Consider the following 56,640-nt stretch of genomic DNA (forward strand, 5'->3'; position numbering starts at 1 on the left):
CGTCGACGGCGATCGCCGAGCGCTGCGCCGGCCCGGTGCCGGCCAGGCCCGGGTACGCCGGTGCGGTCACGGTGCGGTTGCCGCCCTGCACGGTGCCGACCGTCGCGGTCACGCCGGTGGGGGCGGGGAACTCGAAGCCGGTGCCGGGGTCCGGGCCTCGGGCGGGGTCGTCGGCGGAGCGCAGGTGCCAGTCGAACCAGCCGGCCACCTGCTCGCGCAGCTGCTCGGTGGTGCGCTCGGACGCCTGGGTGTCGTGGCCGCCCTGGTACCAGACGACCTTCACCGGGGTGCCGTCGGCGGCGATGCCGCGGGCGTTGGCGTCGGCCTGGCCGAGGCCGAACAGCGAGTCCTGCGTGCCCTGCACCAGCAGGGTGGGTGCCTCGATGCGCTCCAGGACCGGAGCCGGGCTGCTGCGGTCCAGCACGGCGGCGATCTCGGGGGTCAGCGTGCCGGTGGACGCCGCGGACTGGTAGGCCGCGCACACCTCGGGGGTGAAGCGGCCGCAGGTCAGCAGCTGCTCGACCGCCTGCGGGTCCACCGCCGCCGGGTCGATTGCCCCGAGGTCGCCGGGCAGCTCCGCAGGCGGGCTCCCCGCCGCAGCGGCCGCAGCGGCGCCGTCGCCGTCGCCGTCCCCGCCGCCGAGCGCGCCCAGCAGCCCGCCGCTGGGGGCCGACCCGACACCGAAGAACAGCCCCGACCACAGTCGCTTGTAGACCCCGCCGTCCTGCGCCTGCGCGGTGGCCGCGACGGTGCCGGCGGCCGGCTCCCCCAGCTGCGAGGGGAACAGCGCGGCGGTCAGCGAGTTCCAGGTGATCTGGGGGGCGATCGCGTCGACCCGGTCGTCGTAGCCGGCCCCGAGCAGGGCCAGCGCCCCGCCGTAGGAGGCGCCGGCGACGCCGACCCGCGGGTCGCCCTCGGCGTCGAGCAGGACGTCGTCCCGCGCGGCCAGCCGGTCCAGCAGCGCGGAGAGGTCGGCGACCTCCGAGCGCGGGTCGTTGAGCCCGATCCGGCCGGTGCTCTCCCCGAAGCCGCGCGCGGAGTAGGTGAGGACGACGTAGCCGCGCCCGGCGAGGTCGCGGGCGTCGTCGGCGACGGAGTCCTTGCTGCCGCCGAAGCCGTGGGCGAGCACGACCGCCGGCGCGGGTGCCGCGGCGCTCGCCGAGGCCGGCAGGAACAGGGTGGTGTCCAGCTCGGCGGCGTCGGCGCCCCGGCCCACGGGGACCCGCGCCTCCTCGGTGGCAGCGTCCTCGGCCGCCGCGGCCGGGACCGGGGGCAGCAGCCCGGCCACGGCCAGGGTGAGCAGCAGGAGCAGGGCAGCGGACGTCGCGCGGGCGCCGGGGCGCGGGCGGGGACGCACGGGCCCGCGAACGGGACGCACGGAGCCGCCAACGGACGGCAGCGCCCAGGGGTTCCGCGGGCGTCCGGGCGCGGTCAGGGCCGCCACTCGCCCGTGGTGACCACCACGAGACCCGGGTCCGCGACGTCGGGGACCTCGAAGAAGCGCACCGCCGGGCCGCTGATCTGCGGGAACTGCTGCATGAGCTGGACGGCGGCGTCGTACTGGGCCTGGTCGCCCTCGGTGAAGTAGACGGTGGTCGTGGCGACGTCGGCGCCCTGGTACTCACCGACGCCCGCGGACGCCCAGCCACCGGCGGTCAGCTCGGCGGTGATGTCCCCGGCGAGGCCGGACACGCCGGTCGCGTTCAGCACGGTCACCGGCACGCGCACCGGCTCGGCGAGGGCGGCGTCGACCGGCGGCAGGGGCTGGACGTCCAGGGGCGGCAGGGCCGAGCTGGGGACGGCCGGCGCCGGCGTCGTGGCGGTCAGCTCGGGCGAGGTGCTGCGGGAGGCCTCCTGGGCCTCCGACGAGGTGAAGGAGTAGACGCCGAGCACCACGAGGGCGACCACGGCCACGGCCAGCAGACCCACCGCGACGCGGCGCACCCCGGAGCTGCGCGCCTCCTCCTGCCGGGCCGTGCGGACGGCGCGCAGACGCTCGGCCTCGGCGGCCTGGCGCTCCGCGCGGAAGGCGGCGCGGCCGCCCACGACCCCGGTGGAGCTCCCGGTGTCCGGCCCCCGGCGGTCCCGGTCGCCGTCGCTGCGGTCCCCGCCGGCGCTGCGGTCCTCGTCGTCGTAGCGCCCGTCGTCGTGGCGTCCGTCGTCGTGGCGCCCGTCGTGACCGCGGTCGTCGTAGCGGTCCTCGTCGTACCGGTCGTCCTCGTACCGGTCGTCCTCGTACCGGTCGTCGGACTCGTCGTCCCAGGCGGGGGTGCGGTCCGGGATGGCCTCGGTCGCCGGCGCGGCCGCACGCGAGGACCCGGCGGGGGTGCGGTCCGGGATCGCCTCGGTGGCCGGCGGCGGGGCCGGGCGTTCGTCACGGGTCCGGGAGGGGCTGGTCCAGTCGCGGTAGCCCGCGGCGGCGCCGGCGGCCGGTGCCACGGCCGGCGGCGGGCTCGAGGACCAGGACGGCTCGCCCGAGGACCCGGTCGGCGACGCGGCGGGCGGCGCGGCGTGGTCGGCCCACGGCCGGACCCGGTCGGCGGCGCGGCGGCGGGGCGTCTCGGCCGGCCGGGCAGGGGCCGGCTCGTCGACGGGGTCCGGGGTGGGGACCGCCTGGAACGGGGCGACGGTGGTGCGGGGAGCGGCCTGCGGCGCGGGAGCCGGGGGCACGGCGGCCGACGGTGGCACCGGCAGCCGCATGCGGGTCACCGGCGCCGGCTCGGCGGCGCGGGGCCGGTCGGCGGGTGGGGCGGGTCGGGCCGCACCGGCGACCGGGACCGGCACCGGCCGGGCCGGCGCGCTGACGCGGCCGGGGCTCGGCGAGGGAGCGCCGGAACGACCGGCGCCGGCTGCCGGGGCAGCGGAGCGACCGGCAGCCGCGGCCGGGACGACCGAGCGGCCGGCACCCGCGGCGGGAACGCCGGCGCGGGTGGCGCCCGGCGCGGGGCGGGGCGGCCCACCGGCCGGGCTGCCCGGACGGGCGGTGGAGCCGGCGCCCCGCAGTGGGGCGGGGGCGGGGGCGGCGGAGCGGGCGGGGGCGGCGGCGCGGACCGGTACCGCGGGGGGCACCGGCCGGCCCTGCGGAGCACGCCGGCGGCCCGGGTCCTCGCCCGCCTCGAGCAGGCCGTCGCGTCGGCGGTCGGCGCGGCTGCGGCTGGGCGCCGTCGGGTGCTCGGCCGGGGGCGGGCTGTGCGGGCCGTCGGTGCGACGCCGACCGTGCGGGACCGGGGCGCTCACCCGGTCCGCTTCGTCACCGCCTGATGCGGCGTGCCTGCCCACGGTGAGCAAATCTAGATGCCGCGGCCCCCGTTGCCCAGGAACTGAGACGATCGCCGCTGTCCCCGCGCGGCGCGCAGCCGGCGCAACCGCCGGACCAGCAGCGGGTCGGCCTCCAGGGCCGCAGGCCTGTCGACCAGGGCGTTCAGCAGCTGGTAGTAGCGCGTCGGCGCCAGGCCGAAGCGGTCACGGATGGCCGTCTCCTTGGCGCCGGGGCGGCGCCACCACTGCCGTTCGAAGGCGAGCACCTCGTGCTCGCGGCGGGTGAGGCCGGCGGACGGGGCAGCGGGGTCGGGGACGTGCGCGGTGGACGGGTCGGCCGCCGGGGGAAGAGGCACCTCGCCCCCCGGCGGGGAGACCGCGGGAGCTGGTTCGGCAGACACTGGACACCTCCTTGAGGGACACCCCGACGGTAGTCCGCCCCACCGACATCCCGGGCCGCGGCGGCCGCCTCGCCCGTGGAAGGACCTCGTCCTCACCGTGGGAGGACCCCGTCCCCCTCGTCCCTCGCAGGCTCGGGACGAGCCGCTGGACGGGGCCTGCGGCGAGCCTCTGGACGGGGCCTGGTCCGAGCCCTCGAGTGGTGGAGGCAGGGGTCCTCGTCAGACCGGTGCGGGCGCGGCCTCCGCCGTCCGCCGGCGGGCCCCGGCGCGGGCGTGGCGCAGGCTGTCGACGGTGAAGACGGCCAGCGCCACCCAGACGATGACGAAGCCGGCCAGCCGCGCCGGTGGCATCGGCTCGTCGTAGACGAAGACGCCGATGGCCAGCTGCATGAGCGGCGTGACGTACTGCAGCAGCCCCACGGTGGACAGCGGGATGCGCCGGGTCGCGCCGGCGAACAGCAGCAGCGGGACGGCGGTCGCCACCCCCGAGCTGAGGAGCAGCAGCAGGTGGCCGGTCCCGGCACTGCCCGCCGTCCCCTCCCCCTGCGCGTGGAGGAGGGCGAGCACCGCCACCGCGGGGACGACGACCAGGGCGGTCTCCACGAACAGCCCCGGCGCAGCCGCGACGCGCACCAGCTTCTTCATCAGCCCGTACAGGCCGAAGGTGAGCGCCAACGTCAGGGCGATCCACGGCGGCCGGCCGTAGTCGACGGTGAGCACGCCCACCGCGACCGCGGCGGTGCCCACGGCCACCCACTGCAGCCGGCGCAGCCGCTCGGCGAACACCACGACGCCGAGCAGCACGCTGACCAGCGGGTTGATGAAGTAGCCCAGCGAGGTCTCGACCACGTGCCCGGAGTTGACGGCGTAGACGAAGACCAGCCAGTTGGCGGCGATGAGCACCGCGGCGCCGGACAGCACCAGCAGCGCACGGCGGTCGGTGACCGTCGCCCGCACCTGCGGCCAGGCGCGCACCGCGGTCAGCAGGACGGCGACGAACAGCAGCGACCAGATGACCCGGTGGGCCACGATCTCCAGCCCGCCGGCGGGCTCAAGGAGGGGGAAGTACAGCGGGAACAGCCCCCAGAGGCCGTAGGCGGCCAGACCGGAGGCGACCCCGGCGCGCCGCTCGTCCACCCCTGCACCGTACGTCCGGCTCCCCGAGGCCGGTCCACCGGTTTCAGCGGCGGCGCTCAGCCCGTCTGGATGTAGTCGACGAGCTGGGCGCGCTCCTCCTCCAGCTCGTCGAGCCGCGCCTTGACCACGTCGCCGATGGAGACGATCCCGACCAGCGCGCCGCCCTCGACGACCGGCACGTGCCGCACCCGGTGCTGGGTCATCGTGCGCGCCAGCTCCTCGACGCCCGCACCCGGGACGCAGGTGTGCACCTGCGCGGTCATCACGCTGGAGACCGGGTCGGCGAGCAGGCCGGCGCCGCGCTCGTGCAGCGCCCGGACGACGTCCCGCTCGGAGACGATCCCGTCGACGGTGCGGCCGTCGGCGGAGACGACGAGGGCGCCGACCCCGTGCTCGGCGAGCAGGGCCAGCGCGGTGCGGACGCTGGCGGTCGCGTCGACGGTGGCGACGCCGGCCCCCTTGCGGCGGAGCAGCTGGGTGATGTGCATGCCGGACCTCCTCGCCGTCGGGTCGCGCGGGGCGAGTGTGCTCTCGCCCACAGGCCCCCGGCAACGCCCTTCCCGGCCTACCGTCGTCGGTGTGCGAATCCTCACCGCCGCGCGCCGGCCCACCCCGCTGCAGTGGGTGCGCTATGCGCTGGGTGGCCGGCTCCCCTCCGAGCTCTCCGCGTGGGTGCTGGCCGACACGACCGAGCCCGGCTGGGCTCGCCGTCACCTGACCCGGGCCGTGGTACAGCTGCTGCCGGTGCTGGTGCTCTGCCTGGCCGTCGTCCCGGTGCCGCTGGTCTACCGGCTCTCCGCCGCCGGGGGCGGGCTGCTCATGGGGCTGATCTTCTCCACGGCGTTCATGGTCGAGACCACCGAGCACCGGGTCGCCAAGGCCGGCTACCCGCCGGGCACCGCGGCGCGCATCCGGGCCGAGCGCCACGAGCGGGAACAGGTCGAGCGCCGCTCCCCCTACCGACGCGACGGCGCGGGCAGCTTCGACTGAGAACCCCCGCAGGGTCCCGCCGCGAGCCCGGTGACGTACTGGGACGGCCGGCCTCCGGGGGCCTGCGCCGAGCCTGCGAGGCGTGGGGAGGAAGGGGGTCCTCGTTCAGTCCTCGACGCGGAAGCCGATCGCCAGCCGCACCTGGAAGTAGTTGACGTCGCCGTCGACGACCTGACCGCGGATCTCCTTGGTCTCGAACCACTCGACGTGCCGGACGGTCTGCGCGGCCTTGCGGATCGCGGTGCGGATGGCGTCGTCGACGCTCGTCCGACTGCTGCCGACGATCTCGCTCAGCCGGTACACGTGGTCGGACACGGCAGCCTCCTGGGCTCGGCTCCCCGGCGCCGTCGTCTCGCCGCCGGCCGGGCGCCACGCTAGCGGGCGCGGGCCCCGGCCCACCACGCGACGTCCGTTAACCGACTTCTTGCCCGTCGCTGGGTCACCGCTGGCCACCCACCCCCTAGCGTCGGAGGCGCCCCTCCCCGACCCCTCGGACACAGCGGCAGGACGGCGATGACGGATCTGCACCTCGTGGTCGGCGGCCTCCTGACCCGGGACCCGCTGCTCGGGACCCTGCTGCTCAACCACGCCGTCGGGCTGCAGTGTGAGCGATTGCCGGCGCCGTCCTCGATCGTCCCGAGCTGGGCGGCCGACGAGCGCCCCGGGGCCCCCGCCGGCGGTGAGCTGCTAACCGTCGAGGCCCACGTGTCCCGGTACACCCCACGCCCGCACCGCTGCCTCGACCACGTCCTGGACACGGTGCACGCCGTCCTGACCGACGGTGCGGTCCGCGCGGAGCGCCTGGACGACGGCGGCGTCCCGGACATCGGCAGCGGGACCGTCTCCCGTTCCGCGACCTGGGCCCTGGCCCCGGTCGCCGTCGGCGTCCTCGGCCGCCCAGCGACCGGCTACCGCCCGTCGGGAGCCGCCAGCTCCAGCCGGTAGCCGTGGCCGCGCACGGTGACGATCTGCGGGATCCCGAGGCCGGGCGGCGCGGCTTCCTGCAGCTTGCGCCGCAGCGCCGCGACGTGGACGTCGAGGGTCTTCGTCGAGCCGAACCAGTTCTCGTCCCACACGTCGGCCATCAGCTGCTCGCGGCTGTGCGCGACCTCGGGCTGGGCGGCCAGCCGCGCCAGCAGGTCGAACTCCTTGGGCCGCAGGTGCACCTCCCCGCCCCCGACCGTGACCCGGTGCCGGGCGACGTCGACCACGAGCTCGCCCACGGCGCGGACGGCGGGCCCCGTCGTCCCGCTCCCGCCGCGGCGCAGGTGCGCCCGGATGCGGGCGTGCAGCTCGGCCAGCCGGACCGGCTTGACCAGGTAGTCGTCGGCGCCCGCCTCCAGCCCGACGACGACGTCCATCTCCGCCGACCGCGCCGTCAGCATCACCAGCACGCACCCCGGCTGGGCCACCCGCAGCTGCCGGCACACCTCCACGCCGTCGAGGTCGGGCAGCCCGAGGTCGAGCAGGACGAGGTCGACCGCGCCGGCCGCGGCACGGGCCAGGCCGCCGGCGCCGGTGCGCTCCCAGGCGACCTCGTAGGCGTGGCTGCGCAGGCTCGACACCAGCGCCTCGCCGATGGACGCGTCGTCCTCGACCAGCAGGACCCGTCCGGCCATGCGGGCATCGTGGCACCGCCTCCTCGGATCCGGGACCGGTCGCGCCGCGGCAGGAGGCGGTGACAGCGCCTGGGCGACGGTGCACCCTGGCGCTCCCGAGCACCGTGCCCGCCGACCGCGGAACGGAGACCACGCCCGTGCGCACCCGGATCGTCGCCCTGGCCGTCCTGGCCTCCGTGCTCGCCACCTGCCTGTTCGCCCTCCCGCTGAGCTGGGCCGTCCGAGCGCACATGCTGGGGCAGGAGCGCGGCTACCTCGTGCGGGAGGCCAGCCACGTCGCCCTCGGGGTGGCGGACGACGTGGAGGTGGGCTCGCCGGTCGACCGCGACGTCCTCACCGACGTCGGGGAGGACGACGAGGACCTCACCGCTGCCGTCTTCGACGAGGACGGCGACCTGCTGGCGGGATCCGCTCCCGACCGCGACGTCGCCGTCCTCGAGTACGCACTGGACGGCCAGGTGAAGGCCCGCATCGACGACGACCTGGTGATGGCGGCCGTCCCGGTCACGCACGGGGAGGACGTGATCGGCGCCGTGCTCGTGACCGAGCAGCGCAGCCACGTGCTGGGCGAGGTCGGCCTCGTCTGGGGCGCGATGGCGGGGCTGGCCGCCGCAGCGATCATGGTGACCTGGCTGGTGGCTCGGGAACAGGCGCGGCGGCTGGCCCGTCCGCTCGAGGACCTGGAGGAGAACGCCCGCCGGCTCGGGGACGGCGACTTCAGCGTCCGCACGCGCCGCGGCGGGATCGAGGAGATCGACGCGGTCGGCGCCGCACTCGACACGACGGCCATCCGGCTGGACGACCTCCTGGCCCGCGAGCGGGCGTTCTCCGCCGACGCCTCGCACCAGCTGCGGACACCGCTGGCGGGCATGCGGCTGCGGCTGGAGGCGGCGCTGGAGCGGACGGACGCCGACCCCCGGCAGGCGATCGCCGCGAGCCTGGTCGACGCCGACCGCCTCGAGGCGATCATCGACGAGCTGCTCGGCCTGGCCCGTGCCGGGCAGGCCACGTCGGCCGGCCCGGTCGACCTGGACGCGCTGCTCGGCGAGCTGGCGCCGGAGTGGGCCGCCCGGCTGGCACTGCACGGCCGCGACCTGGAGGTGCGGGTCGATCCCGGCGCCCCGGACGCGCGGGCGTCGGGCGCGGCGGTCCGGCAGGTGCTGGGTGTGCTGGTCGACAACGCCACCACGCACGGCCGGGGGACGGTCACCATCACCGCGCGGGAGACGGCCGGCGCCGTGGCGGTCGACGTCTCCGACGAGGGCCCGGGCGTCCAGGACCCGGAGGGCGTGCTGTTCTCCCGCCAGGCCGATCGCCGGGACGGGCACGGCATCGGCCTGGCCCTGGCCCGCCGGCTGGTCGAGGCCGAGCAGGGCCGGCTGACCTTGACGTGCGCGTCGCCGCCCGTCTTCACGATGCTGCTGCCCCTGGCGTCCACCGGGGCACGCGAGGACGACGCCGTCCCGGTCCGGTAGGCCGGTGGCCCGGCGGCCGGGGTCTGCCCTCGGCCGCCGGGCGACGGCTGTCCGCCGACCTACTCCGGGTCCCTACCGGGGTCGTGCGGGCGGACCCCGGCCCGCCTGTTCTCGCGCCAGTACAGACCCACCGTGAGCAGGATCAGCGCGGCGATGACCGCCACGACGGTCAGGGTCAGCAGTGACACCGGTACATCTCCACCCTTCGTCGTCCCGGACGTGCCGTACGCGGGTGTCCCCACCCGGCGCCGTGACCGGGCGCCGGCGGCAGGGTCCGGACGCCGCCCCCGGTGTCCGGTTCCCCGGACCCGTGCGGGCGGTGAGCCGGGATCCCGGCCACGGTGTCCGTGCGACAGCTCCGTTGCGGTGCAGGCCGGCCCCGGGAGGGGCCGACGGCTGTGGTCACGGCTCGGGACGCTAGGCAGCACGCAGGGGGCCGCCGTCGGGCCGGACGACGCTTTACCGACTTCTTGCCGCTGCTTTGCCTTCTGCAACGACCGGCGGCGTCGGCCACCGCCTGGACGGCGCCGCACTGCGGTGAGCCGACGGGGGGACTCGAACCCCCAACCGCCCGATTACAAGTCGGGTGCGCTACCAGTTGCGCCACGCCGGCGGGACACGGGGACACGTCCCGGCCCAAGGATAGGGACCGGGCGGGCGCGGACCGGGCGGCCGGTCGGCCCGGCAGGCGACGCGAGCACGGTCGCGCTGTCCCGGAGCCGGACGGGGGTCCCCCGGGGCCGGGCTGCCACCGCGGGGCTGATCAGCGCCCGGACCCGCCGGGCTGGTCCAGTTCGCGGGCGGCGGCTGCCAGCACGGCCTCGCGGACGCGGTCGAGCGTGGCGGAGCGCAGCCGCCACTGCTGCCAGTACAGGACGACGTCGATCGCGGCGGCCGGGTCGAGGGGGACCAGCTCCGCCGTTCCCCCGCGTGCCTGGAGGTCGGGCACCATGCCCCAGCCCAGGCCGAGGGTGATGGCGGCCACGAAGTCCGCCGCGGCCGGCACGTGGTGCACCGGCGGGGCGACGTCGGCCCCGCCCTGCGCGTGCAGGTAGCGGTACTGCAGGTCGTCCTTGCGGTCGAAGACGACGACCGGGGCGCTCGCGAGCGCCTCGGTCGCGGGGCCGGCGGGGAACCAGCGGTGCACGAAGGCGGGAGTGGCCATCGGCCGGTAGCGCATGCCGCCGAGGCGGGTGGAGGTGCAGCCGGGCACCGCCTCGGCGTCCGCGGTCACCGCGGCCATGACCGTGCCGGCGCGCAGCAGGGCGCTGGTGTACTCCTGGTCCTCGCGGTGCAGGTCGAAGCAGACGTCGCCGGCCAGCGGCGCCAGCGCGGGCAGCACCCAGGTGGCCATCGAGTCGGCGTTGACCGCGATCGGCAGCGTCGGCACCCCTCCGGGCGAGGGGTTCCCGCCGAGCTCGCGGGCGACGTCGGCGGTGAGCAGCTCCAGCTGCCGGGCCAGGCGCAGCACCGCCTGCCCGGACTCGGTGACCTGGACCGGCTTGGTCCGCACCAGCAGGATCCGGCCGGTCGCGACCTCCAGCGCGCGCAGCCGCTGGCTGATCGCCGACGGGGTCACGTGCAGCGCCCGTGCGGCGGCCTCCAGCGTGCCGCCGCGGACGGTGGCGTCCAGCGCCCGCAACTGCGCCAGGTCGAGGTCCACGGACAGGGATGCTAATGACGGATGAGAATCATGAGCTGGACCGGGGGTCGACTCCTTCCTACGGTCGACGGCGTGCTGACCACTCCGGCCCTGCTCGCCGTTGCGTCCGGGCTCGCCCTGGGCCTGGGGCTGATCGTCGCCATCGGCGCCCAGAACGCCTTCGTCCTCCGGCAGGGGCTCCGCGTCGAGCACGTGGCCGCGGTGGTGGCGGTGTGCGCCCTCTCCGACCTCGCGCTGATCTTCGCCGGGGTGCTGGGTGCCGGCGCGGCGCTGTCGCGGGTGCCGTGGCTCATCCCGGTGGTGTGCTTCGCCGGGGCGGCGTTCCTCCTCTGCTACGGCGTGCTGGCCGCGCGACGGGCGCTGCGTCCCGGCGCGCTGCTGCCGGACGCCGCCGGCGCCCGCACCGGGCTCGCGGTGACCGTCGGCACCTGCCTGGCGCTCACCTGGCTCAACCCGCACGTGTACCTGGACACGGTGGTCCTGCTCGGCTCGATGGCCTCGACGTACGGCGAGCACCGGTGGGAGTTCGCCGCCGGTGCCGGTCTCGGCAGCACCCTCTGGTTCACCGGCCTCGGCTACGGCGCCCGCCTGCTCCGGCCGGTGTTCGCCCGCCCCGCGGCCTGGCGGGTCCTCGACGGCGTCATCGCCGTCGTCATGTCGGCCCTCGCCGTCTCCCTGGTGGTCCGTGGCGTCAGCGGAGCCTGAGACGGCGGCGAGCCGTGCTCGTGTGGTATCCCGGTGCCGCGCTCGGCGGTTCCGGCCGGACACCTGGAGGACCTGTGATCGACGTCGAGCTCCCGCCCGGACCTCCCACGGGTGCGCTCGCCCGCGGGTTCGCCGCGTGCCTGGCATCGGTCACCGAACGGCCGGTGACCGACCTGCCGCGGCCCGGCGAGGACCTGGCGCACGCACTGGGCGCCTGGCGGAGCTGGCTGGCCGAGCGCGGGTCGGGCCTGGTGCCCATCGCCGACCCCGTGCGCTTCCAGTGGGCCGGGTGGTGGATCGCCGTCGTCGAGGACCCCGCCGACCCGGGAGCCGTCGGTGCGGAGGTGGCCGTGCTGGCGTTCGGCACGCCGCCGGGCGTCGTGCTCAGCCCGCAGGCACCCGGGCTGCTGGGTCGGGCCACCGCGGACCTGCGCATCCGCGAGGCCCACGCCGTCGCCTCCCTCGATCCGGTGCTGCACCGACGGCAGGCCGGAGCGGACCTGCGCGGCACCGTCGAGGGCCTCGCGGTGGCACCCGCCGCCGAGGCGCCGATGCAGCTGCTCGGGGTCGCGCGGGCCCGCGCCGGCCGGGGGTTCGACGGGGACCGCTACGCCGCCGGAGCCGGCACGTTCACCCCCCGCGCCGCCCGGCGCCCCGGCTACGACCTGACCCTGATCGCTGCCGAGGTGCTCGACGGGATGGCCGCGGCCGGGCAGGTGCTGGACTTCGCCGGCACCCGGCGCAACGTCCTCACCCGCGGCATCGACGTCAACGCCCTGGTGGGACGGCGCTTCCGCATCGGGGACGTGCTGTGCGAGGGACGCCGGCTGTGCGAGCCGTGCGTCCACCTCGACCGGCTCAGCGGACCAGGGGTCCTGCGGCCGCTCATCCACCGCGGCGGCCTGCGCGCCGACGTCCTCACCGACGGGGAGATCCGCCTGGGGGCACCGGTCCGGACCGTCTGACCGGACGGGTCGACGGAGCCGATGGGCGGCACCACCGCGACCACGGCGACCGTCGGCACGCCGGCGGTCGCGGTCACCGTCGGTCTGCACCTGTGGCGCGCACCGCCCTCGTCAGCATCCTCGTCGGCACCGCCGTCCCCGTCGCCCTCGCCACCGCGCCGGCCGGTGTCCCGGGTGCTCACCCGGCACCACCCACCGAGCCGTCACAGGCGCGGGTCGACCGGCTCGGACTCCAGCGCCAGGACGGCGAAGACACACTCGTGCACCCGCCACAGCGGCTCACCGCGGGCCAGCCGCTCCAGCCCCTCCTGCCCGAGCGCGTACTCCCGCAGCGCCAGTCCGCGCTTGCGCCCGAGCGAGCGCTCGCGCAGCCGGTCGAGGTGCCGGGGCTCGGTGTAGTCCGGGCCGTAGACGAGCCGCAGGTACTCGCGGCCGCGGACCTTGAGCCCGGGCTGCGCGTACCCCCGCCGGCCACGGGTGAGGTTGGCCGCCGGCTTGACGACCACCCCCTCGCCGCCGGCCGCGGTCAGCTCCTCCCACCACGCCGTCGCCGCGGCCTCGCCGGCCGGGTCGCCGAGGTCGACGGCGAGCGAGCGGGTGGCGCGGACCAGCTCGGGGTCGGCCCCGGCCAGGCGGTCGGCGAGCGACAGGTGCCAGGCGTGCGGCCGGTCGGCGTACGTCGTCCCCGCGGTGGCGAGCAGCTGGAACGGCGCGCAGGAGACGCCGGCCAGCCCGTCGGTCGGCCAGCAGTAGCGCCGGTACACCTCGGTGAACGCCGCGGCGTCCCCGGCTCGTCGCCGCTGCCGGTCGAGCAGGTCGCCCACCTCCAGGCCCCGCCCGGCGGCGGCCTCCAGCGCCGCGACGGCCGCCGGCAGCGCCGCCCGCGCCGCGGCCCCCACGGCCGCGTACTGGCTGCGGACCAGGTCGCCGGCCTTGGCCGACCACGGCAGCAGCTCGGCGTCGAGCAGCAGCCAGTCGGTGCCGAGCTCGTCGAACAGCCCCGACCGCTCCGCCGCGGCCGAGAGCCGGGCGGTGAACGCAGCGGTGAGGTCGCCGCCGAAGAAGGACCGGCCGGTGCGGGTGTGCAGCACCCCGGAACCGTCCCGGCGGACCAGCGCCACGGCCCGGGAGCCCATGTGCTTCTCCTGGCAGACGACCTCGGCCACGCCCTCGCCGCGGTAGTGGGCGAACGCCTCGGTGGGGTGCTCGAGCAGTCCCGGCCGCGACGAGGTCGCCGAGGGGCTCATCGTCGGCGGCAGGTACAGCAGCTGCTCCGGCGCGACGGCGAAGCGGCTCATCACCTCCAGGGCCGCCGCGGCGTTCTCCTCGCGCACGGTCACCCGCCCGGCGAGCCGGGTCTCCACGACGCGCTTGCCGAGCACGTCGTCGACGTCCAGGACGCCGTCGGGACGGGCCCCGGCCGGCGGGGCGGTGCCCTCCGCGGGCAGGAACGGGCGGGCCGGGTCGTAGTACGTCTGCCGCGCGGGGACGCCGACCAGCTCGCGCTCCGGGTAGCGCAGCGCGGTCAACCGGCCGCCGAACACGCAGCCGGTGTCCAGGCAGAGGGTGTTGTTCACCCACTCCGGCGTCGGCACCGGGGTGTGCCCGTAGAGCACCATCGCGCGGCCGCGGTACTCCTGCGCCCACGGGTAGCGCACCGGCAGGCCGAACTCGTCGGTCTCGCCGGTCGTGTCGCCGTACAGCGCGAAGCTGCGCACGCGGGCACTGGAGCGGCCCTGCAGTCGCTCGGTCAGCCCGGCGTGCGCGACGACCAGGGCCCCGCCGTCGAGCACGTAGTGACTGACCAGGCCGGCGCAGAACTCCTCGACCTCGCGCCGGAAGTCCTGGTGCTCCTCCTCGAGCTGGGTCAGCGTGCGCTCCAGGCCGTGGGTGACCTGGACGTCGCGGCCGCGCAGCGCGCGCACCAGCTTGTTCTCGTGGTTGCCGGGGACGCACAGCGCGTGCCCCGCGGCGACCATGCCCATCACCAGGCGCAGCACGCCGGGCGAGTCGGGCCCGCGGTCGACGAGGTCGCCGACGAAGACCGCGCGACGCCCGGCCGGGTGGACGGCGTCGACCGCCCGGCCCCGCTCGTCGCGGTGCAGCTCGTAGCCGAGCTCCCCGAGCAGTTCCTCCAGCTCGGCGCGGCAGCCGTGCACGTCACCGACGACGTCGAACGGTCCGGTGTCCTCGCGCCGGTCGTTGTACTGCTTCTCGTAGCCGATGACGGCGCGCTCGACGTCGTCCGGGCCGAGGACGTGCACCTTGCGGAAACCCTCCCGCGACAGGCCGCGCAGCCCGCGCCGCAGGTCGGCCCGCTGCCGCCGGACGACGCCGGGGGCGAGGTCGCGATCGGGCCGCGCGGCGTTGCGGGCCAGGCACTCGGCCTCGGGCACGTCGAGGACGATGGCCACGGGCAGCACGTCGTGCTCGCGTGCCAGGCGCACGAGGGAGGCCCGGTCCTCGGCCTTGACGTTCGTGGCGTCCACGACGGTCAGCCGCCCGGCGCGCAGCCGGATGCCGGCGATGTGGTGCAGCAGGGCGAAGGCCTCCGGCGTCGCCGACTGGTCGTTCTCGTCGTCGGCCACGAGGCCGCGGCAGGCGTCGCTGGAGAGCACCTGCGTCGACGCGAAGTGCCGGCGCGCGAAGGTGCTCTTGCCCGAGCCGCTCACCCCGATCAGGACGACCAGGGACAGGTCGGGGACGACGAGGGTGCGGGGCCCGTCGGTCATCCCGCCACCTCCCCCGCGCCCCGGGTGAACACGGCCAGCTGGGAGGGCGAGCCGACCTCGGGGTCCTCGGTCCCGACGCCCAGCAGGCGGACGGCGTACCCGTACCGCTCCCCCACCGCGGTCGCCCACCCGGAGAACTCCGCGCGGGTCCACTCGAAGCGGTGGTCGCGGTGCCGGAAGGCGCCGGCCGGCAGGTCGGTGTAGCGCACGTTGAACTCCACGTTGGGGGTGGTGACGACGACGGTCGCCGGCGCCGCGGCCCCGAAGACCGCGTGCTCCAGGGCCGGCAGCCGGTCCGGGTCGAGGTGCTCGACGACCTCCACGAGCACCGCCGCGTCGTAGCCGCGCAGCCGGGCGTCGGTGTAGGTCAGCCCGCTCTGCAACAGCCGGACCCGCGCGCGCTGCCGCTCGGGCATGCGGTCCAGGCGCAGCCGCCGGGCGGCGACCTCCAGCGCACGGGCGCTGACGTCGACGCCGAGCACCTCGGTGAACGTGGGTTCGGCGAGCAGCGCGGGCAGCAGCGCGCCGGCGCCGCAGCCGAGGTCGACGACCCGCTGCGCGCCCGCAGAGCGCAGGGCGGCCAGCACCGCGCCGTGCCGCTGCAGCGCCAGGGGCAGCGGACGGTCGGCGTCCACGTCGGCGTCCGCGGCTGCATCGGCGTCCACGTCGGCACCCCCGGGCCCTCCGGCCGCGGTCACCGGCGGAGCGGTCGCGTCGTCCAGGGCGTCGGGCTCGGCGTCGTCGACCTCGGCGAGCCGCTCGATGGCCCGGCGGGTCAGCGTGGCCCGGTGCTTGAGGTACCGGCGGGTGATCAGCTCCCGGTCCGGGTGGGCGGCCAGCCAGCCGCTGCCGGCGCGCAGCAGCTTCTCGACCTCGTCGGCGCCGATCCAGTGGTGCTTGGCGTCGTCGAGCACCGGCAGCGCGACGTAGAGCTGGTTGAGCGCGTCGGCGAGCCGCAGGTCCCCGGTCAGCCGCAGGTCCACGTACCGGGAGTCCCCCCACCCGGGGACCGCCTCGTCGAGCGGTACCGCCGTCGCCTCGACCCGCCAGCCCAGCGGGGCGAAGAAGCGGTGCGCCATCTCCGCTCCGCCGCGGCAGGACAGCGCCGGGACGTGCACCTCCAGCGGCAGGGCGACGTCGACCAGCTCCGGCCGCTCCCTGCTCACGCCCCGGCGGGCGCTGGCGAACGCCTTGCCCAGCGCCACGGCCAGCAGGCTGGAGGCGGCGTAGGGCCGGTCGTTGACGTACTGCGCGAGCGCGGCGCCCTCGGTCCCGCCGGCGCGGGCGGTGCGCACCAGCCCGACCGGGTCCACCTCGAGCAGCAGCGCCACGGTGCAGCGCTGGTCGGTCGCCTCCGGGTAGAAGACGTGCGCCGTGCCGGTCGAGACCTCGACCTGCTGCGCCCGCGCGGGGTTCTTGTGCAGCAGGAAGCCCAGGTCGGTCGCCGGCGGGCGGGTGGTGGTCAGCGTGACGAGCACGCCGCAGTGTGACCGCTCGACTCCGGCTGGTCGACCGCTTTCGCCGGTGGCTCAGGCGGCGGCGTCGCCGTGCTTGAGGTCGCCGCTCGGATCGCTGCCGGCCAGCGGCAGTCCGGAGAGCCACCGGGCGAAGCCGTCGGGATCGCGCCGCTCGAGCTCGTCGAGGGTCTGCTCCCGCCGGACGACGATCGCCTCGCGGGTGCGGGCGTCGAGCGGACCGGACAGCGCCGTCGTCGTCCGGACCCACTCGCGGCCGAGGTCGGCGGTCGACAGCGAGGACACCGGCGGCAGCGGGGCCGCGGGCCGGCGCGCCGGGGCCACGACGGTCGGGGACGCAACCCCGACCCCGGCACCGCGACTGCGGACGAGCCAGACGACCGTCCAGGTGCCTGCGGCGGCGCCGGCGACCAGCAGGGTGAGCACCGCCCCACCGAGGACGGCGGTCCCGGAGAGGACCAGCAGCACCCCGACGGTCGCCACGCCGGCCTTCCAGGCCGCGTCGACGACGGCGGGCTTCCCCGGCCGGGACTCACGGGTCACCCCTGCTGCCAGGCAGGCGGAGACCACCGCGGCGAGCCCCACCGCGACCAGACCGGGCGGTCGCAGGGCCAGGCCACCGACGACGGCCAGCCCGGCGCCGACGACGGCACCGGACCAGAGCAGGAGGCGGGGAAGCGGACCGCGGGTGGACACGGGGGCACCCTCCGGGGGCGGGGCCGGACACAGGAGGCGGGCGGTCACCGGCGGAGCGACGACCCGGATCCCGCCCTTACCCAGCCGCACGCGTCTTGCACCCTCCGTGGCGGCGCGGTCTCTTCCCTGCGGCGCTCCGTGCGAGGACCCTCGACGGCAGCCACGGGGGACGACCGTCATCCGGAGGTGCCCGTGCCCACGACGACCCCCATCCCCGCCGGGACGCTGCCCACGCCAGGCCCGGCGGACGACCGCCCGCAGGCGCCGCCCCTGGTGGTCGGCGCCGACGGCAGCGAGTGCGGGCTGCGGGCGGTCCGCTGGGCCGCCGAGGAAGCCGTCCGCCGCGACGCACCGCTGCGGATCGTGCACGCCACCCCGCACCACGGGCGCCAGGGGGTGGCCGGCTCCCCGGCTCCCGAGCTGCCGCGCGCCCGCGGGGCCACGGCCCAGGCGTACACGGTCGCCCGGCACACCGCGCCGTCGGTCGCGGTCTCCACCGAGGTGGTCCCCGGTGACCCGGTGGCCGCGCTGCTGCGGGCGGCCGAGGACGCCCAGCTCGTCGTCCTCGGGATCACCACCACCGGGGCCGCCGACGAGCTGGTGCTCGCGTCCGTCGCCCAGCGGGTGGCCGCCCGCTCGCCCCGCCCGGTGGTCGTCGTCCCCCGGTCCCGGCCGGGTGGCACCGGCTCCCGCCCGCACGTGGCGGTGGTCGGCCTCGGCGAGCACGAGGACGACGAGCCGGTCGCCGTCTTCGCCGCCGAGGAGGCGCTGCGGACCGGCCGGCCGCTGCTGGTGCTGCACACCCGGTCCGACGACGGTGGCGAGTGGGGCGCGGACTCCCCGCGGTGGGCCGAGCGGTGGCCGGACCTGCGGCTGACGCACACCCCGGTGCCCGGGCCGACCGGCGGCCGGGTGCTGGCCGCGGCCTGCCCCACCCCGTTGCTGGCGATGACCGCGGGCCACGGTGGGCTGCTGCACCGGCCGATGGACGGGCTGCACCGCTGGCTGCTGCGGCACTGCACCTCCCCGATGGCCTTCGTGCCGCCGGTGCACCGGGTGACCGGGAAGGAGCCGCGCGAGGAGATCATCGCCGTCGGCTGAGGGAGGACCCCGGCCTCCTCGGCCCGCAGGGAGCCCGGCCGGGCATGATCGTCGCCCGTGGGTCCCTCCGTCGTCGACCTCGGTCCCCGGCTGGCGGTGGCACTGGTCCTGCTGACCGCGCTCGCCGCCGCGGCCGGCCGGCTCTCCGGCCTCGGGGTGGACCGGCCGGTCGTCGTCGCCGCGGTGCGCGCGACGGTCCAGCTGGCCGTCGTGTCGGCGGTCCTGCTCGTCGTCGTGCGCTCGCTGGCGCTGTCGGGGTCGTTCCTGGTGGTCATGGTCGGCGTCGCGGCGGTGACGGCGGCCGGGCGGGCCACCGGGCTGGCGCTCCGCGACGCGGGCACGGCCCGCCGGGTGGGCACCGCCGCGGTCCCCGTGCTGGTCGGCGCCGTCCCGGTGGTGGCCCTCGTGCTGGCCAGCGGCACGGTCCCGCTGCGCGGTGAGGCGGTCATCCCGATCGCCGGGATCCTCGTCGGTGGGGCGATGACCGCGACGTCCCTGGCCGGCCGCCGGCTGCGGGAGGAGCTCGACGCGCGGCGCGGGGAGGTCGAGGCCGCCCTCGCGCTCGGGCTGGTGCAGCGCGACGCCGTCCGCGAGCTGCTGCGGCCCGCCGCCTCCACCGCCCTGGTGCCCCCGCTGGACCAGACCCGGACCGTCGGGCTCGTCACGCTCCCCGGCGCGTTCGTCGGGGTACTCCTGGGTGGCGGCAGCCCGGTGGAGGCCGGCGCGGCCCAGCTGCTGGTGCTCATCGGCCTGCTGGCCGCGCAGGTCACCGCCGCGTGGACGGTGGTGGAGCTGGTCGCCCGAGGCCGGCTGCTCCCCGACGTCCCCCGGTGACACGTCCAGGGACCTCACAGGGGACCGCAAGCGCCGGGGCAGCGGCTCCGGTCAGAGTGGATGTCGGAGGGCGGTGGACGGCCGCCCACGAGGAGGACGAGGACACGTGGACCCCTACGGCACCCCCCACTCGGCGTCGGGCAACTGGGCGCCGCCGACCTGGCCCCAGCAGCCTGCCGGCGGACGCGCTGCGCCGGGGCAGCAGGCCACGGGGTCCGCCGCGCCGGGTTCCCCCCTCCCCGGCCAGCCGCCGTTCGGGCAGCCGGGTCAGCACGGCCAGCCGGGCCCGGTCCCCGCGGCGCCCCCCGCACCGTCCCGCCCGGCGGGCCGGTGGCGCATCGGCGTCGCCGGTCTGCTCGCCGGGGCGCTGATCGGCGGCGGCGCCGGAGCCGGCGTGGCCCTGCTCGCCGACGGGCCGGACGGCAGCACCGGCGGCGGCACGGCCGCCGCGCAGAACGTCACCATCACCAACCCGCAGACGGCGACCGCGGTCACCGCGGCCGCGGCCAAGGCGGCCCCCAGCGTCGTGACCGTCTACGTCACCGGCGCCTCGGGCTCGGGCAGCGGGTCCGGCGTCGTCCTCAGCGAGGACGGCTACGTGCTGACCAACAACCACGTGATCAGCCTGGACGGCGCGGGTTCGGCGGTCGTCTCGGTGCGCACCTCCGACGGCACGCTGTACGACGCCACCGTCGTCGGCACGCAGCCGGTGTACGACCTGGCGGTGCTGGAGCTGCAGGGCGCCTCCGGCCTGACCCCGGCGACCTTCGCCGACTCCGACGCGGTGCAGGTCGGCGACCTGGCCGTGGCGATCGGGGCCCCGCTGGGTCTGTCGGACACGGTGACCGACGGCATCGTCAGCGCCACGGGCCGGGCCGTGGCCACCGGCTCCACCGAGGGCGACGCCACCGTCATCGACGCGCTGCAGACCGACGCGGCCATCAACCCCGGCAACTCCGGCGGCGCGCTGGTCGACGGCGCCGGCGAGGTGGTCGGCATCAACACCGCCATCGCCACGGTCGCCTCCGGGGCGCCGGGGCAGTCGACGGAGAGCGGCAGCATCGGCGTCGGCTTCGCCATCCCGGGGAACACCGCGAAGCGCATCGCCCAGGAGCTGGTGGCCGACGGCTCGGCCGAGATCACCTACCTGGGCGTGAGCGCGCAGACCGCCGCGGACCCGGACCATCCCGAGGTCGGCACCGGGGCGCAGCTGGTGCAGGTGCAGCCGGGCACCCCGGCGTCCGACGCGGGACTGCAGTCCGACGACGTCATCACCGCGGTCGGCGACCGGGTCGTGACGACCTCGACCGAGCTGACCGCCGCCGTCCGCAGCGCCGCCCCCGGCGACGAGGTCACCCTCACCGTGCGCCGCGGGCAGCAGTCCGAGCAGGTCGACGTCACCCTGGGCGCCACCGAGGGCTGATGGAGGACCTCGTCCCCCTCACCCCTCGCAGGCTCGGGGCGAGCCTCTGGACGAGGCCGCCCTCCTAGGCTGGGAGGGGTGTCGTCGACTTCCGCGCAGGCTCCGCTGGCTGCCTCCCTCGACGACCCGGAGCGGGCCCGCGACCTGGCCCGCATGAAGCGGCTGGCGACCGGGCTGTTCCTGCTCGCCGCCGCCGTCTTCCTCGGCTGCGTGCTGCTCGGCGAGGACGCCGGCGCCTGGGTCGGCTACGTGCGGGCGACCGCGGAGGCCTCGATGGTCGGGGCGCTGGCCGACTGGTTCGCCGTCACCGCGCTGTTCCGGCACCCGATGCGGCTGCCGATCCCGCACACGGCGATCATCCCGCGCAAGAAGGACCAGATCGGCGCGAGCCTGGGCACCTTCGTGCAGCACAACTTCCTGACCCGGTCGGTGGTGGAGGACAAGCTGACCACCATCGACGTGCCCGGCCGGCTGGGCGCCTTCCTCGCCGCGCCGGGGCGCGCCGAGCGGCTGGCCGGGGACGCCGGGGCGGTGCTGCACTCGGTCGCCGGCCTGCTCAAGGACGACGACCTGCGGCCCGCCGTCGCCGGCCTCGTCGACCGCAAGCTGCACGCCACCCCGGCCGCCCCGGTGGTGGCCCGCGCGCTGGAGCTGGTCGTCGACGGCGACCGGCACCAGGAGGTGCTCTCGGCGGGGCTGCACGGGCTGGCCCGGTTCCTGCAGGACAACCGCGTCGTCTTCCGCGCCCAGCTGGGCGACGCCTCCCCCGCCTGGGTGCCGGACTGGGTGGACGACCGGGTGTTCGACCGCGCCTTCGCCGGGATCCAGGACTTCCTCGAGGAGGTGGGCGAGGACCCCCGACACGAGCTGCGCCGGGCCTACGACGCCCGGCTGCGCGCCTACGTGCACGCGCTGCGCACCGACCCGGGGACGGCGGCCCGCGTGGAGGACCTGAAGAAGGAGCTCCTCGAGCACCCCGCCGTCCGGACCTGGTCCGGTTCGCTGTGGACCAACCTCAAGGACGCCGCCCTCGCCGCGGCCGCCGACCCCGACTCCGCGCTGCGGGCCCGCGTCGCCGAGCTGATCCGCGAGGCCGCCCGGTTGCTGCAGAGCGACCCGCGGGTGCGCGAGCTGGTGCAGCGGCACGCGCACACCGTCGCCGGATCCCTGGTCGAGCGCTTCTCCAGCGACGTCGCCGACCTGGTCGGCAGCACCGTCGCCCGCTGGGACACCGAGGAGACCAGCCGCCGCATCGAGCTGCAGGTCGGCCGGGACCTGCAGTTCATCCGCATCAACGGCACCGTCGTCGGCGGCCTGGCCGGGCTGGTCATCTACACCGTCGCCCAGCTCCTCGGCTGAGGGAGGTCCCCGGCGACACCGCCGATCCCGCCCGCTCCGACGGCCGTGTCCGTGCCGGATCGCCGATCTCGCCGCTGGAGGGGCCGGCGCTCACCTACCGGCGCGCTCGTCGAGCACGAGGGCGCCGAGGGCGAGCGCACCCCAGGCCCAGGCCGATGCGGCCACCAGGCGCCCCGTCCCGCGCCCCGCCAGTGCCGAGGGGAACACGACCGCGTCGGTCCAGTCGCAGAGCACCCGTGCCACGGTCGCGAGCCGTCGCGCCCGGCCGGCGGGTGCCGCCATCAGGGCCAGGCCGGTGACGGTGTCCCGGGCGCCGAGAGCACGCACGAGGCTGCGGGTGTCGGCCGTGTCGGCGAGCCGGGCGGGTCCGATGAGGACCCCCGGCGCCACGACCAGCGCGGCCGAGAAGGCCGCCGTGGCGGCGCCGACGGATCAGGTCACGGAGGGCATGTCCCCAACCAACCAGCCCCGCCGGCCGATGCCCAGTCGCGAGATCTGCGCAGTGGTGGCCATCAGCGCCTGGAGGCCACCACCGTGCAGATCTCGCGAGGCCCGGTCAGCGCCGGGCGCTCGCCGCGGCGTAGAGGGCGATGCCGGCAGCGACGCTGACGTTGAGCGACTCGGTGTCCCGTGCGATCGGGATGCGCACGACCACGTCGCAGCGCTCACGCACCAGCCGGGACAGCCCCGCCCCCTCGGCGCCGACCACCAGCGCCAGCGGATCGGCGAACCCGTCGAACTCGTGCACGTCGACGTCGCCGTCGCCGGCCAGCCCGACCGTCATCAGCCCGGCGTCCTGGTAGGAGCCCAGCGCCCGGGCCAGGTTGACCGCGCGGGCCACCGGCAGCCGCGCGGCGGCGCCGGCGCTGGTGCGCCACGCCGAGGCGGTCATGCCGACCGAACGGCGCTGCGGGACGACGACGCCGTGCGCGTCGAAGGCGGCGGCCGAGCGGACGACGGCGCCGAGGTTGCGCGGGTCGGTGACCCCGTCCATCGCGACGACCAGCGGCGGGCGGCCCGAGTCGCGGGCGAGGTCGAGCAGGTCGTCGGGGTGCGCGTACTGGTACGGCGGCACCTGCAGGCCGATGCCCTGGTGCAGCGCACCGTTGGACATCCGGTCGAACTCCGCCCTGCCGACCTCCAGCAGCGGCAGTCCCCGGTCGTTGGCCAGGTGCAGCGCCTCGGTGATCCGCTCGTCGGTCGCCGTCCGCGCGTCGCCGGTGACGACATACAGCGCGGTCGCCGGGATCTGCGCGCGCAGCGCCTCGACGACCGGGTTGCGGCCGAGCAGCAGCTCCGGCGCCTCCTCGGCGCGCTGCCGGCTGCGGTCGCGCTCGGTCCGCCGCCGGGCGTCGGCCTGCGCCCGGCGCTGGGCCGGGTGCCCGGGGCGCATCTCGGCCGGCGGGGTGGCGCCGCGCCCGGCCAGCGACCGGCGGTTCTTGCCGCCGGTGCCCCCGGAGGCGCCCTTCTTGTGCGCGCCGGTGGTGCGTCCACGGCGCTGGCTGTTGCCGGCCATCAGCGGCTCAGCTCCCATCGGGGTCCCTGCGGGGTGTCCTCGACCTGGACACCGAGTGCGGCGAGCTGGTCGCGGATCGCGTCCGCTGCTGCGTAGTCCCTGCGTGCGCGGGCGGCCTGCCGCTGCTCGAGCGCCAGCGCGACGAGCCCGTCCGCCACCTCGCCCAGCCGGTCGCCCCCGCCGGCGGCGGTCCAGTGCGGGTCCAGCGGGTCCAGGCCGAGGACGCCGAGCATCGCCCGGACCGACCCCAGCGCGTCGGCGACCGCCTTCTCGTCGCCCTCGGCCAGCGCGGTGTTGCCCTCCCGCACCGCCTCGTGCACGGCGGCCACGGCAGCGGGTGTGCCGAGGTCGTCGTCGAGGGCGGCGGTGAAGTCCGCGCACAGCACCGGGCTCCCGGCGTCGGCTCCCACCCGCTCGGCGGCCCGCTTCACGAACGACTCGATCCGCCGGTAGGCGACACCCGCCTCCGCCAGCGCCGCGTCGGTGAACTCGATGGTCGACCGGTAGTGCGGCGTGACCAGGTAGTAGCGCAGCTCCACCGGCCGGACCCGCTGCACAACCTCGTCGACCAGCGCGGTGTTGCCCAGCGACTTGCTCATCTTCTCGCCGCCGAGGGTCACCCAGCCGTTGTGCAGCCAGTACCGGGCGAACCCGTCACCGGCGGCCCGCGACTGGGCCTGCTCGTTCTCGTGGTGCGGGAAGCGCAGGTCCAGCCCGCCGCCGTGGATGTCGAACTCCGGGCCCAGGTACCGCTCGGCCATCGCCGAGCACTCCAGGTGCCAGCCGGGCCGGCCCCGGCCCCACGGCGTGGCCCAGGACGCGGTCTCCGGCTCGCCGGGCTTGTGCGCCTTCCACAGCGCGAAGTCGCGGGCGTCGCGCTTGCGCTCGTCGGTGTCGGTGTCCGCGGCCGGCTCCAGGTCCTCCACCCTCTGACGGGTCAGGCAGCCGTACTCCGGGAAGGAGCGGACGTCGAAGTAGACGTCGCCGTCCACCGCGTAGGCATGGCCGCGGTCGATGAGCCGCTCCATGAGCGCCACCATGTCCGGGACGTGCCCGGTCGCGCGCGGCTCGTATGTCGGCGGCAGCACGCCGAGGACGTCGTAGGCGCGGGTGACCGCGAGCTCGTTGGTGTAGGCCCAGGCCCACCAGGGCACGCCTGCGGCCTCCGCCTTCGCGAGGATCTTGTCGTCGATGTCCGTGACGTTCCGGACGTAGGTCACCTCGAGGCCGCTGCACGCCAGCCAGCGGCGCAGCACGTCGAAGGCGAGGGCCGAGCGGACGTGGCCGACGTGCGGCGGGCCCTGGACGGTGAGCCCGCAGACGTAGACGGAGGCCTGCCCGGCACGCAGGGGCGTGAACTCACGGACCGCGCGGGCGGCCGTGTCGTACAGGCGGAGGCTCACTGCGCGGAGTCTACGGAGCGCAGCACCAGCTCGGCGCGGAGTCCGCCGAGCGCAGCATCAGCCCGGCGGGGAGTCCACGGACGCCGTCCGGACCACCAGCGCCGTCGCCATCGCCGCCCGCCCCTCCCCCCGCCCGGTGAGCCCCAGGCCGTCGGTCGTGGTGGCGGCGACGCTCACCGGGGCGCCCAGCGCCTCGCTGAGCACCTGCTCGGCCTCCGCGCGGCGCGGCCCGACCCTGGGGGTGTTGCCGACCAGCTGGACGGCGGCGTTGCCGACCTGCCACCCGGCCGCCTCGAGGACCTCGCGCACGTGGGCGAGGACGGCCGCGCCGCGCCCCCCGGCCCACCGCGGGTCGTCGGTGCCGAGCAGGCCGCCGATGTCGCCCAGGCCGGCCGCGGAGAGCACCGCGTCGGTGAGTGCGTGGGCGGCCACGTCGCCGTCGGAGTGCCCGGCGCAGCCGTCGACGCCCGGCCACTCCAGCCCGGCGAGCCAGCAGGTGCGGCCGGCCTCAACCGGGTGGACGTCGACCCCGACGCCCACCCGCGGCAGCTCGCTCACCGGGACACCTGCAGCTCGGCCAGCGCGAGGTCGTGCGGGACCGTCACCTTCGCCCCCCGCTCGTCGCCGGCCACCGTCGCGACCGGGACCCCGGCGGCGCGCACCACCGCGGCGTCGTCGGTGAGCTCGGCGTCGGGCGGCAGCCAGGCGTAGGCGTCGACGAGGGCATCCCGGGCGAAGCCCTGCGGGGTCTGCACCCGGCGCAGGACCGAGCGGTCGACGGTGTCCGCGACACCACCGTCGTCGTCCACCACGACGGTGGTGTCCACGACCGGCAGCACCGGGACGACGGCGCGTGCCCCGGCGGACAGCGCCTCGAGGACCCGGACCACCAGGTCCGGCGGGGTCAGCGGGCGGGCGGCGTCGTGCACCAGGACGGCGTCCGCGCCCGTGCCGACCGCGGCGAGGGCAGCCCGGACCGACGCCGTCCGGGTGCTGCCGCCGACGACCAGCCGCACGTCCAGCGGCAGGACGGTGGCGAAGGCGCAGAGCTCGTCGCCGGGGACGGCCACCACCACGTCGGCCACCCCACCGTCGCGGAGGGTGTCGACCGCCCAGCAGACCAGTGGGCGGTCGGCGAGCGGGACCAGCGCCTTGGGCCGGTCGGCCCCCAGACGCAGACCACTCCCGGCCGCTGCGACGATGCCGACAGCGTGCACGGGAGTGGTGTGGGGGTGCGGGGAGAGCTCGAGGTCTGAGCTCAGCTGGCGAGGACCTCGTCGAGGAGGACCTCGGCCTTGTCCTCGTTGGTGCCCTCGGCGAGCGCGAGCTCGCTCACCAGGATCTGGCGCGCCTTGGAGAGCATCCGCTTCTCGCCGGCCGAGAGGCCACGGTCCTTGTCGCGGCGCCACAGGTCACGCACGACCTCGGCGACCTTGTTGACGTCACCGGAGGCGAGCTTCTCGAGGTTCGCCTTGTAGCGGCGCGACCAGTTGGTCGGCTCCTCGGTGTGCGGGGCACGCAGCACCTCGAAGACCCGGTTCAGTCCGTCCTGACCGACGACGTCGCGGACGCCGACGATCTCTGCGTTGTCGGCCGGTACCCGCACGGTCAGGTCGCCCTGGGCGACCTTCAGCACGAGGTAGGCCCTCTCTTCGCCCTTGATGACCCGCGTCTCGATCGCCTCGATCAGCGCGGCCCCGTGGTGCGGGTAGACAACGGTCTCGCCGACAGTGAAGCCCATGTGTGTGTGACCCCTTTCGCTGTCCACAGGTTACCACGGCAGACTGGCGAAGGGGACCGCCTGATTTCGTAAACCCGCAGGTCAGGGGCCATACTGAGTGCCGGGGAGGGGTTGACAGGAGCATGGTGGGTGTGCCTGCGGAACCGATGCGGCCGCCGGTCTCGCTCCGCGCACTGGCCCTCGCGACCCACCCCGGACCGGCCGTCGCGGTCACCGTCGTGGCCACCCTGCTGGCCCTCGCCGCGGGGGTGCCCGCAGGACGGGCCGCGCTCGTGGGCGCCGCCGTCCTCGCAGGTCAGGCCTCCATCGGGTGGAGCAACGACTGGCTCGACGCCGACCGGGACCGGGCCGTCGCGCGGTCGGACAAACCGGTCGTCCAGGGTGCCGTCGCCCCCGAGCTGCTGCGCACGCTGGCCCTCGGGTCGGCGGCCGCCGCCGTCGTCCTGTCGCTGTCGCTGGGCGTCGGCCCGGGGTTGCTGCTGCTCGTGCTGGTCGTGAGCGGCTGGGCCTACAACGCCGGCCTCAAGCGCACCGCGGCCTCGGTGCTGCCCTACGTCACCGGCTTCGGCGCACTGCCGGCCGGGGTGGTCGCGGCCGCGCCCGGCGCACCGGAGGCGCCCTGGTGGCTGGTCGTCGCAGGAGCCGCGCTGGGCGCCGCCGCGCACCTGGCCAACGTCGCCCCGGACCTCGAGGACGACCTGGCCACCGGTGTCCGCGGGCTGCCGCACCGGCTGGGCGCACGGGCCTCCGCCGCCACCGGGGCGGTCGTGCTGGGCGCAGCGTCGCTGGTGCTGGTGGTGGGGCCGGCCGGGCCGCCGACGGCCACCGGCTGGGCCGGTCTGGCGCTGGCCGTGCCGGCCGTCCTCGCCGCCGCGCTGGCGGGGACCGCGCGCTTCCGCCGGCTGGCGTTCCCCGCGGTCATGCTGCTGACGGTGCTGGACGTGGTGCTGCTGCTGGCCGGCGGGGCCGCGGTCACCTGACGGAGGGCCCTCCTGCCGCAGGCTCGCGGCGGGACCCTGTACGGGGGGGCCGCCGCGAGCCTGCCGAGGGTCACTTCCCGTCGTTGCCCTTGCCGTTGCCCTTGCCGTTGCCCTTGCCGGGGTGCGGCGCCACAGCGGCCGGCTCATCGGCGACCGGCGCCTGCTCGGCCGGCTGGAGCGCGGGTTCCTCCGCCGGGGCGGCGCGCTCGGTCCGCCGCTGGTCACGGTTCTCCTGGGCCACCTGGGGCATCTGCCCGCGGTTCGTCACGCCGTCACGAGCGGCCGCGCTGACCTTCTGGCCGTGGTTGCTGTACTCGGGCTCGGCCGGCGCGTCGGTGTCCGGGACGGACGTCTCGGCGGGGTCGTCGAGGACGACCGTCTCAGAGCCGTCGGCCGGGTCCGGGATCGTCGGCGGGGTCACCTCCGTGGGCGTCGGCCCGGGGTCCAGCGGCGCCTCGATCGGCGCGTCCGCGAGGTCGCCGGTGCGCTCCAGGACGGATCCGGTCTGCTCGGTGCCCGGGGTCTGCTCCCCGGTGGTCGTGGTCGTGGTCTCGACCATGCCGGTGGTCGACTCGTCCGGCGTGGCCAGGGCGACGGTGGTCGCGGTGCCGGTCAGCGCGACGGCGACGACACCGCCCGCGGCGGCCGCCTTGGCGACGGCACCGGCGGCGGCGAACTTGGCGACGAGGGTGGAGATCAGCACGTGGGGCCTCTTCCGTGAGGTCCGGGCGGGTCGCCCGGCCGTCCCGGGGGACGGTTCCTGGGTGGGGACGAGGAGACCGATCGCCAGCAGCTCGGTCAGGGCCGCGTTCGGCCGCCCGGGCTCCGTGGCGCTCGCCCGGACCGCGTCGGTGAACGCGGCCAGGCCCTGCGCGCCCGCGGGCACGGGACGGCCGGCGAGGCAGGCCGTGAAGGCCTCCTCGTCGGTCCGGACGTCGGCTGGCGTGGTCATCTCGCTCCCGTCATCGCCGCGCGGGCCGGCAGGGGTGCGCGCGTCGTCCCAGCTGTCTCACCCGTCCGGGGGGTCCCGGCCGGCTCGAGCTCGGCGCGCAGCCGGCGCAGCCCGCGCCGCTGCAGCGCCTTGACCGAGCCCACCGAGCGGCCCAGCACCTCGGCCACCTGCTCGACGGTGAGTCGGCGAGCACGCGCAGCAGCAGGACCGAGCGCTGGTCGGCGGGCAGGCCCGCGCACACCCGGCGCACGGTCTCGGTGCCGAGCCGGGTCAGGACGTCGTCCTCCACGTCCCCGCCCGGGACCTCGGCCAGCCGGTCGCCGGCGTCGTCGGCCAGCTCGGGACGACGGCTGCGCCGGCGCCAGTCGTCGACCAGCCGGCGGTGGGCGATGGTGAACACCCACGAGCGCAGGGCGTCCTCGTCTCCCGTGAAGCCGGCGAGGCCGCGGAAGACAGCGAGGAAGGTCTCGCTGGCCAGGTCGTCGGGGTCGAGGGCACCGTGCAGCCGCAGGTACCCGGTGACCGCCGGGGAGAGGTCCCGGTAGAGCACCTCGAAGGCCCACGCGGCACCCGTCCGGGCCGCCGCGAGGACGTCGTCGAAGGACGACCCGATCGGCATGCCCTCCTCATCGGCAGCCGAGAGGGGGGAGCGGACTCCGGCCTCCCCCGCTGGGAGGAGGGGCGGTCCTTCCTCAGATGACCTCGGTGCCGCGCAGCCGCTCCTGCTCGACGACCTCCTCCAGACCCTTGAGCCGGTCCAGGCCCTGCAGCGCACGGCGCATCCGCTGGTTGGGCGCCAGCCGCTCGCGGTTGCGCTCGAGGAAGGCCCAGTAGCCGGCGGTGAAGGGGCAGGCGTCCTCGCCCAGCCGCTTCCGCGGGTCGTAGCGGCAGCCGCCGCAGTAGTCGCTCATCCGGTCGATGTAGGCGCCGCCGGCGGCGTAGGGCTTGGTGGCGAGCAGCCCGCCGTCGGCGTGCTGGCTCATGCCGACGACGTTGGCGACCATCACCCAGTCGTAGCCGTCGACGAAGCTGCGGTGGAACCAGTCGGTCATCGCCAGCGGGTCGATGCCGCGCTGCAGCGCGTAGTTGCCGAGCACCATCAGCCGCGGGATGTGGTGCACCCAGCCGTCGCGGCGCAGGTCGCCGAGGACGTCGGACATGCACGCGGCGTCGACGGCGCCGTCGTCGAGGTCGGCCAGCCAGTCCGGCACCTCCTCGCGCGCGGCCAGGGCGTTGGCGTGCCGGAAGTCCCGGCCGAAGTGCCAGTAGGTGTGCCAGATGTAGTCGCGCCAGCCCATGACCTGGCGGACGAACCCCTCCACGCTGTTGAGCGGCAGCGGGTCGCCCTCGGCCACGGAGTCGCGGTAGCGCTGCTCGGCGGCGTGCACCTCCTCGAGCGGGTCCAGCAGGCCGAGGTTGACGGCCGGGGAGAGCAGCGAGTGCGTCATCCAGCGGTCGCCGGCGAGCATGGCGTCCTCGTGCGGGCCGAACGCGCCGAGCCGGGTGTCGAGGAAGTCGCGCAGCCGGCGCAGCGCCTCCTCGCGGGTCACCGGGAACAGTCGCGGGCCGTCGTCCCCCACGAAGGCGACGTCGCCGTCGGCCTCCCAGCGGCCGAGGTCGGCGCGCACCCGCTCGTCGATCTCGTCCTCCTCCGGCCACCACGGCTCGGGGACGTCGAGCCGCCCGTCCGACGGCGGCGGCTCCCGGTTGTCGTGGTCGAGGTTCCAGCGCCCGCCCACCGGCTCGGCGCCGTCCATCAGGACGTCGTGGCGGCGCCGGTTGTCCCGGTAGAAGTCCTCCATCAGCAGCCGCCGCCGGCCGCGTCCCTCCGCCCAGGCGGTGAACTCATCCTGCGTGGCGACGAACCCGCGGGCGGCGAGGACGGTGAGGTCGGGACGGCGCAGGACGTAGTCGCGGCTGCTCCAGGTCGTGGGGGCGCACACGCTCAGCGGCTCGCGCACCCGGTCCAGCGCCTCGGCGTAGGTGTGCACCTGGGCGAACTCCGCCTGGTCGCCCAGTTCGGCGGCCCGGTGGCGCAGCGCCGACAGCACCAGGTGGGCCTTCTGGCGGTGGAACCGGCGGCGCGCGAACACCGCCCTGGACTCGATGAGCAGGACCGGCTGGTCCGGCCGGTCGAGGAAGTGCGGCCCGAGCTGGTCGGCGAAGCACCACCGCCGGGTGCCCGGTGCGCGGGCGGGGAACGCGGCCAGCGCCGGGTCGCCCCCGGGCCGTCGCGACGTGCCGGGCACCACGCGGCCCATCGCCGGGTCCTGCGGCACGGCCTCACCTCCCGGCGGCCATCCTGGGGTGGGCGTTAGGCTCGGCGCGACTCGGGCCATCGACCTGCGGTGGCCGGCACGTCCCTGGAGGTCGACGGCTGTGAACCGCGCACTGCGCGCCGCCACGATGGGTGCCTTGCTGCTCAGCCCGGTCGCGCTCAGCGCGTGCAGTGCCGGCCAGGTGCCCCAGACGGCCACACAGAACCGCGACAAGGTCGGCCCCGAGGCCGCGGTCGGCGACCTGGTGATGCGCCAGATCACGCTGGCCTACCCGCAGGACGGGCTCTACGCGCAGGGTGACGAGGCCGAGCTGCGGATGGCGATCGTCAACAGCGACACCGAGGCCGACACGCTCGTCGGCATCGAGGGCGAGGCCTTCGACGGCGTCGTCGTCTCCGGGCAGGCCACCGCCTCCCCCGCCGTCCCCGGCTCCCCGTCGGCCGCCCCCGAATCCCCCGCTGCCGCGCCGGCGACCACCCCGGCCACGCCGACCACCCCGGGGACCACCCCGCAGACGACGACCCCCGGGGCGACGACCACACCCGAGGCGACGACCACGCCGGGTGCGACGACCACGCCGGGTGCGACGCCGAGCGTCCCGGCCGCGCCGGCCGCGAGCTCGCGGGTCGAGATCCCCGTCCCCGCCGGCTCCACGGTGTTCCTCGGCGGCGCCGGCGGCGCGATGGTCGAGCTGGCCGACCTGTCCGAGGAGCTCACCGCCGGTCAGAGCATCGAGGTCACGCTGACGTTCGAGCGCGCCGGTGAGGTCACCGTCCAGGCACTCGTCGCCACGCCCGAGCGCGTGCTCCCCCGCGAGGAGCCCTTCGACTTCCACCACGAGGAGGGCGGCGGGGGTTCCGAGGGTGCCGAGGACATCGCCCGGGAGGGCGAGAGCGAGGCCGGCAGCGGTCCCGGCGAGCACGACTGACAGCGGCCCCTGCCCCGCCAGCCGGCGGAGGAGGACCCCGCCCTCCGCACCGCTCGCGAGCTCGGAGCGGGCTGCGCGCGGGCCCGGGACGGCGAGGCCTCATCCTCCCCGGAACCGTCGCACCCGGCGGTTAGCGTCGGGGGGTGCCACCTGCCGGAGTGAAGTCCCGCCCCGCCCACCGCTGCACCGAGTGCGGCTACGCCTCCGCCAAGTGGGTGGGCCGGTGTCCCGAGTGCCAGGCCTGGGGCACCATCCAGGAGGTCGGCACCCCCGCCTCCCCGCTGCGCGCCGTGGCCGCCGGCCCGGTGACCGCACCGGCGGTCCCCATCGCCCAGGTGGAGCTCGCCGCCGCCCGTGCGGTGCCCACCGGCATCGATGAGTTCGACCGCGTCCTCGGCGGCGGGCTGGTCCCCGGCGCGGTGCTGCTCGTGGCCGGCGAGCCGGGCGTGGGCAAGTCGACCCTGCTGCTCGAGGTGGCCCACCGGGTGGCCGCCTCGAACGGTCCGGCCCTCGTCGTGTCCGGCGAGGAGTCCGCGGCGCAGGTGCGGCTGCGGGCCGAGCGCATCGGCGCGCTGCACGACCGGCTGTACCTCGCCGCGGAGACCGAGCTGTCGGCCGTCCTCGCCCACGTCGAGGACGTCGCCCCCTCGCTGCTGGTCCTCGACAGCGTGCAGACCGTCCGCTCCCCCGCCGTCGAGGGCACCGACGGCGGCTCCACCCAGGTGCGCGCCGTGGCCAGCGCGCTGACCGCCGTCGCGAAGAGCCGCGGGATGACCACCATCCTCGTCGGCCACGTCACCAAGGACGGCGCCATCGCCGGGCCCCGCACCCTCGAGCACCTCGTCGACGTCGTCGTCTCCTTCGACGGGGAGCGCCACTCGACGCTGCGCCTGATCCGGGCCATGAAGAACCGGTTCGGCCCGGCCGACGAGATCGGCTGCTTCGAGATCGGCGACAACGGCGTGGTCGGCGTGCCCGACCCCTCGCACCTGTTCGTCTCGCGGCGCACGGCACCGGTGCCGGGCAGTTGCGTCACGGTCACCCTCGAGGGCAGCCGGCCGCTGCTGGCCGAGGTCCAGGCGCTGGTGGCCGCCAGCGGCGGGGGCGGCTCGCCCCGGCGGGCGGTGAGCGGGCTGGACTCGCAGCGGGTCGCCATGGTCAACGCAGTGGTGGAGCGGCGCGGCCGGGTCAGGCTCGCCGACGCCGACGTCTTCGCCGCCTCCGTCGGCGGGGTGCGCATCGCCGAGCCGGCGGCCGACCTCGCGCTGGCGCTGGCCATCGCCTCCGCGGCCAAGGACGTCCCGCTGCCCCGTGGCCTCGTCGCGGTCGGCGAGGTGGGTCTGTCCGGGGAGATCCGGCGGGTCGGCGGCACCGGCCGGCGGCTGGCCGAGGCGGCCCGCCAGGGCTACAAGGTCGCCCTCGTGCCGGAGGACGCCGGCAGCGCACCCAAGGGGATGCGGCTGGTCGAGGTTCCCGACCTCGGGGCTGCCTTCGCCCGTCTCTTCTGAGCCCGGCGGAGCCCGTGGTCACCCGGCGCGGGTGAGGTGGGTCACCGGCGACCGCCGGTACCGTGGCAGCCACGTAGAATCGGCCCCCACCACGTCGAAACGTCAGGAGCGCTCGTGCCCCCCGCTGTGGACTCCGAGGTCGCGCTCCGCGAACTGCTCGGCCGCATAGCACCGGGGACGGCGCTGCGTGACGGCCTGGAGCGGATCCTGGCGGGGCGTACGGGCGCGCTGATCGTGCTCGGGTACGACCGCGTGGTCGAGTCGATCTGCACCGGCGGCTTCGCCCTCGACGTCGCCCTGTCGGCCACCCGGCTCCGTGAGCTGGCCAAGATGGACGGTGCGGTGATCGTCTCCTACGACGGCACCCGGATCGTCCGGGCCGGCGTCCACCTGATGCCGGACCCGACCGTCCCGACCGAGGAGTCCGGCACCCGGCACCGCACCGCCGAGCGGGTCGCCATCCAGACCGGCTTCCCGGTGATCTCGGTGAGCCAGTCGATGCACATCATCAGCGTCTACGTCGCCGGGCGGCGGTACACGCTGGAGCACCCGACGACGATCCTGGCGCGGGCAAACCAGGCGCTGGCCGCGCTCGAGCGCTACAAGCTGCGGCTCGACGAGGTGGCCAGCACGCTGTCGGCGCTGGAGATCGAGGACCTCGTCACCGTCCGCGACGCGATGAGCGTGAGCCAGCGGCTGGAGATGGTCCGCCGGATCGCCGACGAGATCGAGGGCTTCGTCGTCGAGCTGGGCACCGACGGGCGGCTGCTGGCGCTGCAGCTCGACGAGATGCTCGCCGGGGTGGAGGAGGACCGCGCCCTGCTGGTGCGCGACTACCTGCCGGCCGGGCTGCGGCGGCCGAGGAGCATCGAGGAGGTCCTGGCCGACCTGCGCGCGCTCTCGGCCACCGAGCTGCTCGACCTGTCCGCCGTGGCCCGCTGCTACGGGCTGCCGACCTCCGCCGACGCGCTCGACTCCCCCGTCAGCCCCCGCGGCTACCGCCTGCTGGCCCGCGTCCCGCGGCTGCCGGCCGGCATCATCGACCGCCTGGTGGATCACTTCGGCGGGCTGCAGAAGCTGCTCGCCGCCACCATCGAGGACCTGCTGGCCGTCGAGGGCGTGGGCGAGGCCCGGGCCCGGGGTATCCGCGAGGGGCTCTCGCGGCTGGCCGAGACCTCGATCCTCGACCGCTACAGCTGAGGGACCTCCCTCCTCCCCAGCACTCGCGGGCTCGTGGCCGGCCCCTGGAGGGAGGCCGTCAGCCGAGGGTGATCGCTGTCTCGGCCGACGTCTTCGTGTCGAGCCGACCGCGCAGCGCGTACTGCCCGGGAGCCGGCGCCGTCCGTGCGGCGGTGCAGGTCGGCTCGCTGGTCAGACCACCCCAGACGAGCGGGAAGGCCACCGACTCCCCCGGCGCCAGGGTGCGGGTGTCGCTGCTGTTCTCGGGGAAGCAGTCGTTGCTGCCCCACACCCGGTTGCCGGACGCGTCGGACATGACGATCTCCTGCAGGCCCTCGTCGAGCACCCGCACGCACGGCACCGACGAGACGTTGGTGACCACGAGCTCGAAGGTCGGCTTGCCACCGACCGGGACGCTGCCGGGACCGCGGACCTCCAGCTCGATCATGTCGTCGCCGCAGGGGTCGCCGGGCGCCGGGCTCGCTGGAGCCGGCTCGGCGGCCGGCTCGGGCGCAGGGGTCGGCGTCCGCACGCCGGCCAGCGAGGGCACCACCCGCGCCAGCGCTGGGGGCTCACCGGCCGCGGTGCTCGCCTCGGTCGTCGCCGCGGCCGCCGTCGTCTCGCCGGACCCCCCGCTCAGCGCGGTGAACGCGAGCCAGCCCCCGCCCCCCAGGACCGCCAGCAGCAGGAGCAGGACGAGCAGTCGCCGCCGCCAGTAGACCGCCGCGGGCAGGGGGCCGACCGGGTGGAGCACGCCGAGAACCGTAGTGCGCGGCGGGAGGCCGACCCGTGGCGGCACGCCGTCCCCCGCAGGCGGCACACTGGGACCTCGTGGACAGCCCGGCCCGCACCCTGCCGCCGTCACCCGACCCCGTCGGCGACGTCCTCGTCGACTGGTTCGCCGAGGCCGCCCGCGACCTGGCGTGGCGCCGCCCGGGCACCGACCCGTGGGCGGTGCTGGTCAGCGAGGTGATGCTGCAGCAGACCCCGGTCGCCCGGGTCGAGCCGGTGTGGCGCGACTGGATGGACCGCTGGCCCACGCCTGTTGCGCTGGCCACGGCGTCGCCGGCCGAGGTGATCCGCGCCTGGGGCAAGCTCGGCTACCCGCGGCGGGCGCTGCGGCTGCGCGAGACCGCCGTCGCCCTCACCGAGCGGCACGGCGGCGTCGTCCCCGCGGACGTGGCGGCGCTGGAGGCGTTACCGGGCATCGGGACCTACACCGCCCGCGCCGTCGCCTGCTTCGGGCACGGACAGCCACAGCCGGTGGTCGACACGAACGTGCGCCGGGTGGTGGCCCGGCTGGTGCACGGGCGCGCGGAGGCGGCACCGGCGCGCGCCGCCGACCTCACCGACGTCGCGGTGCTCGCCCCTGCCGACCCCGAGCGGGCGGCGCGCTTCTCGGTCGCGGTCATGGAGCTGGGCGCGCTGGTGTGCGTCGCCCGGACGCCGCGGTGCGCCGTCTGCCCGGTGCGGACGGACTGCGCGTGGCGGCTGGCCGGCTGTCCGGCGCCGGACGGTCCGCCGCGCAGGGTGCAGAGGTTCGCCGGCACGGACCGGCAAGTGCGCGGGCGGCTGCTGGACGTCCTGCGGGGCGCTGAGGGCTCCGTGGCGGCACCGCAGCTCGACGAGGCCTGGGCCGACGCCGTGCAGCGCTCCCGCTGCCTGGACTCGCTGCTCGCCGACGGCCTGGTCGAGCAGACCGCCGACGGCCGCTTCACCCTGCCGGCGGGTTGACCATCGGCAGGTGGCTGCCCGACACGCCGCCGACCGCAGCCCTCTGCCGGTGATCGCGGCCGAGTGAGCAGGTGCGGTCGCCGACACGGGCGGACACGCCCGCGCGCGCGACCACGACTGCTCACTCGCGTGGAGGACCAGCGGGGACAGCACAGGACGACGAAGGGGCCGCCTCCCACTGGGAGACGGCCCCTTCGCACGGGCTACCCGAGGCTCACTCGGCCTGGGCCGGGGGCTCCTCGTCGCCGACCGACAGCGCCACGGGCGGGGTGTCGGGCAGGTCGATCGGCTTGGCCTCGCCGCGGAAGGTGAACTTCGCGTCGGTGCCCTCGCCCTCGACGTCCACCACGATGATCTGACCGGCGGTCAGCTCGCCGTAGAGGATCTTCTCCGACAGCGCGTCCTCGATCTCGCGCTGGATGGTCCGGCGCAGCGGCCGGGCACCCAGCACCGGGTCGAACCCGCGGGCCGCCAGCAGCTTCTTGGCGTCCTGCGTGATCTCCAGCGACATGTCCTTGTTCGCCAGCTGGCCCTCCACGCGGGCGACCATGAGGTCGACGATCTGGACGATCTCGTCCTCGGTCAGCTGGTGGAACACGACGATGTCGTCGATGCGGTTGAGGAACTCCGGCCGGAAGTGCTGCTTGAGCTCCTCGTTGACCTTGTTCTTCATCCGCTCGTAGTTCGACTGGCTGTCGTTGCCGACCTGGAAGCCCAGGCCCACGGCCTTGGAGATGTCCCGCGTCCCGAGGTTGGTCGTGAGGATCAGGATCGTGTTCTTGAAGTCCACGATCCGGCCCTGACCGTCGGTGAGCCGGCCGTCCTCCAGCACCTGCAGGAGCGTGTTGAACACGTCCGCGTGCGCCTTCTCGATCTCGTCGAAGAGGACCACCGAGAACGGCTTGCGCCGCACCTTCTCGGTCAGCTGCCCGCCCTCGTCGTAGCCGACGTAGCCGGGAGGGGCACCGACCAGCCGCGACACGGTGAAGCGGTCGTGGAACTCGCCCATGTCGATCTGGATGAGCGCGTCGTCCTCACCGAAGAGGAACTGGGCCAGCGCCTTCGCCAGCTCGGTCTTACCGACACCCGAGGGGCCGGCGAAGATGAACGAGCCACCGGGACGGCGCGGGTCCTTGAGGCCCGCCCGCGTGCGCCGGATCGCCTGGCTGACGCTCTTGATGGCCTCTTCCTGGCCGATGATCCGCTTGTGGAGCTCGTCCTCCATGCGCAGGAGGCGGGTGGTCTCCTCCTCCGTGAGCTTGAAGACGGGGATGCCGGTCCAGTTGGCCAGCACCTCGGCGATCTGCTCGTCGTCGACCTCGGCGACGACGTCCATGTCGCCAGCCTTCCACTGCTTCTCGCGCTCGGCCTTCTCGCCCAAGAGCGTCTTCTCCTTGTCGCGCAGCGACGCGGCCTTCTCGAAGTCCTGCGCGTCGATCGCCGACTCCTTCTCGCGGCGGATGGCCGCGATCCGGTCGTCGAACTCGCGCAGGTCCGGCGGGGCGGTCATGCGCTTGATCCGCATCCGGGCGCCGGCCTCGTCGATCAGGTCGATCGCCTTGTCCGGCAGGAAGCGGTCGGAGATGTACCGGTCGGCCAGCGTCGCGGCGGCGACGAGCGCGCCGTCGGTGATGCTGATCCGGTGGTGGGCCTCGTACCGGTCGCGCAGCCCCTTGAGGATCTCGATCGTGTGGGTGAGCGTCGGCTCCCCCACCTGGATCGGCTGGAAGCGGCGCTCGAGGGCGGCGTCCTTCTCCAGGTGCTTGCGGTACTCGTCGAGCGTGGTGGCGCCGATGGTCTGCAGCTCACCGCGGGCCAGCATCGGCTTGAGGATGCTGGCGGCGTCGATCGCGCCCTCCGCGGCACCGGCCCCGACGAGGGTGTGGATCTCGTCGATGAACAGGATGATGTCGCCGCGGGTGCGGATCTCCTTGAGGACCTTCTTCAGCCGCTCCTCGAAGTCACCGCGGTAGCGGGAACCGGCGACGAGGGCGCCGAGGTCGAGGGTGTAGAGCTGCTTGTCCTTCAGCGTCTCGGGGACCTCGCCCTTGACGATCGCCTGGGCCAGCCCCTCGACGACGGCGGTCTTGCCGACACCGGGCTCGCCGATGAGGACGGGGTTGTTCTTGGTCCGCCGCGACAGGACCTGCATGACCCGCTCGATCTCCTTGGCCCGCCCGATGACCGGGTCGAGCTTGGAGTCGCGCGCGGCCTGGGTCAGGTTGCGGCCGAACTGGTCGAGGACCAGCGAGGTCGACGGCGTGCCCTCGGCCGGGCCGCCGGCGGCGGCCGGCTCCTTGCCCTGGTAGCCGCTCAGCAGCTGGATGACCTGCTGGCGGACGCGGTTGAGGTCGGCACCCAGCTTGACCAGGACCTGGGCGGCGACGCCCTCGCCCTCGCGGATCAGACCCAGCAGGATGTGCTCGGTGCCGATGTAGTTGTGGCCGAGCTGCAGCGCCTCGCGCAGCGACAGCTCCAGCACCTTCTTGGCCCGCGGGGTGAAGGGGATGTGCCCGGACGGGGCCTGCTGGCCCTGGCCGATGATCTCCTCCACCTGCTGGCGGACACCCTCCAGCGAGATGCCCAGGGACTCGAGGGCCTTGGCGGCGACACCCTCACCCTCGTGGATCAGCCCCAGGAGGATGTGCTCGGTGCCGATGTAGTTGTGGTTGAGCATCCGGGCCTCTTCCTGGGCCAGGACGACCACGCGGCGGGCTCGGTCGGTGAACCGTTCGAACATCTGCTGCTTCTCCTCTGACCGGCTGGTCCGGCGCTGCCCTCCCCTGGTGGGGAGGAGCACCCGACGTCCGTCGGCGCGCGGGGCACCGGTCTTTCCACTGTAGTCGCGGACTCCGACCCTCCGTCGGTACACAGTCCGTTTCGGAGGAGAGGAGCTGCCCGGTCCAACCGATGGTCCCGGACGGGTGTTCCGCTCCTGTTACGCCCACAGCGGACGGCTCGGCACCGGCGACCGCGTCGCGGCCAGGACGGTGGTCCCGTCCGTCCCCGCCTCCAGCGGACGGCGTGCCGGGATCCCGCGCGAGGAGCCCTCGCTCAGCAGGTGAGCGCGAGGCAGACCCAGCAGAGCGGCCACTCCTCGTCGCCGTCGTCCGGCCACACCCACAGGGCCGGGTCGAGCAGGGTGACCGGCGCCAGGCAGAGGGCTCGGCCGGCGACCAGCCCCGCGTCCCCGACCGCGTGCAGCCGGCTGGGTGCCGTCCCGCCCCAGGGCGAGCGCGGCGCCTCGGCGTCCACGCCGACGGTCCACCGGTGCTGACCGGGGGCGGCCGAACGGCGTCCCGCTGCCGACCAGGGCCCCTCCACGGTGCTCACTCGACGACCAGCCGCACGCCGTCGGTGGCCAGCGTATCGGCGAGGCGGGCGAGCAGCTGCCGGGCGTCGTCGTCGACGGTCGCCAGGGGCTGGAGGCGGACGGTCACCTGCCGGTGCCCCTGGCGCTGCAGCGCGATGATGCTGCCGCACAGCAGGTCCGCCGAGAGGGCGTCGAGGTGCCCTCGCGCCCGGACGACGCCCTGTCGCTGGTCGAGGCTGGCGGTGAAGCTCGGGGCCAGGGGGCTCGGGTCGACGGCCCCCCGGCCGGCGGCGGCCGCTGGGCCGGGTGGAGCGGTGGTCTCGGCCGCGTCCTGGCTCATGGCACAACCGTCACGAATCGGTCCGAAACGCCCCAGGGTCGAAAGTCCCTGCCCCGGCCGCCGGTGACGCGAAGTGAGCAGGTGACCGCGGTGCGGACGGCGGCGGCCCGGCGCCCTCGAAGGAGGGTGCCGGGCCGTTCCCAGTTGTGCTGCGCCCCCGTCCAGAGGCTCACCCCGCTGGCGAGGGTGGGGACGGGTGGCCCCCTTGCAGGGCCCCGCCGCCAGCCTGCGAGCGGTGGGGGGCAAGGGGGTCCTCTTTCAGTGAGCGGCTTCGTACGCCTCGACGACGCTGGCCGGGATGCGCCCGCGGTCGCTGACGGCGTGACCGTTCTTGCGCGCCCAGTCGCGGATCGCGCCGGCCTGCTCGCGGTCCATGCGGCCACCGCCCCCGGTGGCCCGCGACCGGCCGCCGCCGGAGGCCCGGCCGTTGCCGCGACCGACCTTGCGCGCGGCCTGCACATAACGGGAGAACGCGTCTCGCAACTCCTGCGCGTTCTTCTCCGACAGATCGATCTCGTAGTTCGTGCCGTCGAGCGAGAAACTCACCGTCTCGTCCGCGGGCACGTTCTCGTCGAGGTCGTCACTGAGGATGACCTGCACCTTGCGCGCCATTGCTTCTCCACTCCCGCGTCGCTCCGCAGAACGGGGACCTCCGTCCCCGAGCTCGCAGCCCTTTTCTCTGTCGGACAGGACCATAGACCATTCACGGCACGGAGAAACACATCCCCCGCACAATGGAGTGAGAGAGGGAGCTGCGCGGATCAGGAGGAGAGCGGCCGCACCAACGGAAAGAGGATGGTCTCCCGGATGCCCAATCCGGTGAGCGTCATCATCAACCGGTCCATGCCCATCCCCATGCCACCGGTCGGCGGCATGCCGTACTCCAGCGCCTCCAGGAAGTCCTCGTCGAACGCCATCGCCTCGGGGTCCCCCTCGGCGGCCAGCACGGCCTGCGCGACCAGGCGCTCGCGCTGCGCCACCGGGTCGACCAGCTCCGAGTAGGCCGTCGCGCGCTCCACCCCGGCGATGTAGAGGTCCCACTTCTCGGCCAGACCGGGCTGCGACCGGTGTGCACGGGTCAGCGGCGAGGTGTCCAGCGGGTAGTCGACGACGAAGGTCGGCTCCTGCAGCGAGTCCTGGACCAGCGCCTCGAACAGCTCCTCGACGACCTTGCCCGGGATCCACGCCGGGTCGACGCCGACGTCGTGGCGCGCGGCGAGGGCGCGCAGCGTCTCCAGCGGCGTCCCGGGGGTGACCTCCTCGCCGACGGCCTCGGAGACCAGCGCGTGGAGCGGCGCCTGCCGCCACTCCCCCGACAGGTCGATCTCGGTGCCGTCGTTGTGTCGCGCAACGTGGTCGCCGAACAACGCTGCGCAGCATTCCTGGGTCAGTTCGCGGGTGAGCGTGGCCATCACCTGGTAGTCGGCGTGGGCCTGGTAGGCCTCGAGCATCGCGAACTCCGGCGAGTGGGTGCTGTCCACACCCTCGTTGCGGAAGTTCCGGTTGATCTCGAAGACGCGTTCCAGCCCGCCGACGATGCACCGCTTGAGGAACAGCTCGGGTGCGATGCGCAGGTACAGGTCGAGGTCGAATGCGTTCATGTGCGTGCGGAACGGCCGCGCGGCGGCGCCCCCGTGCACGGTCTGCAACATGGGCGTCTCGACCTCGAGATAGCCGCGCCCGACCAGTTCCCGCCGCAGCGTCGACATCACCGTGGCGCGCTGACGGACGGTCCGGCGCGCCTCGTCGCGGACGATGAGGTCGACGTACCGACGGCGGACGCGCAGTTCCTCGCTCATCGGCTTGTGCGCCACCGGCAGCGGCCGCAGCGCCTTGGCGGTCAGCTGCCAGGAGTCGGCGAACACGGACAGCTCGCCGCGCCGCGACGTGCCGACCTCGCCCTCGACGAACACGTGGTCGCCGAGGTCGATGTCGGCCTTCCACGCGGCCAGCGACTCCTCGCCGACCCGGTCGAGGGAGAGCATCACCTGCAGCTCGGCGTCGCCCTCGCGCAGCGTCGCGAAGCACAGCTTGCCGGTGTTGCGGACGAAGATGACCCGCCCGGTGACGCCGGCGCGGTCCCCGGTCATGGTGTCCGGCTCGAGGTCGGGGTGCTCCGCCCGGACCTCCGCCAGGGTGGTCGTGCGGGCGACGGCGACCGGGTAGGGGTCGACGCCGGCCTCGCGCATCCGGTCCAGCTTCGCCCGGCGCACCCGGAGCTGTTCGGGGAGTTCGTCGTCCGGCGGCGGGACCGTGCCCGACTCCGCGCCCCGTTCCGCTCCTCGCTCGTCCCTCGCTGCGGTGCCCGTCGGGGAACGGCTGTCGTCGGGCGGTGGTACCTCGGTCACGGGTCGCCACCCTACGGGGAGGCCGATCTCCGGGTGGGCGGGGAACGGAGACCGGCCTCGTGCCGCTCGAAGGCCAGCCGCAGCCCGTGCACGGTCAGGTCGGGCTCCCGCTCGCCGATCGAGCGGCAGCTGTCGGCCACCAGGGGCGCCAGCCCACCGGTGGCGACGACGACCGGCGCGGCGCCGAACTGCGCGACCAGCTCGGCGGCGATCCGGGCCACCAACCCGTCGACCAGGCCGGCGAAGCCCAGCACCAGGCCCGACTGCAGCGCCGCGACGGTGTTCTTGCCGATCGCCTGCGGCGGCACGGTGAGCTCCACCGAGCGCAGCTGCGCCGCACGGGCGGCCAGCGCCTCCAGGCTGACCTCGACGCCGGGGGCCAGCGCGCCGCCGAGGAACTGCCCGTCGGGGCCCACGGCGTCGACGTTGGTGGAGGTGCCGAAGTCGACGACGACGACCGGGCGCCCGCTGCCGTCGGGACGGCGTCCGTGCAGCTCGTGGGCGGCCAGCGCGGTGACCACGCGGTCGGCACCGACCTCGCGCGGGTTGTCCACGTGCAGCGGGACGCCGGTCCGCACACCCGGCCCGATGAGGACCACCGGCACCTCGAGGGAGTCCAGCAGCGCGCGCAGCGCCGGGAGCAGCGCGGGCACCGTCGAGCAGGCCGACACCCCGGTCACCTCGGTGTCCCGCAGCAGCCCGCGCCACAGCATCCGCAGCTCGTCGCTGGTGGCCCGCGGCGCGGTCGTCACCCGCCAGCAGCCGACCCGGCGCGGACCGTCGAAGGTGGCCAGGACGGTCTGGCTGTTGCCGACGTCGACGGTCAGCAGCACCGGTCGGTCCTCCGCGAGGTCTGCACAGTGGCGGCCATCAGGGCCTCGAAGACCACGAGAGTGCAGATCCCGCGCCTTCCGCCCGCAGGTCGAGCGCGAGGTCGAGGATCGGCGCGGAGTGGGTGAGCCCGCCGACCGACAGGTAGTCGACACCGGTCTCGGCGACCGCCCGGGCCACCTCCAGGGTCAGCCCGCCGGTGGCCTCGAGCTCGGCCCGCCCGCCGACCAGGGCGACGACCTCGCGCAGGACCTCCGGCGGCATGTTGTCGCAGAGCAGGAAGTCCGCGCCGGCCTCGACCGCCTCGACCGCCTGCCCGGGCACGTCGACCTCGACCTGCACCGCCACCCGGGGGGCCCGCTCGCGCACCGCGGCGATGGCGGCGGCCACCGAGCCCGCGGCGGCGACGTGGTTGTCCTTGACCATGGCGACGTCGTAGAGCCCCATGCGCTTGTTCGACCCACCTCCGCAGCGGACGGCGTACTTCTCCAGCGGCCGCAGCCCGGGCGTGGTCTTGCGGGTGTCGAGGACGACGGCGCCGGTGCCTGCGACGGCGTCGACCCACCGGCGGGTGAGCGTGGCGATGCCGCTGGCCCGGCTGGCGACGTTCAGCGCGCTGCGCTCGGCGGCCAGCAGCGCGCGCACCGGCCCGCGGACGGTCAGCAGCACGTCACCCCGGACCACCCGGTCCCCGTCGGCGGCACTTGCGGTGAGCGTGGCCCCGGGGGCGAGCCGGGTGAAGACGCGCGCGGCGACCGGCAGGCCGGCCACGACGCCGTCGGCCCGGGCCACGAGGTCCGCGGTGCCCAGCTGCGCGGCCGGCACGGTGGCGGCGCTGGTGACGTCGTGCGCGACGGCCAGGTCCGGGGCGCTGGGCAGGGGTGCGCCGCCGGTGAGGTCCTCGACCAGGGTGCGCTCGACCAGCTCGGCCACCCACTGCTCCGACAGCCCGGTCCCCGTCAGGTCACGGGGGTCGGCGGCCGCGGTCACCACGGCTGCACCACCGGCGTCCCCACCGGCCGGCGGGTCACCTGCGGGGAGCCGTCCTCGCCGAGCCGCACGTCCAGGTGCACCTGCCAGTCCTCCTCGGTCTCGGGGTGGTCCTCGCGCCAGTGGCAGCCGCGGGTCTCCTCCCGGGCCGCGGCCGCGGTGGCGAGCGCGGTGGCGACGGTGAGCAGGTCGGTGGCCTCCCAGCCGGTCACGCCGGGGGCTGCGTCCGTGTCGAGCCCGGCGGCCAGGGCGGCCAGCCGGCCGGTCGCCTCGGCCAGCCCCGCCCCGCTGCGCAGCGCGCCGACGCGGGTCGACATCGTCTCGGTGACCGCACGGCGGCCCTCGGGGTCGAGCAGCCCGGACGGCGCGGTGTCCTGCGGCACGAGCGGGGACGGCGGCGGCAGCCGCTCGGCCAGCTCGGCCCCGATGCGCGCGGCGAAGACCAGCCCCTCGAGCAGCGAGTTCGACGCCAGCCGGTTGGCCCCGTGCACGCCGGTGCAGGCCACCTCGCCGCACGCGTAGAGGCCGGGCACCGTCGTCCGCCCGGCCAGGTCGGTGACCAGGCCGCCCGAGGCGTAGTGCGCTGCCGGGGTGACCGGGATCAGCTCGGTGACCGGGTCGATGCCGGCCGCGCGGCAGCTCGCCACGATCGTCGGGAACCGCCGGGCGAGGTCGGGGACGCTGCGGGCGTCGAGCTCCACGTGGTCGACGCCGTCGCGCAGCTGCACCCGGGTGATGGCCTTGGCGACGACGTCGCGGGGGGCCAGCTCGGCCAGCGGGTGGACGCCGACCAGGAACCGCTCCCCCGACCGGTCGCGGAGGACCGCGCCCTCGCCGCGCAGTGCCTCGCTGACCAGCGGCTGCTGGCCGCGCGCACCCGGGCCCAGGTAGAGCGAGGTCGGGTGGAACTGCACGAACTCCAGGTCGGTGGCGACGGCTCCGGCGCGCAGCCCCAGGGCCACGCCGTCCCCGGTGGAGACCGGCGGGTTCGTGGTCGCGGCGTAGACCTGCCCCATGCCGCCGGTGGCGAGCACGACCGCGCGGGCGCGGACCGCGCCCACGCCGTCGGCGCTGCCCTCCCCCAGCACGTGCAGCGTCACCCCGGCGGCGCGACCGGCGGCGTCGGTGAGCAGGTCGAGCACCATCGCGTGCTCGACGAGGGTGACCCCGGGGTCGGCCCGGACGGCGTCCTGCAGCGCGCGCTGCACCTCCGAGCCCGTGGCGTCGCCGCCGGCGTGCACGATCCGGTCGGCGGAGTGCCCGCCCTCGCGGGTGAGCAGCAGCGTGCCGGCGGGGTCGCGGTCGAAGGCGGCGCCCCAGCCGATCAGCTGGCGCAGCCGCTCGGGGCCCTCGTGCACGAGCACGGAGACCGCCGCGGGCTCGCACAGCCCCACCCCGGCGACCTCGGTGTCCCGGGCGTGCGCCGCAGGGGTGTCCGCAGGGTCGAGCACGGCCGCGATGCCGCCCTGCGCCCAGCGGGTAGACCCGTCGTCCACCCGGACCTTGGTGACGACGGCGACCGACAGCCCGGCCGCCCGGGCGTGCAGCGCGACGCACAGCCCGGCGATGCCGGAGCCGACGACGCAGACGTCGGCGGCCAGCTCCCAGCCGGGCGCCGGCGCGGTCAGCCGCACCGGCAGCCCGGTGACGCGCCCGGCCGCCAGCGTGCTCACCGGACGGGACGAGGCCGTGACGCGAGCGGGCTCCGCTCGTGGTCCGTTGCGCCGGGGACCGGGGCCGAGGGGTCGCCGCCGAGCTCGAGGACGCGGTTGGCGGCGTCGACGTGCACGACCCTGGGGATGTGGGACTTCGCCTCGGTCTCGTCCATCAGGCCGTAGCTGATCAGGATGACCAGGTCGCCGGGGTGCACCAGGTGCGCGGCGGCGCCGTTGATGCCGATGACGCCGCTGCCCCGCTCACCGGGGATCACGTAGGTCTCCAGCCGCGCGCCGTTGGTGACGTCGACGATCGCGACCTGCTCGCCGGGGACGAGGTCGGCAGCGTCGAGGAGGTCCTCGTCGATGGTCACCGAGCCCACGTAGTGCAGGTCGGCCTGGGTGACCGTCGCACGGTGGATCTTGGACTTGAGCATCGTGCGCATCATCGCGGGTCCCCCAGCTGGATCTCGGTGTTGTCGATGAGTCGGGTGCTGCCGGCGCGGGCGGCGACGAGCAGCCGGGCGGGGCCGGCGGGCGGCGGGGGCCCGAGGTCCGGATCGGTCAGCTCCAGGTAGTCCTGGAGCAGGTCGGGCGCCTCGGCGAGGACGGCGGTGGCCGCGGCGAGGACGGCGTCCGCGCCCCGCGGGCCGGCCGCCGCCCCGGCGCGCAGCGCGCGCGAGAGGGTGGCGGCGGTGGCCCGCTGCTCCGGCGAGAGGTAGCGGTTGCGGGAGGACAGCGCCATGCCGTCGTCCTCCCGGACGGTGGGCACGCCGACGACCTCGACGCCGAGCGCCAGCTCGCGGGCCATCGCCCGGACGAGCGCGAGCTGCTGGTAGTCCTTCTCGCCGAAGACGGCCAGGTCCGGGCGGACCAGGCCGAACAGCTTGGCGACGACGGTCAGCACGCCGGCGAAGTGGCCGGGGCGGACGGCGCCCTCGAGCACGTCGCCGAGCGGGCCGGGGTGCACGGTCACGCCCAGCGCGCCGGGTGGGTAGACCTCCTCCACCGGCGGGTGGAGCACGACGTCGGCGCCCTCCTCGGCCAGCGCGGCGAGGTCGGCGTCCCAGGTGCGCGGGTAGCGGTCGAAGTCCTCGCCGGGGCCGAACTGGGTCGGGTTGACGAAGACCGAGACGACGACGCCGCCGGCCCGCTCCCGCGCGGCGCGGACGAGGGCGCGGTGGCCCTCGTGCAGGGCGCCCATCGTGGGCACCAGCGCGACCGGCCCGGGGAGCCCGGCGACGAGCTCGCGCAGCTCGGCGGCGGTCCCGGCCACGGCGGGAGCCGGCGGGGCGGTGGCGCGGGTGGCGGTCACGGCGGTCGGGCGGGGCGACGGCACCGCGCTCACCGGGAGCCGGCCGGTGGGAGGACCACGGTCAGCCCTCCGCCCGCTCGCTCGCGAGGGAGCCCGGGACGTGGCCGTCGAGCAGTTCAACGAGCGGGGCGCCCTCGTGCCGCTTGAGCCGGCCGGTCGCCAGCGCCCGCTCGGTGGTGCGCTGGGCGAGCGCGACGTAGGCCGCGACCGAGTCCGGCGCCCGCTCGGTGAGGGTGTCCAGGTGCTGCCGCACGGTGCCGACGTCCCCGCGGCTGACCGGGCCGGTGAGCCCCCGGTCGCCGCGGCGCAGGCCGTTGTCGAGGGCGGCGGTGAGCAGCGGGGCGAGCACCCGGCCCGGCTCGGCGACGCCCGCGGTGCGCAGCAGGTCCGCGGCCTCGGCGACCAGCGTGACCAGGTGGTTGGCGCCGGTGACCAGGGCCGCGTGGTAGAGCCCGCGGTCGGCCTCGGCGACGAAGAAGGGCTCGCCGCCCATCTCCAGGACGAGGGTCTCGGCCACCGGACGGTGCTCCGGCGCGCTGGTGACGCCGAAGGGGGCACCGGCGAGGCGGTCGGCGTCCTCGGGGGCTCCGGTGAAGGTCATGGCCGGGTGCAGCGCCAGCGGCAGCACGCCGGCCCGCGCGGCGGGGGCCAGGACGGCCAGGCCGTGCGCCCCGGAGGTGTGGAACGCGAGCTGGCCGGCCCGCCAGACGCCGGTCTCGGCCAGCCCGGAGACCAGGCCGGCCAGGCTGTCGTCGGGGACGGCGAGCACGACGAGGTCGGCGGCGGCCACGACCTCGTCGGTGGGCAGCAGCGGCACGCCGGGCAGCAGCCGGGCGGCGCGCTCGGCGGAGGCGGTGGAGAGACCGGCGGCGGCGACCACGTCGTGGCCGGCGGCGGTGAGGGCGGCGCCGAGGACGGCGCCGACGCGCCCGGCGCCGACGATGCCGACGCGGAGGCGGGCGGGAGCGGTGTCCGCCGGGATCAGGCCGGCAGCGCGGAGCGTCCTGCGGGCAGCAGGCATCGGTGCACCTCTCGTTCCAGTCCCTCGCGGGGTACCGGACTCGTGGTCGCGGGCTCCGCCGTTGGAGCCCGTCGGGTGTTGCGGTCCTGCGGTCGTGCCGACGCGTGCCCCGCTGCGACCAGGTGTGTCACGCGGGTGTCGCGTCGAAGGCGAGTGTGTGACCGGTTCGGGGCGCGTGCAACGCCTCCCCCCTGTGGTGTGGGTCACCCCTGGACCCACCTACGGTGTCCGACGGCGACCGCAGACGCACGGCGAGAGGACACGGGTGGGCACCTTCGAGGGACGGACGGCGCTGGTCACCGGCGCGAGCCGGGGCATCGGCCTGGCGATCGCGCGGAGCCTGGTGGCCCGGGGCGCGCGCGTCGTGGTGACCGGCCGCCGGCCCGACGCGTTGGCCGAGGCGGTGACCGCCCTGGGCGGTCCGGAGGCGGCCGTCGGCGTCGCCGGGAACGCCGGGGACGCCGAGCACCGCGCCGCGGCCGTGCGCACCGCCGTCGAGACCTTCGGCAGCCTGGACGTGCTGGTCGGCAACGTCGGCATCAACCCGGTCTACGGCCCGCTGGTCGACCTCCCCCTGGACGGCTTCCGCAAGATCCTCGACACCAACGTCGTCAGCACGCTGGGCCTGGTGCAGGAGGCCTGGCGGGCGTGGATGGCCGAGCACGGCGGCTCGGTGCTGGTCGTCGCCTCGGTGGCCGGGCTCAAGGCCTCGCCGATGATCGGCGGCTACGGGGTGAGCAAGGCGGCCCTGGTCAACCTGGTCACCCAGCTCGCGGTCGAGCTCGGACCCACGGTCCGGGTGAACGCGGTCGCGCCCGCGGTGGTCAGGACCCGCTTCGCCGGGGCGCTCTACGAGGGCCGGGAGGCCGAGGCGGCAGCGCAGTACCCGGTGGGCCGCCTCGGCGAGCCCGAGGACGTCGGCGAGGCCGCGGCGTACCTGCTCGGGGACGGCGCGGGCTGGGTCACCGGCCAGACCCTGGTGCTCGACGGCGGCGCGCTGTCCCGCGGTCCCGCGTGAAGAAGGACCCCGTCCTCCTCACCGCTCGCGAGCTCGCGGCGAGCCTCTGGACGGGGCCGCGAGGGTTCCCCGTTCAGCCGCGGCCCAGCACCCGCGCGAGGACGTCGTCGCTCTCGCCGTCCTCGCGGTAGCGGCGCCGGCGGCGACCGCCGGACGGCGGGGTGAGGCCGCTCTCGGCGACCAGCTCCGCCGGCCGCCTGGCCGAGTCCTCCTCCGCCGGGGCGGGCGCGGCCGCCACCGGGGCGGGCGCAGCGGGCCCGGGGACCGGCGGGCGTTCCCGCCGGGCGACCGGGCGCTCGACGGTCAGCTGCCCGGCGAGCGGGGCTCCGGGGAGGAGGTCGTCGGTACGGCGCCGGCGCCACTCGGGCTCGGGCTCGGGCTGCGGCGTCGGCGGCGGCACGTCGAGCAGCGATCGCCGGGCCAGCCAGTCCAGCGGCTGCGGTGGTGCGGTCGGCCGGGGCTCGACGCGGACCTCCTCCAGTCGACGGGTGCCGGGGGCCGGCTCGTCGGCGCGGACGGCCGGCCACGCGGCGGTCGGCTCCGACGCCGGCCGGTCCCAGCCGTCGGCCTCGACGGTGGGCAGAGCGGTCGGTTCCGGTGCCGCGGGGGCTGTCCGGGTGGACTGGGTCCGCAGCATGACCCGCTCGACGAGCATCTCGCCCGACAGCTGCTCGGTGAGCTCGCTGCGCAGCCGGCCGACGTCGGTGCGCAGCTCGGCCAGTCCGGTGAGGTCGAGGCCGGCCAGGGCGGTGCGCAGCTCGGCGAGGCCGGCGACATCCCGGCGCAGCTCGGCGAGGCCGGCGACATCCCGGCGCAGCTCGGCGAGGCCGGTGAGATCCCGGCGCAGCTCGGCGACCTGGGCCAGCTCCGTGCGCAGCGCCTCGAGCTCGGTCCGCATGGACTGCTCGGCGGTGCGCCGGAGGTCGTTCTCCACCCGGAGCTCGTGCTCGCGGCGGGCGGCGACCTCGCGCTCCAACTCCAGCTCGTAGGCCAGGCGCAGCTCGGCCTCGCGCTCGGCGGCCGTCCGCTCGAGGTCGGCACGCTCGACCGCGGCCCGCGCCGCGCCGTCCACCGGGGCGCCGTCCGCGGTGCGCCGGGACGCGACCAGCGCGGCGAGCACGAAGGCCCAGGCGGCGGCGACGACAGCCAGTCGCAGCACCTGGGGGTCCTCGGTGAGGAGGACGGCGACGGTGGCTGCCACCGAGAGGCAGAAGCCCCCGGCCAGCCCGACCGTCCGCAGTGCCGCGGTCCCCGGTCCGGAGGGGCGCGCCGACACGTCGTCCCGGTCCCCCCGCATGGCGCACAGGGTAACGCTGCGGAGGCCTCCGACCACGGAACCGATCGTCGGATGCCGGGACGCCCCGCCCTGACGGTCAGGGGCGGGGCGCTCAGAAGCTCGCGCCCCAGTGGACGGCGACCTCCTCCGGGGTCAGCTCCCGATCGTACACCGATGCCTCGTCCAGCCGGCCGGAGAAGAAGTCCGCGCCCGGCCGGGTGGCGAAGGCGCTGTAGTCGCCCCCACCGCCCCAGCGCCAGAAGCCCGAAGGGAGCCCAGGACTGGCGGACGACGCGTTCTCCCCCACCTGGACGCCGTCCAGGTACAGGCTCATGCGCCCGTCCGAGCGCATCGTGGCGGTCACCAGGTGCCACCCGCCGTCGCGGTGGTCGGTGGTGGTGACGACGGTCCGCTGCGGGCTGCGGACCGTGAAGGCCAGCCGGCCGGTGGCCGTCAGGTAGACGGCGATGTCCGGCAGCGTCGCGCTGCCCGTCTGGGTGGAGCCGAAGCTGACCAGCGGTCCCGTGCCACCGGAGGAGCTGAACCACACCTCGGTGGAGAAGGCGGTGGGCAGGGGGCGGCTCGCGCCGCCGGAGATGTCGTTGACACCCCTGAGCCGGACCGCGACCCCGGCCGGCGCCGTCCCGGTGGGCGCCCCGGCCACCTGCAGGTCGGGGTGGCCGTGGAACGTGCCGCGGTTTTGGCCGGAGGCGTCGGCCACGGTGAGGACCCCGGCCGCCGGCTGCTCCTCCAGCTGCCAGTACATGCGCAGGGACGCGAAGCTCGTCACCGACGTCGCGTAGTTGCCGGCGACGGTGCCCTTGCCCAGGTCGTAGTGCTTCTTGATCTCCGTCGCGTTCAGCGCCGCGGCGTAGACGGCGACCTCGTCGATGCCGCCGGACCACGTGTCCCGCGCCGGGGTGCCGCCGTCCGTCGCGATCGGTGCCGTACCCACGCGCACCCGCCCGGTCACGCTCTCCGGCCAGCCGGCGCAGAGCGCGCTGTCGTACTGCACGACGCCGTCGAGATAGACGCTCACCTGCGCGCCGTCGTTCCTGCACAGCCCGCTGCCCGGCGCGGCGGTGGGGTCGACGACCGCGGCGATGTGGCGCCACACGGGGGTGTCGGTGGAGGAGCTCCACACCTTGAGGTCCGTGCTGTCTGACCCGCACACCTCCTGGGTGCCCGAGGACAGGGTCAGGCCGACGCAGGCCTCCCCGCTGGTGTTGATGTACAGCTGCGTCGCGCCCGCGGTCGGGGTGGAGGGGTCGGGGAGCAGGCTCACCACCGCGCCGCCGTAGCCGTACCCGGTGTGCACCCAGGCCTCCAGGGTCAGCCTCGGGAGCTCACCGGCGCCGGCGGTGCCGGAGCCGGTGATCGAAGTCGTGCTGTCGGCCGTGGCGTAGGCGCGCTCGGGGAAGTGCACCGCGCGCCGGGGATCCCCCGAGCTCGCCACGATCGCCCCGGTCGGGATCGAGGTGGCCGCCGCGGCGCCGTTGTACGTGCCAGGGGCGCCGGCCAGGGCCGCAGCGGTGGAGCTGCCGTAGGGGTCGTCGAAGGGGTGGTGGACGACGGGGCCGCTCCGCTGGACGGCGGCGCGGTAGTCCGGGAAGGTCGCCTCGGTCACCAGCCGGTTGCCCGTGCCGGCGGTGGTGCCGGTGAACGCCGCCCAGGCCCCGCCGGGTCCGGCGACGGCGAGGGCGACGGTCACCAGGACCGCGCAGCCGGCCAGCACGGCGCGAGGCGCAGGACCGCGCAGCCGGATCCGCCCGGCCCGGACCCCGTGGGGGTGGGATCCGCTCACGACGGGTGCCGTCCCGCCCGGCCGCCGCCCGTGGCGACGGGGGTCGCGGCGCGGCGCGAGCAGCCTGCGCTCCCGCCGTCGGCCGTCGTCGTGCGGTGCTCGGGCATCGGTTCCTCGTCCTCCGGGGTGCTGGCAGCCACGGTCACGGCCTCATCGGCCGATCGGGGGGAGCCCTTGAGCCGACGTGCGCGTCAGGCGCCGGGGGTGTGGCTCCGGGCCTCCCAGGTGAAGGTCATGCCGACCTCCTTGCCCTGGATGCTGGTGGGGTGCGAGTCGGCCGGGAGGCGGTAGGAGATCTTGTAGGTCCGCGCTCGGTCCGTCGTCGCGGTCGGGCGCCAGTCGCTCACGGTGTCCCCGTTCGCGTTCCCGAGCCCCGTGCTGTAACCGGAGGGGAAGGCGCTGAGCGTGCTGGTGGGGTAGGTGTACGGCGACGCCCCGAGGCCGGAGAGGCAGTCCGCGTCGGGGACGGGGCTCAGGGGCGTCGCGGACATCTCCACCGTGACCTGGAGCGCGTTGGCCAGCTCGGTGCTGCCTGTGAGCGACCCGTACAGCCGCACTCCGGTGGCGGCGGTGTCCACGTTGCCGGAGTAGGTGACGGTGATGCACCTGTGTCCCGAGCTGCCGGGCACCAGCAGCCCCTCGGAGGTGGTGTCGAACAGGACCTGGGCGCGGTTGTTGCTCAGCTGTACGACGCCGGTCCCCCAGGTGTTCTGCGGGGTGGCGGTCGTGCCGACGAACGCGGCGTGGGAGGAGGACCAGACCAGCGTGACGCTGGCGACCAGGCCGACGGGCACAGCCGCCGCGAGCACGGTGAGCCGCCTCGGCGCGCGGCTCGCGGTCCGGGCGTGCCGGCGCGGGGGTGTGGCGTGGCGGCTTCGCCGCCGACGGCCGATGATCACGGTTCCTCCAGTGGGCGCGTTGAGAGCCCATCGGCGGCACGCGTGCTCCCCTTGAGCCCCTCGGGCGATCAGGCGGCGACCCCACCCGGAGGGGGGGTGCGCACGGGACCCGAGGTGACGTGGGGGCGCCGGCTGTTGCTCGCTCTCGTGCCGGCCGCCCCGGGGGCCGGTCGCCGACCGGCCCGGCGCCTGGGAGGCCGTGGTCTCCAGGTGCGAGCAGCTCCCGCCGGCGACGGGCGCCGCCCCGGCGGGAGCGCCGGCTCAGCCCTGCTGCGCGAGCGCGCCGTCCGAGCTGAGCACCAGGCCGAGGGAGATCTCGCCCTGCTGCAGGGCCGCCTTGGTCAGCGGGCCGCCGGCGTCCAGCTCGCGGAAGCCGTCGAACTGCAGGCCGTAGGCCTCCTCCAGGCCGGGCTGGCACTGAGGCCGCTGCGGGCACTCGGTGGGACCGCCGAGGATCAGCGAGCCGTCGCCGCAGGCGTCGGCGAGCTCGGACAGGGTGGCGACACCCAGGCCGTCGGCGAAGGCCTGGGTCACGGCGAAGGCGTTCTGGTCGGCGGCCTCGGAGGGCTCGCCGAAGACCAGCCCGGCCTGCTCGGCGATCGGCCTCAGCGCGGTCAAGGTCTCCTGCACGTCACCGGTGGCCGGGCCGTCCTCGGTGGGGCCGTTGGCCAACTCGTCGAGCTCGTCGGTCACCGTGGCCAGGTACTCCGGGAACACCTGGATCTCCGAGCCGGAGATCAGCGCGGGCAGGTAGAGCTCGCGGTTGCCGACCTCGCGCACCGAGGCGTCGAAGCCCGCGGCGCCCAGGACGTCGGCGTAGACGTTCGCCAGGATCGTCGACTCGGTGAAGTTCGCGCCGCCGACGACGATCGGGCCGCTGCCCTGCTCGAGCGCGGCGGTGTCGACGTTCTCCTCGACCCAGCCCGCGGCGACGTCCTCGGCGCTCCGCCGTTCGAGGTCGACGGCGGCGTTGAGCTCGATCAGCTCCTCGGTGGTCATGGCCGCCGACACCGCGTCGAGGGCGGGCAGCAGCGCCGGGTTGGCCATCGCGGTGGCCATGTTGACCGCCGGGACGACGTTGTCCGCGTTCTGCAGCTGCTTGTCGTCCTCGAGCACGACGAGCTGGTCGCCGGCCACGGGAGCGCAGGCGTCGCCGGACGCGCCACCGCCGCTGGCCTGGGCCCTACCGGTGCCCGAGGAGCCGGACTCGCCGCAGGCGGTCAGCAGGAGCCCGGCGAGGGCGAGGGGAACGAGGGTGCGTGCACGGCTGCGCATGTGGCCCGCCTTCTGTCCCGCGCGACCCGACGGCCGCGGCGCGTGTCTGGCGGGGAGGACCCCGCGCCCGCCATGCAACAGCCGGACCACCCCACCCGGCCACGTGCACCGGCCAGCTGTTGCCCGGTTGTTACGGACGGCCCCTCTGTAGACGGAGGACCCGTCCTCCCCACCCTGCGGAAGCTCGGGGCGGTGCCCGGGACGGGGCCGCGGCGAGCCCCGGGACGCGGCCGGGTGGCGGCCTGCGCGGCCGGGTGGCGGCCCGCGGGTGAGGCCCGGAGTGGTCCCTCAGAGCGGTACGCCGGACGACGTCGGCTCCGGGCGGCCGGCCCGCGCCGCCCGGACCGGGCGCAGCGGCCACCGGCGCGGGCCGGGCGTGACCGCCGTCGAGGCGAGGACCAGGAGCAGCTCGGTGAGCAGCGCCAGAGCGGCCACCAGCACGGCACCGGCGAGGATCTCGCCGTGGTCCTGCTGGCCGAAGCCGAGGTTGATGATCCGCCCGAGGCCTCCGCCGCCGACGAGCGCGGCCAGGGTCGCGGTGGCGACGACCTGAACCGCCGCCGTCCGGACGCCGGTCGCCACCAGCGGGGAGGCGAGCGGGAACTCGACCCGGGTCAGCATCTGGCCGCGGCTCATGCCCATCGCGCGGGCCGCCTCGCGGACGTCGCGGTCGACCTCGCGGAACCCCACGTAGGTGTTGGTCAGCATCGGCGGGACGGCGAAGGCGGCCAGCGCCAGGACGGTGCCGGTCTCGCTGAAGCCCAGCGGGGTCACCGCCAGCACGGTGAGCAGGGCGAGGGTGGGGACGGCGCGGCTGACGTTGGACAGGACGACGAGCGCGCCCGCGCCGCGGCCGCTGCGGCCCAGCAGCACCCCGGTGGGGACGGCGAGGACGGCGGCGAGCAGCACGGCCAGCGCGGAGATCCGCAGGTGCTGAACCAGCAGGTCGAGGATGCCGCCGGGCCGGGTCCAGTTGAACGGGTCGTTGAGGTAGACGAACGCGTCGCCGACGGCGGTCACCGGGCCGCCCGCGTCCACGGGGTGAATAGCCGCTGCAGGCCGGCCAGCAGCACGTCGGCGACCACCGCGAGCAGCACGCAGCCGACCGCGCCGGTGACGATCTCGGCTCGGTAGAAGTTCGCGTTGAGGCCGCCGATGATCAGCTGGCCCAGTCCCCCGTTGCCGGTGATCACCCCGACGGTGACCAGCGCGACGGTCGAGACCGTGGCGATGCGCAGGCCGGCCATGAAGGCCGGCAGCGCCAGGGGCAGGTCGACCCGGAGGAACAGCCGCGCGGGGCCGTAGCCCATGCCGCGGGCCGCCTCGCGCACGTCGTCCGGGACCCCCTGCAGGCCGGCCAGGAAGTTGCGCACCAGGATGACGAGCGTGTAGACGGTCAGCCCGACCAGCACCGTGACCGGGGACAGCGCTCCGGTGAACGGTGCGAGGAAGGCGAACAGGGCCAGCGACGGGATCGTGTAGACGACCGAGCTGAGCCCGAGGACCGGGCCCGCCAGCAGCCGGGTGCGCCGGGCGAGCAGCGCCAGGGGCAGCGCGACCAGCGTCCCGAGCAGCACCGCCCCGACGGTGAGCCTGACGTGCTGACCGAGGTGGCCCACAATGGTGTCCCAGTTGTCGGTCACGTACGACGGGTCGAACCAGGGGTTCGGCGCCTCGTCCGCGGCGAGCACCGGGGTGCCCGGGTCGCTCGTCGCGCTCAGCGCACCCAGGGAGGCCACGCGTGGACGCTACTGCCGCGCCCTCGTCGCTGCGCGCGACGTCGGCGGCCGCCCGGTCGGCCGGCCACGCTCCCGAGATCCGGCTGGAGGGGGTCGGCAAGGTCTACCCCGACGGCACCGTGGGGGTGGCCGAGCTGGACCTGACCTTCGCCGCCGGGGAGCTGTCGGTGCTGGTCGGGCCGTCGGGCTGCGGCAAGACGACGACGATGAAGATGGTCAACCGCATCATCGAGCCGACCACCGGGCGCATCCTGCTCGGCGGCGAGGACGTGACCCGGGTCGACGCCGACCGCCTCCGCCGCCGCATCGGCTACGTCATCCAGAGCGTCGGGCTGTTCCCCCACCAGACGGTGCGCACCAACGTCGCGACCGTCCCACGGCTGCTGGGCTGGGACCGCCGGGAGATCCGCGACCGCGTCGAGGAGCTGCTCACCCTGGTCGGGCTGGACCCCGCCGTCCACGGCGACCGGTACCCCGCCCAGCTGTCCGGGGGGCAGCGGCAGCGGGCCGGCGTCGCCCGGGCGCTGGCCGCCGACCCCGGCGTCCTGCTGATGGACGAGCCGTTCTCCGCCGTCGACCCGGTGGTGCGCGAGCGGCTGCAGGCGGAGTTCCTGCGGCTGCAGGAGACGGTGCACAAGACGATCGTCTTCGTCACCCACGACATCGAGGAGGCGGTGCGGCTCGGCGACCGCATCGCGGTGATGAGCACCGGCGGGCACGTCGAGCAGTTCGCCCCGCCCGCGGAGCTGCTGGGCCGGCCGGC

At 75.8% G+C, this 56,640-nt stretch carries 55 protein-coding genes, 1 tRNA gene and 1 pseudogene (2 of these 57 running past the window's edge); 16 read left to right on the forward strand and 41 right to left on the reverse strand.

Features of this window, described 5'->3' with window-relative positions; translation table 11 throughout:
* From BMW27_RS12780 to BMW27_RS12800, 5 genes are all read right to left on the reverse strand, one after another.
* A protein-coding gene (locus BMW27_RS12780; RefSeq protein ID WP_245743529.1) for an alpha/beta fold hydrolase crosses the window boundary here: on the reverse strand, positions 1-1,357 show its start. 1,559 nt of this gene lie to the left of the window's left edge; 1,357 of the gene's 2,916 nt are visible here — the first part of the coding sequence; the start codon lies at positions 1,355-1,357; its stop codon lies beyond the left edge, outside the window.
* Between the two features lie 74 nt (positions 1,358-1,431).
* A complete protein-coding gene (locus BMW27_RS12785; protein WP_139206894.1) occupies positions 1,432-2,670 on the reverse strand; it encodes a LytR C-terminal domain-containing protein in 1,239 nt (412 codons plus the stop codon).
* A 620-nt stretch (positions 2,671-3,290) separates the two neighbouring features.
* Positions 3,291-3,659 (reverse strand): DUF3263 domain-containing protein, encoded by a 369-nt coding sequence (locus BMW27_RS12790; protein WP_091444723.1) that lies wholly within the window; start codon positions 3,657-3,659, stop codon positions 3,291-3,293.
* 219 nt (positions 3,660-3,878) lie between these two features.
* Positions 3,879-4,796: an EamA family transporter RarD gene (rarD, locus tag BMW27_RS12795; protein WP_091444726.1), complete on the reverse strand. Its 918-nt coding sequence runs from the start codon at positions 4,794-4,796 to the stop codon at positions 3,879-3,881.
* 56 nt (positions 4,797-4,852) lie between these two features.
* Entirely contained in the window at positions 4,853-5,284 is a 432-nt protein-coding gene (locus tag BMW27_RS12800; RefSeq protein ID WP_091444728.1) for a CBS domain-containing protein, read from the reverse strand.
* Between the two features lie 91 nt (positions 5,285-5,375).
* Here BMW27_RS12800 and BMW27_RS12805 point away from each other — a divergent pair, with 91 nt between their 5' ends.
* Entirely contained in the window at positions 5,376-5,786 is a 411-nt protein-coding gene (locus tag BMW27_RS12805) for a DUF5313 family protein (protein WP_245743531.1), read from the forward strand.
* Between the two features lie 105 nt (positions 5,787-5,891).
* Here the strand turns inward: BMW27_RS12805 and BMW27_RS12810 are convergent, their stop codons facing one another.
* Positions 5,892-6,101 carry a dodecin gene (locus tag BMW27_RS12810; RefSeq protein ID WP_091444730.1) on the reverse strand — a complete coding sequence of 70 codons (210 nt, stop codon included), beginning with the start codon at positions 6,099-6,101 and terminating at the stop codon, positions 5,892-5,894.
* A 198-nt stretch (positions 6,102-6,299) separates the two neighbouring features.
* Between BMW27_RS12810 and BMW27_RS12815 the strand changes: the two genes are divergently transcribed.
* Positions 6,300-6,731 (forward strand): hypothetical protein, encoded by a 432-nt coding sequence (locus BMW27_RS12815; protein ID WP_091444732.1) that lies wholly within the window; start codon positions 6,300-6,302, stop codon positions 6,729-6,731.
* On the opposite strand, the gene BMW27_RS12820 is transcribed toward BMW27_RS12815, so the two are convergent.
* Complete coding sequence (locus BMW27_RS12820; protein WP_091444735.1) at positions 6,695-7,405, reverse strand: response regulator transcription factor; 711 nt, start codon at positions 7,403-7,405, stop codon at positions 6,695-6,697. The two genes, BMW27_RS12815 and BMW27_RS12820, sit on opposite strands and share 37 nt — an antisense overlap.
* A 137-nt stretch (positions 7,406-7,542) precedes the next feature.
* On the opposite strand from BMW27_RS12820, the gene BMW27_RS12825 reads away from it, so the two are divergent.
* Entirely contained in the window at positions 7,543-8,880 is a 1,338-nt protein-coding gene (locus BMW27_RS12825) for a sensor histidine kinase (protein WP_091445142.1), read from the forward strand.
* A gap of 59 nt (positions 8,881-8,939) precedes the next feature.
* On the opposite strand, the gene BMW27_RS24375 is transcribed toward BMW27_RS12825, so the two are convergent.
* From BMW27_RS24375 to BMW27_RS12835, 3 genes are all read right to left on the reverse strand, one after another.
* Positions 8,940-9,068, reverse strand: coding sequence for a hypothetical protein (locus BMW27_RS24375; protein ID WP_281244759.1), 129 nt, complete (start codon positions 9,066-9,068; stop codon positions 8,940-8,942).
* A gap of 352 nt (positions 9,069-9,420) precedes the next feature.
* Positions 9,421-9,493 (reverse strand) — tRNA-Thr (locus BMW27_RS12830).
* Between the two features lie 150 nt (positions 9,494-9,643).
* Entirely contained in the window at positions 9,644-10,543 is a 900-nt protein-coding gene (locus tag BMW27_RS12835; protein WP_091444738.1) for a LysR family transcriptional regulator ArgP, read from the reverse strand.
* 72 nt (positions 10,544-10,615) lie between these two features.
* Between BMW27_RS12835 and BMW27_RS12840 the strand changes: the two genes are divergently transcribed.
* Positions 10,616-11,248: a LysE/ArgO family amino acid transporter gene (locus BMW27_RS12840; protein WP_091444742.1), complete on the forward strand. Its 633-nt coding sequence runs from the start codon at positions 10,616-10,618 to the stop codon at positions 11,246-11,248.
* A 164-nt stretch (positions 11,249-11,412) separates the two neighbouring features.
* Entirely contained in the window at positions 11,413-12,213 is an 801-nt protein-coding gene (locus tag BMW27_RS23720; RefSeq protein ID WP_217638144.1) for an MOSC domain-containing protein, read from the forward strand.
* 203 nt (positions 12,214-12,416) lie between these two features.
* Here the strand turns inward: BMW27_RS23720 and BMW27_RS12850 are convergent, their stop codons facing one another.
* From BMW27_RS12850 to BMW27_RS12860, 3 genes are read right to left on the reverse strand one after another with little or no spacing between them, the layout of a single operon-like run.
* Positions 12,417-14,945, reverse strand: a complete 2,529-nt coding sequence (locus BMW27_RS12850) for a polynucleotide kinase-phosphatase (protein WP_091444745.1) — start codon at positions 14,943-14,945, stop codon at positions 12,417-12,419.
* Complete coding sequence (locus BMW27_RS12855; RefSeq protein ID WP_091444749.1) at positions 14,942-16,423, reverse strand: 3' terminal RNA ribose 2'-O-methyltransferase Hen1; 1,482 nt, start codon at positions 16,421-16,423, stop codon at positions 14,942-14,944. The genes BMW27_RS12850 and BMW27_RS12855 overlap by 4 nt, the downstream gene beginning before the upstream one ends.
* Before the next feature lie 51 nt (positions 16,424-16,474).
* Complete coding sequence (locus BMW27_RS12860) at positions 16,475-17,116, reverse strand: hypothetical protein (protein ID WP_139206895.1); 642 nt, start codon at positions 17,114-17,116, stop codon at positions 16,475-16,477.
* 192 nt (positions 17,117-17,308) lie between these two features.
* Here BMW27_RS12860 and BMW27_RS12865 point away from each other — a divergent pair, with 192 nt between their 5' ends.
* The 4 genes from BMW27_RS12865 (at position 17,309) to BMW27_RS12880 (ending at position 21,833) form a co-directional block, all read left to right on the forward strand.
* On the forward strand, positions 17,309-18,217 hold the full coding sequence (locus BMW27_RS12865; RefSeq protein WP_091445144.1) for a universal stress protein: 909 nt from the start codon (positions 17,309-17,311) through the stop codon (positions 18,215-18,217).
* A gap of 57 nt (positions 18,218-18,274) precedes the next feature.
* Positions 18,275-19,051, forward strand: coding sequence for an ABC transporter permease (locus BMW27_RS12870; RefSeq protein WP_091444757.1), 777 nt, complete (start codon positions 18,275-18,277; stop codon positions 19,049-19,051).
* 106 nt (positions 19,052-19,157) lie between these two features.
* Positions 19,158-20,474 carry a S1C family serine protease gene (locus BMW27_RS12875; protein ID WP_091444760.1) on the forward strand — a complete coding sequence of 439 codons (1,317 nt, stop codon included), beginning with the start codon at positions 19,158-19,160 and terminating at the stop codon, positions 20,472-20,474.
* A gap of 78 nt (positions 20,475-20,552) precedes the next feature.
* On the forward strand, positions 20,553-21,833 hold the full coding sequence (locus BMW27_RS12880; RefSeq protein WP_091444763.1) for a DUF445 domain-containing protein: 1,281 nt from the start codon (positions 20,553-20,555) through the stop codon (positions 21,831-21,833).
* Positions 21,834-21,923: 90 nt separating this feature from the next.
* Here BMW27_RS12880 and BMW27_RS12885 read toward each other — a convergent pair whose 3' ends face one another.
* The 6 genes from BMW27_RS12885 to BMW27_RS12910 form a co-directional block, all read right to left on the reverse strand.
* Complete coding sequence (locus BMW27_RS12885) at positions 21,924-22,160, reverse strand: hypothetical protein (RefSeq protein WP_245743533.1); 237 nt, start codon at positions 22,158-22,160, stop codon at positions 21,924-21,926.
* A 229-nt stretch (positions 22,161-22,389) separates the two neighbouring features.
* Positions 22,390-23,367, reverse strand: coding sequence for a 23S rRNA (guanosine(2251)-2'-O)-methyltransferase RlmB (gene rlmB / locus BMW27_RS12890; RefSeq protein WP_245743534.1), 978 nt, complete (start codon positions 23,365-23,367; stop codon positions 22,390-22,392).
* A complete protein-coding gene (cysS, locus tag BMW27_RS12895; protein WP_091444766.1) occupies positions 23,349-24,752 on the reverse strand; it encodes a cysteine--tRNA ligase in 1,404 nt (467 codons plus the stop codon). The genes rlmB and cysS overlap by 19 nt, the downstream gene beginning before the upstream one ends.
* Before the next feature lie 57 nt (positions 24,753-24,809).
* Positions 24,810-25,310 carry a 2-C-methyl-D-erythritol 2,4-cyclodiphosphate synthase gene (gene ispF / locus BMW27_RS12900; RefSeq protein ID WP_091444770.1) on the reverse strand — a complete coding sequence of 167 codons (501 nt, stop codon included), beginning with the start codon at positions 25,308-25,310 and terminating at the stop codon, positions 24,810-24,812.
* Positions 25,307-25,969 carry a 2-C-methyl-D-erythritol 4-phosphate cytidylyltransferase gene (ispD, locus tag BMW27_RS12905; RefSeq protein ID WP_091444774.1) on the reverse strand — a complete coding sequence of 221 codons (663 nt, stop codon included), beginning with the start codon at positions 25,967-25,969 and terminating at the stop codon, positions 25,307-25,309. Before ispD ends, ispF begins: the two co-directional genes overlap by 4 nt.
* 41 nt (positions 25,970-26,010) lie before the next feature.
* Positions 26,011-26,493 carry a CarD family transcriptional regulator gene (locus BMW27_RS12910; RefSeq protein WP_012946870.1) on the reverse strand — a complete coding sequence of 161 codons (483 nt, stop codon included), beginning with the start codon at positions 26,491-26,493 and terminating at the stop codon, positions 26,011-26,013.
* 122 nt (positions 26,494-26,615) lie between these two features.
* Between BMW27_RS12910 and BMW27_RS12915 the strand changes: the two genes are divergently transcribed.
* Entirely contained in the window at positions 26,616-27,473 is an 858-nt protein-coding gene (locus BMW27_RS12915; RefSeq protein ID WP_091444778.1) for a UbiA family prenyltransferase, read from the forward strand.
* Positions 27,474-27,543: 70 nt separating this feature from the next.
* On the opposite strand, the gene BMW27_RS12920 is transcribed toward BMW27_RS12915, so the two are convergent.
* The 4 genes and pseudogenes from BMW27_RS12920 to BMW27_RS12930 form a co-directional block, all read right to left on the reverse strand.
* Positions 27,544-28,425: a hypothetical protein gene (locus tag BMW27_RS12920; protein ID WP_091444781.1), complete on the reverse strand. Its 882-nt coding sequence runs from the start codon at positions 28,423-28,425 to the stop codon at positions 27,544-27,546.
* Positions 28,422-28,664, reverse strand: coding sequence for a sigma factor-like helix-turn-helix DNA-binding protein (locus BMW27_RS24615; protein WP_425431677.1), 243 nt, complete (start codon positions 28,662-28,664; stop codon positions 28,422-28,424). Before BMW27_RS24615 ends, BMW27_RS12920 begins: the two co-directional genes overlap by 4 nt.
* Positions 28,619-29,044: pseudogene (locus tag BMW27_RS12925) on the reverse strand (RNA polymerase sigma factor); the annotation flags it as partial. The gene BMW27_RS24615 and the pseudogene BMW27_RS12925, both read right to left, overlap by 46 nt.
* A 73-nt stretch (positions 29,045-29,117) precedes the next feature.
* A complete protein-coding gene (locus BMW27_RS12930) occupies positions 29,118-30,704 on the reverse strand; it encodes a cryptochrome/photolyase family protein (RefSeq protein ID WP_217638145.1) in 1,587 nt (528 codons plus the stop codon).
* 100 nt (positions 30,705-30,804) lie between these two features.
* Here BMW27_RS12930 and BMW27_RS12935 point away from each other — a divergent pair, with 100 nt between their 5' ends.
* From BMW27_RS12935 to disA, 3 genes are all read left to right on the forward strand, one after another.
* Positions 30,805-31,632 carry a copper chaperone PCu(A)C domain-containing protein gene (locus tag BMW27_RS12935; protein WP_091444786.1) on the forward strand — a complete coding sequence of 276 codons (828 nt, stop codon included), beginning with the start codon at positions 30,805-30,807 and terminating at the stop codon, positions 31,630-31,632.
* Positions 31,633-31,775: 143 nt separating this feature from the next.
* Positions 31,776-33,140 (forward strand): DNA repair protein RadA, encoded by a 1,365-nt coding sequence (radA, locus tag BMW27_RS12940; RefSeq protein WP_245743535.1) that lies wholly within the window; start codon positions 31,776-31,778, stop codon positions 33,138-33,140.
* Positions 33,141-33,254: 114 nt separating this feature from the next.
* Positions 33,255-34,340: a DNA integrity scanning diadenylate cyclase DisA gene (gene disA, locus BMW27_RS12945; protein WP_091444792.1), complete on the forward strand. Its 1,086-nt coding sequence runs from the start codon at positions 33,255-33,257 to the stop codon at positions 34,338-34,340.
* Positions 34,341-34,398: 58 nt separating this feature from the next.
* Here disA and BMW27_RS12950 read toward each other — a convergent pair whose 3' ends face one another.
* Complete coding sequence (locus BMW27_RS12950) at positions 34,399-35,073, reverse strand: MucR family transcriptional regulator (protein WP_091444796.1); 675 nt, start codon at positions 35,071-35,073, stop codon at positions 34,399-34,401.
* A 77-nt stretch (positions 35,074-35,150) separates the two neighbouring features.
* Here BMW27_RS12950 and BMW27_RS12955 point away from each other — a divergent pair, with 77 nt between their 5' ends.
* Positions 35,151-36,053: an HhH-GPD family protein gene (locus tag BMW27_RS12955; RefSeq protein ID WP_091445147.1), complete on the forward strand. Its 903-nt coding sequence runs from the start codon at positions 35,151-35,153 to the stop codon at positions 36,051-36,053.
* A 214-nt stretch (positions 36,054-36,267) separates the two neighbouring features.
* On the opposite strand, the gene BMW27_RS12960 is transcribed toward BMW27_RS12955, so the two are convergent.
* From BMW27_RS12960 to BMW27_RS13010, 11 genes are all read right to left on the reverse strand, one after another.
* Positions 36,268-38,793 (reverse strand): ATP-dependent Clp protease ATP-binding subunit, encoded by a 2,526-nt coding sequence (locus BMW27_RS12960; protein ID WP_091444798.1) that lies wholly within the window; start codon positions 38,791-38,793, stop codon positions 36,268-36,270.
* A 314-nt stretch (positions 38,794-39,107) separates the two neighbouring features.
* Positions 39,108-39,308 (reverse strand): hypothetical protein, encoded by a 201-nt coding sequence (locus BMW27_RS12965; RefSeq protein WP_091445148.1) that lies wholly within the window; start codon positions 39,306-39,308, stop codon positions 39,108-39,110.
* A 74-nt stretch (positions 39,309-39,382) separates the two neighbouring features.
* Positions 39,383-39,706, reverse strand: coding sequence for a hypothetical protein (locus BMW27_RS23420; RefSeq protein WP_091444800.1), 324 nt, complete (start codon positions 39,704-39,706; stop codon positions 39,383-39,385).
* Between the two features lie 258 nt (positions 39,707-39,964).
* Entirely contained in the window at positions 39,965-40,318 is a 354-nt protein-coding gene (locus BMW27_RS12975; RefSeq protein ID WP_091444801.1) for a histone-like nucleoid-structuring protein Lsr2, read from the reverse strand.
* Between the two features lie 149 nt (positions 40,319-40,467).
* Positions 40,468-42,054 (reverse strand): lysine--tRNA ligase, encoded by a 1,587-nt coding sequence (gene lysS / locus BMW27_RS12980; RefSeq protein ID WP_091444803.1) that lies wholly within the window; start codon positions 42,052-42,054, stop codon positions 40,468-40,470.
* Between the two features lie 11 nt (positions 42,055-42,065).
* The gene (locus BMW27_RS12985; RefSeq protein WP_091444804.1) at positions 42,066-42,887 is read right to left on the reverse strand and encodes a type III pantothenate kinase; all 822 of its coding nucleotides are present in this window, start codon (positions 42,885-42,887) and stop codon (positions 42,066-42,068) included.
* Between the two features lie 37 nt (positions 42,888-42,924).
* A complete protein-coding gene (nadC, locus tag BMW27_RS12990; RefSeq protein WP_245743536.1) occupies positions 42,925-43,878 on the reverse strand; it encodes a carboxylating nicotinate-nucleotide diphosphorylase in 954 nt (317 codons plus the stop codon).
* The gene (locus BMW27_RS12995) at positions 43,872-45,548 is read right to left on the reverse strand and encodes an L-aspartate oxidase (RefSeq protein WP_091444806.1); all 1,677 of its coding nucleotides are present in this window, start codon (positions 45,546-45,548) and stop codon (positions 43,872-43,874) included. Before BMW27_RS12995 ends, nadC begins: the two co-directional genes overlap by 7 nt.
* On the reverse strand, positions 45,545-45,979 hold the full coding sequence (panD, locus tag BMW27_RS13000) for an aspartate 1-decarboxylase (protein WP_091444808.1): 435 nt from the start codon (positions 45,977-45,979) through the stop codon (positions 45,545-45,547). The genes BMW27_RS12995 and panD overlap by 4 nt, the downstream gene beginning before the upstream one ends.
* The gene (panC, locus tag BMW27_RS13005; RefSeq protein ID WP_245743537.1) at positions 45,976-46,845 is read right to left on the reverse strand and encodes a pantoate--beta-alanine ligase; all 870 of its coding nucleotides are present in this window, start codon (positions 46,843-46,845) and stop codon (positions 45,976-45,978) included. Before panC ends, panD begins: the two co-directional genes overlap by 4 nt.
* Positions 46,846-46,906: 61 nt before the next feature.
* On the reverse strand, positions 46,907-47,866 hold the full coding sequence (locus tag BMW27_RS13010) for a Rossmann-like and DUF2520 domain-containing protein (protein WP_091444809.1): 960 nt from the start codon (positions 47,864-47,866) through the stop codon (positions 46,907-46,909).
* A gap of 265 nt (positions 47,867-48,131) precedes the next feature.
* On the opposite strand from BMW27_RS13010, the gene BMW27_RS13015 reads away from it, so the two are divergent.
* Positions 48,132-48,884: an SDR family oxidoreductase gene (locus BMW27_RS13015; protein ID WP_091444811.1), complete on the forward strand. Its 753-nt coding sequence runs from the start codon at positions 48,132-48,134 to the stop codon at positions 48,882-48,884.
* 73 nt (positions 48,885-48,957) lie between these two features.
* On the opposite strand, the gene BMW27_RS13020 is transcribed toward BMW27_RS13015, so the two are convergent.
* From BMW27_RS13020 to BMW27_RS13045, 6 genes are all read right to left on the reverse strand, one after another.
* On the reverse strand, positions 48,958-50,181 hold the full coding sequence (locus BMW27_RS13020; RefSeq protein ID WP_091444812.1) for a DUF6779 domain-containing protein: 1,224 nt from the start codon (positions 50,179-50,181) through the stop codon (positions 48,958-48,960).
* A 91-nt stretch (positions 50,182-50,272) separates the two neighbouring features.
* On the reverse strand, positions 50,273-51,964 hold the full coding sequence (locus tag BMW27_RS13025) for a LamG domain-containing protein (RefSeq protein ID WP_091444813.1): 1,692 nt from the start codon (positions 51,962-51,964) through the stop codon (positions 50,273-50,275).
* Positions 51,965-52,155: 191 nt separating this feature from the next.
* Complete coding sequence (locus tag BMW27_RS13030; RefSeq protein ID WP_091444815.1) at positions 52,156-52,773, reverse strand: hypothetical protein; 618 nt, start codon at positions 52,771-52,773, stop codon at positions 52,156-52,158.
* Positions 52,774-53,124: 351 nt separating this feature from the next.
* Positions 53,125-54,138, reverse strand: coding sequence for a glycine betaine ABC transporter substrate-binding protein (locus BMW27_RS13035; protein WP_091444817.1), 1,014 nt, complete (start codon positions 54,136-54,138; stop codon positions 53,125-53,127).
* Between the two features lie 288 nt (positions 54,139-54,426).
* Positions 54,427-55,158, reverse strand: coding sequence for an ABC transporter permease (locus tag BMW27_RS13040; RefSeq protein ID WP_091445151.1), 732 nt, complete (start codon positions 55,156-55,158; stop codon positions 54,427-54,429).
* Positions 55,155-55,877 carry an ABC transporter permease gene (locus tag BMW27_RS13045; RefSeq protein WP_217638146.1) on the reverse strand — a complete coding sequence of 241 codons (723 nt, stop codon included), beginning with the start codon at positions 55,875-55,877 and terminating at the stop codon, positions 55,155-55,157. The genes BMW27_RS13040 and BMW27_RS13045 overlap by 4 nt, the downstream gene beginning before the upstream one ends.
* A 2-nt stretch (positions 55,878-55,879) precedes the next feature.
* Here BMW27_RS13045 and BMW27_RS13050 point away from each other — a divergent pair, with 2 nt between their 5' ends.
* On the forward strand, positions 55,880-56,640 hold the 5' portion of the coding sequence (locus tag BMW27_RS13050) for an ABC transporter ATP-binding protein (RefSeq protein ID WP_245743538.1). Its footprint extends 424 nt past the window's final position; only the first 761 of its 1,185 coding nucleotides appear in the window; the start codon lies at positions 55,880-55,882; the stop codon falls past the right edge of the window.

This window comes from Geodermatophilus poikilotrophus (genome assembly GCF_900111455.1).
Taxonomy (GTDB): Bacteria; Actinomycetota; Actinomycetes; order Mycobacteriales; family Geodermatophilaceae; genus Geodermatophilus; species Geodermatophilus poikilotrophus.

Bases quoted from the DNA above. Each gene is read 5' to 3' on its own strand.
- BMW27_RS12800 (WP_091444728.1), bottom strand. From the start codon at position 5,284: ATGCACATCACCCAGCTGCTCCGCCGCAAGGGGGCCGGCGTCGCCACC.
- BMW27_RS12815 (WP_091444732.1), top strand. From the start codon at position 6,300: ATGACGGATCTGCACCTCGTGGTCGGCGGCCTCCTGACCCGGGACCCG.
- BMW27_RS12820 (WP_091444735.1), bottom strand. From the start codon at position 7,405: ATGGCCGGACGGGTCCTGCTGGTCGAGGACGACGCGTCCATCGGCGAG.
- BMW27_RS12850 (WP_091444745.1), bottom strand. From the start codon at position 14,945: ATGACCGACGGGCCCCGCACCCTCGTCGTCCCCGACCTGTCCCTGGTC.
- rlmB (WP_245743534.1), bottom strand. From the start codon at position 23,367: ATGGGAGCTGAGCCGCTGATGGCCGGCAACAGCCAGCGCCGTGGACGC.
- BMW27_RS12910 (WP_012946870.1), bottom strand. From the start codon at position 26,493: ATGGGCTTCACTGTCGGCGAGACCGTTGTCTACCCGCACCACGGGGCC.
- BMW27_RS12915 (WP_091444778.1), top strand. From the start codon at position 26,616: ATGGTGGGTGTGCCTGCGGAACCGATGCGGCCGCCGGTCTCGCTCCGC.
- BMW27_RS12920 (WP_091444781.1), bottom strand. From the start codon at position 28,425: ATGACCACGCCAGCCGACGTCCGGACCGACGAGGAGGCCTTCACGGCC.
- BMW27_RS12960 (WP_091444798.1), bottom strand. From the start codon at position 38,793: ATGTTCGAACGGTTCACCGACCGAGCCCGCCGCGTGGTCGTCCTGGCC.
- BMW27_RS23420 (WP_091444800.1), bottom strand. From the start codon at position 39,706: ATGAGCCAGGACGCGGCCGAGACCACCGCTCCACCCGGCCCAGCGGCC.
- BMW27_RS12975 (WP_091444801.1), bottom strand. From the start codon at position 40,318: ATGGCGCGCAAGGTGCAGGTCATCCTCAGTGACGACCTCGACGAGAAC.
- panD (WP_091444808.1), bottom strand. From the start codon at position 45,979: ATGATGCGCACGATGCTCAAGTCCAAGATCCACCGTGCGACGGTCACC.
- BMW27_RS13010 (WP_091444809.1), bottom strand. From the start codon at position 47,866: ATGCCTGCTGCCCGCAGGACGCTCCGCGCTGCCGGCCTGATCCCGGCG.
- BMW27_RS13020 (WP_091444812.1), bottom strand. From the start codon at position 50,181: ATGCGGGGGGACCGGGACGACGTGTCGGCGCGCCCCTCCGGACCGGGG.
- BMW27_RS13035 (WP_091444817.1), bottom strand. From the start codon at position 54,138: ATGCGCAGCCGTGCACGCACCCTCGTTCCCCTCGCCCTCGCCGGGCTC.